This window comes from Tateyamaria omphalii (assembly GCF_014651375.1).
In the GTDB taxonomy this organism is placed as follows: domain Bacteria; phylum Pseudomonadota; class Alphaproteobacteria; order Rhodobacterales; family Rhodobacteraceae; genus Tateyamaria; species Tateyamaria omphalii.
Genome location: NZ_BMWT01000001.1, coordinates 114,651 through 170,861 on the forward strand (window position 1 = coordinate 114,651; position 56,211 = coordinate 170,861).

General features: G+C 54.9%; 58 protein-coding genes and 3 pseudogenes (2 of these 61 running past the window's edge). 28 read left to right on the forward strand and 33 right to left on the reverse strand.

Annotation, left to right across the window (positions count from 1 at the left end):
- Both IE087_RS00515 and IE087_RS00520 read left to right on the forward strand, forming a co-directional pair.
- On the forward strand, positions 1-1,123 hold the 3' portion of the coding sequence (locus IE087_RS00515) for a M14 family metallopeptidase (RefSeq protein WP_229801213.1). Its footprint begins 62 nt before the window's first position; 1,123 of the gene's 1,185 nt are visible here — the last part of the coding sequence; its start codon lies off the left edge, out of view; the stop codon is at positions 1,121-1,123.
- Positions 1,120-2,544: an MFS transporter gene (locus IE087_RS00520; protein ID WP_189366979.1), complete on the forward strand. Its 1,425-nt coding sequence runs from the start codon at positions 1,120-1,122 to the stop codon at positions 2,542-2,544. The genes IE087_RS00515 and IE087_RS00520 overlap by 4 nt, the downstream gene beginning before the upstream one ends.
- Before the next feature lie 89 nt (positions 2,545-2,633).
- Here IE087_RS00520 and IE087_RS00525 read toward each other — a convergent pair.
- From IE087_RS00525 to IE087_RS00540, 4 genes and pseudogenes are all read right to left on the reverse strand, one after another.
- Positions 2,634-2,950 (reverse strand): annotated as a pseudogene (locus IE087_RS00525) (integrase core domain-containing protein); the annotation flags it as partial.
- A gap of 46 nt (positions 2,951-2,996) precedes the next feature.
- A pseudogene (locus tag IE087_RS00530) lies at positions 2,997-3,380 on the reverse strand (Tn3 family transposase); the annotation flags it as partial.
- Positions 3,381-4,141: 761 nt separating this feature from the next.
- Positions 4,142-6,427 carry a TRAP transporter permease gene (locus IE087_RS00535; protein WP_229801214.1) on the reverse strand — a complete coding sequence of 762 codons (2,286 nt, stop codon included), beginning with the start codon at positions 6,425-6,427 and terminating at the stop codon, positions 4,142-4,144.
- 26 nt (positions 6,428-6,453) lie between these two features.
- Entirely contained in the window at positions 6,454-7,509 is a 1,056-nt protein-coding gene (locus IE087_RS00540) for a TAXI family TRAP transporter solute-binding subunit (RefSeq protein ID WP_189366980.1), read from the reverse strand.
- A 12-nt stretch (positions 7,510-7,521) separates the two neighbouring features.
- On the opposite strand from IE087_RS00540, the gene IE087_RS00545 reads away from it, so the two are divergent.
- The 3 genes from IE087_RS00545 to IE087_RS00555 all read left to right on the forward strand — a co-directional run bounded on the left by IE087_RS00545 (position 7,522) and on the right by IE087_RS00555 (position 11,147).
- Entirely contained in the window at positions 7,522-8,154 is a 633-nt protein-coding gene (locus IE087_RS00545) for a MarR family winged helix-turn-helix transcriptional regulator (RefSeq protein ID WP_189366981.1), read from the forward strand.
- Complete coding sequence (locus IE087_RS00550) at positions 8,151-9,797, forward strand: sulfatase-like hydrolase/transferase (RefSeq protein WP_189366982.1); 1,647 nt, start codon at positions 8,151-8,153, stop codon at positions 9,795-9,797. The genes IE087_RS00545 and IE087_RS00550 overlap by 4 nt, the downstream gene beginning before the upstream one ends.
- A gap of 429 nt (positions 9,798-10,226) precedes the next feature.
- Entirely contained in the window at positions 10,227-11,147 is a 921-nt protein-coding gene (locus IE087_RS00555) for a helix-turn-helix domain-containing GNAT family N-acetyltransferase (protein WP_189366983.1), read from the forward strand.
- Between the two features lie 498 nt (positions 11,148-11,645).
- On the opposite strand, the gene IE087_RS00560 is transcribed toward IE087_RS00555, so the two are convergent.
- Complete coding sequence (locus tag IE087_RS00560) at positions 11,646-12,119, reverse strand: Lrp/AsnC family transcriptional regulator (protein ID WP_189366984.1); 474 nt, start codon at positions 12,117-12,119, stop codon at positions 11,646-11,648.
- A gap of 184 nt (positions 12,120-12,303) precedes the next feature.
- On the opposite strand from IE087_RS00560, the gene IE087_RS00565 reads away from it, so the two are divergent.
- The gene (locus IE087_RS00565; protein WP_189366985.1) at positions 12,304-13,170 is read left to right on the forward strand and encodes a DMT family transporter; all 867 of its coding nucleotides are present in this window, start codon (positions 12,304-12,306) and stop codon (positions 13,168-13,170) included.
- Positions 13,167-14,033 carry a DMT family transporter gene (locus tag IE087_RS00570; RefSeq protein ID WP_189366986.1) on the forward strand — a complete coding sequence of 289 codons (867 nt, stop codon included), beginning with the start codon at positions 13,167-13,169 and terminating at the stop codon, positions 14,031-14,033. The genes IE087_RS00565 and IE087_RS00570 overlap by 4 nt, the downstream gene beginning before the upstream one ends.
- A gap of 210 nt (positions 14,034-14,243) precedes the next feature.
- On the opposite strand, the gene IE087_RS00575 is transcribed toward IE087_RS00570, so the two are convergent.
- From IE087_RS00575 to IE087_RS00595, 5 genes are all read right to left on the reverse strand, one after another.
- Positions 14,244-15,242, reverse strand: coding sequence for a glutathione S-transferase family protein (locus tag IE087_RS00575; protein WP_189366987.1), 999 nt, complete (start codon positions 15,240-15,242; stop codon positions 14,244-14,246).
- Positions 15,226-15,714 carry an SgcJ/EcaC family oxidoreductase gene (locus IE087_RS00580; RefSeq protein WP_189366988.1) on the reverse strand — a complete coding sequence of 163 codons (489 nt, stop codon included), beginning with the start codon at positions 15,712-15,714 and terminating at the stop codon, positions 15,226-15,228. Before IE087_RS00580 ends, IE087_RS00575 begins: the two co-directional genes overlap by 17 nt.
- Entirely contained in the window at positions 15,711-16,268 is a 558-nt protein-coding gene (locus IE087_RS00585; RefSeq protein WP_189366989.1) for a DUF924 family protein, read from the reverse strand. The genes IE087_RS00580 and IE087_RS00585 overlap by 4 nt, the downstream gene beginning before the upstream one ends.
- 61 nt (positions 16,269-16,329) lie before the next feature.
- Positions 16,330-17,202: an NmrA/HSCARG family protein gene (locus IE087_RS00590; protein WP_189366990.1), complete on the reverse strand. Its 873-nt coding sequence runs from the start codon at positions 17,200-17,202 to the stop codon at positions 16,330-16,332.
- 118 nt (positions 17,203-17,320) lie between these two features.
- Complete coding sequence (locus IE087_RS00595; protein ID WP_189366991.1) at positions 17,321-18,175, reverse strand: LysR family transcriptional regulator; 855 nt, start codon at positions 18,173-18,175, stop codon at positions 17,321-17,323.
- 105 nt (positions 18,176-18,280) lie between these two features.
- Here IE087_RS00595 and IE087_RS00600 point away from each other — a divergent pair, with 105 nt between their 5' ends.
- Positions 18,281-18,838, forward strand: coding sequence for an NADPH-dependent FMN reductase (locus tag IE087_RS00600; RefSeq protein WP_189366992.1), 558 nt, complete (start codon positions 18,281-18,283; stop codon positions 18,836-18,838).
- A 10-nt stretch (positions 18,839-18,848) separates the two neighbouring features.
- The gene (locus IE087_RS00605; RefSeq protein WP_189366993.1) at positions 18,849-20,003 is read left to right on the forward strand and encodes an MFS transporter; all 1,155 of its coding nucleotides are present in this window, start codon (positions 18,849-18,851) and stop codon (positions 20,001-20,003) included.
- A gap of 148 nt (positions 20,004-20,151) precedes the next feature.
- Here the strand turns inward: IE087_RS00605 and pncB are convergent, their stop codons facing one another.
- Entirely contained in the window at positions 20,152-21,444 is a 1,293-nt protein-coding gene (gene pncB, locus IE087_RS00610; protein WP_189366994.1) for a nicotinate phosphoribosyltransferase, read from the reverse strand.
- Between the two features lie 59 nt (positions 21,445-21,503).
- Entirely contained in the window at positions 21,504-22,100 is a 597-nt protein-coding gene (pncA, locus tag IE087_RS00615; RefSeq protein WP_189366995.1) for a bifunctional nicotinamidase/pyrazinamidase, read from the reverse strand.
- 87 nt (positions 22,101-22,187) lie between these two features.
- Between pncA and trhO the strand changes: the two genes are divergently transcribed.
- Entirely contained in the window at positions 22,188-23,111 is a 924-nt protein-coding gene (gene trhO / locus IE087_RS00620; RefSeq protein WP_189366996.1) for an oxygen-dependent tRNA uridine(34) hydroxylase TrhO, read from the forward strand.
- Between the two features lie 88 nt (positions 23,112-23,199).
- Here trhO and IE087_RS00625 read toward each other — a convergent pair whose 3' ends face one another.
- Complete coding sequence (locus IE087_RS00625; RefSeq protein ID WP_189366997.1) at positions 23,200-24,414, reverse strand: MFS transporter; 1,215 nt, start codon at positions 24,412-24,414, stop codon at positions 23,200-23,202.
- 131 nt (positions 24,415-24,545) lie between these two features.
- Between IE087_RS00625 and IE087_RS00630 the strand changes: the two genes are divergently transcribed.
- The 6 genes and pseudogenes from IE087_RS00630 to IE087_RS00655 all read left to right on the forward strand — a co-directional run bounded on the left by IE087_RS00630 (position 24,546) and on the right by IE087_RS00655 (position 31,036).
- Entirely contained in the window at positions 24,546-25,385 is an 840-nt protein-coding gene (locus IE087_RS00630; RefSeq protein WP_189366998.1) for a flagellar motor protein MotB, read from the forward strand.
- Between the two features lie 98 nt (positions 25,386-25,483).
- Positions 25,484-26,785, forward strand: a complete 1,302-nt coding sequence (locus tag IE087_RS00635) for a flagellar hook protein FlgE (protein ID WP_189366999.1) — start codon at positions 25,484-25,486, stop codon at positions 26,783-26,785.
- A gap of 39 nt (positions 26,786-26,824) precedes the next feature.
- Positions 26,825-28,270, forward strand: a complete 1,446-nt coding sequence (flgK, locus tag IE087_RS00640) for a flagellar hook-associated protein FlgK (protein WP_189367000.1) — start codon at positions 26,825-26,827, stop codon at positions 28,268-28,270.
- 2 nt (positions 28,271-28,272) lie between these two features.
- Complete coding sequence (locus tag IE087_RS00645) at positions 28,273-29,280, forward strand: flagellin N-terminal helical domain-containing protein (protein ID WP_189367001.1); 1,008 nt, start codon at positions 28,273-28,275, stop codon at positions 29,278-29,280.
- Positions 29,277-30,377, forward strand: a complete 1,101-nt coding sequence (locus IE087_RS00650) for a flagellar basal body P-ring protein FlgI (RefSeq protein WP_189367002.1) — start codon at positions 29,277-29,279, stop codon at positions 30,375-30,377. Before IE087_RS00645 ends, IE087_RS00650 begins: the two co-directional genes overlap by 4 nt.
- Positions 30,378-30,473: 96 nt before the next feature.
- Positions 30,474-31,036, forward strand: a pseudogene (locus tag IE087_RS00655) (transposase).
- 294 nt (positions 31,037-31,330) lie between these two features.
- On the opposite strand, the gene fliP reads toward IE087_RS00655, so the two are convergent.
- Genes fliP through fliF form a run of 4 tightly spaced genes read right to left on the reverse strand, consistent with a single transcriptional unit; the run spans position 31,331 to position 34,577 of the window.
- Entirely contained in the window at positions 31,331-32,056 is a 726-nt protein-coding gene (fliP, locus tag IE087_RS00660) for a flagellar type III secretion system pore protein FliP (protein ID WP_189367003.1), read from the reverse strand.
- A 4-nt stretch (positions 32,057-32,060) separates the two neighbouring features.
- Positions 32,061-32,354 (reverse strand): FliM/FliN family flagellar motor switch protein, encoded by a 294-nt coding sequence (locus tag IE087_RS00665; protein WP_189367004.1) that lies wholly within the window; start codon positions 32,352-32,354, stop codon positions 32,061-32,063.
- Positions 32,347-32,889 (reverse strand): FliH/SctL family protein, encoded by a 543-nt coding sequence (locus IE087_RS00670; RefSeq protein ID WP_189367005.1) that lies wholly within the window; start codon positions 32,887-32,889, stop codon positions 32,347-32,349. The genes IE087_RS00665 and IE087_RS00670 overlap by 8 nt, the downstream gene beginning before the upstream one ends.
- A 56-nt stretch (positions 32,890-32,945) precedes the next feature.
- Entirely contained in the window at positions 32,946-34,577 is a 1,632-nt protein-coding gene (gene fliF, locus IE087_RS00675; protein ID WP_229801216.1) for a flagellar basal-body MS-ring/collar protein FliF, read from the reverse strand.
- 107 nt (positions 34,578-34,684) lie between these two features.
- Between fliF and IE087_RS00680 the strand changes: the two genes are divergently transcribed.
- From IE087_RS00680 to IE087_RS00720, 9 genes are all read left to right on the forward strand, one after another.
- Complete coding sequence (locus IE087_RS00680; protein WP_189367006.1) at positions 34,685-35,173, forward strand: flagellar basal body-associated FliL family protein; 489 nt, start codon at positions 34,685-34,687, stop codon at positions 35,171-35,173.
- A 10-nt stretch (positions 35,174-35,183) separates the two neighbouring features.
- Complete coding sequence (locus IE087_RS00685) at positions 35,184-35,555, forward strand: hypothetical protein (RefSeq protein WP_189367007.1); 372 nt, start codon at positions 35,184-35,186, stop codon at positions 35,553-35,555.
- Between the two features lie 77 nt (positions 35,556-35,632).
- Entirely contained in the window at positions 35,633-36,154 is a 522-nt protein-coding gene (locus IE087_RS00690) for a MotE family protein (protein ID WP_229801217.1), read from the forward strand.
- Between the two features lie 68 nt (positions 36,155-36,222).
- Positions 36,223-37,092 carry a flagellar motor stator protein MotA gene (motA, locus tag IE087_RS00695; protein WP_189367009.1) on the forward strand — a complete coding sequence of 290 codons (870 nt, stop codon included), beginning with the start codon at positions 36,223-36,225 and terminating at the stop codon, positions 37,090-37,092.
- Entirely contained in the window at positions 37,089-39,368 is a 2,280-nt protein-coding gene (locus tag IE087_RS00700; protein ID WP_189367010.1) for a hypothetical protein, read from the forward strand. The genes motA and IE087_RS00700 overlap by 4 nt, the downstream gene beginning before the upstream one ends.
- A gap of 260 nt (positions 39,369-39,628) precedes the next feature.
- Positions 39,629-41,710 carry a flagellar biosynthesis protein FlhA gene (flhA, locus tag IE087_RS00705; protein ID WP_189367011.1) on the forward strand — a complete coding sequence of 694 codons (2,082 nt, stop codon included), beginning with the start codon at positions 39,629-39,631 and terminating at the stop codon, positions 41,708-41,710.
- A complete protein-coding gene (locus tag IE087_RS00710) occupies positions 41,707-42,477 on the forward strand; it encodes a flagellar biosynthetic protein FliR (RefSeq protein WP_189367012.1) in 771 nt (256 codons plus the stop codon). Before flhA ends, IE087_RS00710 begins: the two co-directional genes overlap by 4 nt.
- Positions 42,474-43,559, forward strand: coding sequence for a flagellar type III secretion system protein FlhB (gene flhB / locus IE087_RS00715; RefSeq protein ID WP_189367013.1), 1,086 nt, complete (start codon positions 42,474-42,476; stop codon positions 43,557-43,559). Before IE087_RS00710 ends, flhB begins: the two co-directional genes overlap by 4 nt.
- A 2-nt stretch (positions 43,560-43,561) precedes the next feature.
- A complete protein-coding gene (locus IE087_RS00720) occupies positions 43,562-43,999 on the forward strand; it encodes a hypothetical protein (RefSeq protein ID WP_189367014.1) in 438 nt (145 codons plus the stop codon).
- Here IE087_RS00720 and IE087_RS00725 read toward each other — a convergent pair.
- From IE087_RS00725 to IE087_RS00765, 9 genes are read right to left on the reverse strand one after another with little or no spacing between them, the layout of a single operon-like run.
- On the reverse strand, positions 43,968-44,432 hold the full coding sequence (locus IE087_RS00725) for a flagellar basal body-associated FliL family protein (protein WP_308425412.1): 465 nt from the start codon (positions 44,430-44,432) through the stop codon (positions 43,968-43,970). The genes IE087_RS00720 and IE087_RS00725 overlap by 32 nt on opposite strands.
- A gap of 28 nt (positions 44,433-44,460) precedes the next feature.
- Positions 44,461-45,201 (reverse strand): flagellar basal body L-ring protein FlgH, encoded by a 741-nt coding sequence (gene flgH / locus IE087_RS00730; protein ID WP_189367016.1) that lies wholly within the window; start codon positions 45,199-45,201, stop codon positions 44,461-44,463.
- A gap of 8 nt (positions 45,202-45,209) precedes the next feature.
- Entirely contained in the window at positions 45,210-45,626 is a 417-nt protein-coding gene (gene flgA, locus IE087_RS00735) for a flagellar basal body P-ring formation chaperone FlgA (RefSeq protein ID WP_189367017.1), read from the reverse strand.
- On the reverse strand, positions 45,623-46,408 hold the full coding sequence (gene flgG / locus IE087_RS00740) for a flagellar basal-body rod protein FlgG (protein WP_189367018.1): 786 nt from the start codon (positions 46,406-46,408) through the stop codon (positions 45,623-45,625). The genes flgA and flgG overlap by 4 nt, the downstream gene beginning before the upstream one ends.
- A gap of 10 nt (positions 46,409-46,418) precedes the next feature.
- Positions 46,419-47,138 carry a flagellar hook-basal body complex protein gene (locus IE087_RS00745; RefSeq protein ID WP_189367019.1) on the reverse strand — a complete coding sequence of 240 codons (720 nt, stop codon included), beginning with the start codon at positions 47,136-47,138 and terminating at the stop codon, positions 46,419-46,421.
- Position 47,139: 1 nt separating this feature from the next.
- Entirely contained in the window at positions 47,140-47,409 is a 270-nt protein-coding gene (locus IE087_RS00750) for a flagellar biosynthetic protein FliQ (protein WP_189367020.1), read from the reverse strand.
- A gap of 1 nt (position 47,410) precedes the next feature.
- Complete coding sequence (gene fliE / locus IE087_RS00755; protein WP_189367021.1) at positions 47,411-47,695, reverse strand: flagellar hook-basal body complex protein FliE; 285 nt, start codon at positions 47,693-47,695, stop codon at positions 47,411-47,413.
- A 28-nt stretch (positions 47,696-47,723) separates the two neighbouring features.
- The gene (flgC, locus tag IE087_RS00760; protein WP_189367022.1) at positions 47,724-48,116 is read right to left on the reverse strand and encodes a flagellar basal body rod protein FlgC; all 393 of its coding nucleotides are present in this window, start codon (positions 48,114-48,116) and stop codon (positions 47,724-47,726) included.
- Positions 48,117-48,126: 10 nt separating this feature from the next.
- Entirely contained in the window at positions 48,127-48,519 is a 393-nt protein-coding gene (locus IE087_RS00765; RefSeq protein ID WP_189367023.1) for a FlgB family protein, read from the reverse strand.
- A gap of 82 nt (positions 48,520-48,601) precedes the next feature.
- Between IE087_RS00765 and IE087_RS00770 the strand changes: the two genes are divergently transcribed.
- The gene (locus tag IE087_RS00770; RefSeq protein ID WP_189367024.1) at positions 48,602-49,957 is read left to right on the forward strand and encodes a FliI/YscN family ATPase; all 1,356 of its coding nucleotides are present in this window, start codon (positions 48,602-48,604) and stop codon (positions 49,955-49,957) included.
- A gap of 96 nt (positions 49,958-50,053) precedes the next feature.
- Here the strand turns inward: IE087_RS00770 and IE087_RS00775 are convergent, their stop codons facing one another.
- From IE087_RS00775 to IE087_RS00800, 6 genes are all read right to left on the reverse strand, one after another.
- Positions 50,054-50,842 (reverse strand): DUF1217 domain-containing protein, encoded by a 789-nt coding sequence (locus tag IE087_RS00775; protein ID WP_189367025.1) that lies wholly within the window; start codon positions 50,840-50,842, stop codon positions 50,054-50,056.
- A 3-nt stretch (positions 50,843-50,845) separates the two neighbouring features.
- Complete coding sequence (flbT, locus tag IE087_RS00780) at positions 50,846-51,247, reverse strand: flagellar biosynthesis repressor FlbT (RefSeq protein WP_189367026.1); 402 nt, start codon at positions 51,245-51,247, stop codon at positions 50,846-50,848.
- Complete coding sequence (gene flaF, locus IE087_RS00785) at positions 51,244-51,612, reverse strand: flagellar biosynthesis regulator FlaF (RefSeq protein WP_189367027.1); 369 nt, start codon at positions 51,610-51,612, stop codon at positions 51,244-51,246. The genes flbT and flaF overlap by 4 nt, the downstream gene beginning before the upstream one ends.
- 75 nt (positions 51,613-51,687) lie before the next feature.
- On the reverse strand, positions 51,688-53,007 hold the full coding sequence (locus IE087_RS00790) for a flagellin N-terminal helical domain-containing protein (RefSeq protein ID WP_189367028.1): 1,320 nt from the start codon (positions 53,005-53,007) through the stop codon (positions 51,688-51,690).
- A gap of 207 nt (positions 53,008-53,214) precedes the next feature.
- Positions 53,215-53,574 carry a flagellar biosynthesis protein FlgN gene (locus IE087_RS00795; RefSeq protein ID WP_189367029.1) on the reverse strand — a complete coding sequence of 120 codons (360 nt, stop codon included), beginning with the start codon at positions 53,572-53,574 and terminating at the stop codon, positions 53,215-53,217.
- Positions 53,561-53,845: a rod-binding protein gene (locus IE087_RS00800; protein WP_189367030.1), complete on the reverse strand. Its 285-nt coding sequence runs from the start codon at positions 53,843-53,845 to the stop codon at positions 53,561-53,563. The genes IE087_RS00795 and IE087_RS00800 overlap by 14 nt, the downstream gene beginning before the upstream one ends.
- 114 nt (positions 53,846-53,959) lie before the next feature.
- Here IE087_RS00800 and IE087_RS00805 point away from each other — a divergent pair, with 114 nt between their 5' ends.
- Positions 53,960-55,537 carry a flagellar hook-length control protein FliK gene (locus IE087_RS00805; RefSeq protein ID WP_189367031.1) on the forward strand — a complete coding sequence of 526 codons (1,578 nt, stop codon included), beginning with the start codon at positions 53,960-53,962 and terminating at the stop codon, positions 55,535-55,537.
- Positions 55,538-55,539: 2 nt separating this feature from the next.
- Positions 55,540-56,205 carry a FlgD immunoglobulin-like domain containing protein gene (locus IE087_RS00810; RefSeq protein ID WP_189367032.1) on the forward strand — a complete coding sequence of 222 codons (666 nt, stop codon included), beginning with the start codon at positions 55,540-55,542 and terminating at the stop codon, positions 56,203-56,205.
- Here the strand turns inward: IE087_RS00810 and IE087_RS00815 are convergent.
- Positions 56,202-56,211, reverse strand: the 3' portion of a protein-coding gene (locus tag IE087_RS00815; RefSeq protein ID WP_189367033.1) for an NAD(P)/FAD-dependent oxidoreductase. The gene runs 1,310 nt beyond the window's last position; only the last 10 of its 1,320 coding nucleotides appear in the window; its start codon lies beyond the right edge, outside the window; the stop codon is at positions 56,202-56,204. The two genes, IE087_RS00810 and IE087_RS00815, sit on opposite strands and share 4 nt — an antisense overlap.

The window sequence follows — 56,211 nt, forward strand, 5'->3', positions numbered from 1 at the left end:
CGGTGATATTAGGGTGGAGATCGAGACGGACAGCAACGCCACATCCTACCAGTGGTTCTACTTTCGACTAGACGGTGCAGAAGGTGAACCCTGTCGGATATCGATCGAGAATGCGGGCGACGCCTATGCTGGCGGATGGGACGATTACCAAGCGGTCGCCTCTTATGATCAGAAGTCTTGGCGTCGGGTTCCCACGTGTTACGAAGACGGACGTCTGATCATTTCAATGACACCAGAGTGTGGTCAGGTTTTCATTGCTTTTTTTGCTCCCTACCCTTTGCAGCGAGAGGCGGCATTGTCAAAGCTGGTAACGGCCAGTGCAGATACCCAACGTGAAGTTCTGGGGCGGAGTGTAGATGGGGCAGATATCGAGCTTTTGAACCTGCAATCCAGGCGCGCTGACGCTTTAAAGTTTTGGATCACCGCGCGTCAGCATCCCGGCGAAACGATGGGGTCGTGGTGGTTGGAAGGTCTAGTGCATCGATTGCTTGATGAGTTGGACGAGCAGGCCGTTCGTTTACGCGAGCTGGCTGACATCTTTATTATCCCAAATATGAACCCCGACGGCTGTTTGCGTGGAAATCTGCGCGCGAACGCTGCGGGTGAGGACTTGAACCTGGCTTGGCCAGAAGCAACTCTACTGCGCAGCCCAGAGGCCTATTATGTTCGCAATCGCTTGTTTCAGACAGGTGCCGATCTCGTTCTGGACGCGCATGGGACCGAAACGCTGTCGCATGTCTTTTTGGTGGGCCCGGAAGGGCCCGCGGGCCATCGCGACCCAATCCGCGGCATCGTCGACTCTTTTAAAGATGCGTTGAAACGTGCGAACCGAGATTTTCAAACGGAATTTGGGTACCCCACGCCGGATCCTCTGAAGGCGAACCTCAGCATCACAAGCAACTACTTAGGGGAGACGCTTGGCTGTCCTTGCGTGACTCTGGAAATGCCGTTCAAAGACTCCATGCACAACCCTGATCCCAATGAGGGTTGGTCACCTGCACGTTGCCAACAGTTGGGCCATGATACGGTTGCTGCTCTGCTGGACATCGCCCCAGAGCTAAAACGTGTGCGCGAGGCATGGTGCGCACCCCAAAACAAACAGAGTTACTGCGGGCAGCAATGAGTGATCAAAGCGTTTCAGACTCGGTAGCGTGGAGGGAAGTCATCGTCTCCCCTCAGGCCGGCGCACTGGCGGTCATCGCGATGGCGATATGGATGCATGCCGCCAATAGTCTGCTTGTCACCACACTCTTGCCTGCAATCGTTGCTGACATCGGCGGGCGCGCGCTGGTCGCGTGGAGCTTGGCGCTGTACGAAATGGGCACGATCATCACGGGTATCGCGGGCGGGCTAATGGCCATCCGCTTCGGGCTTCGGGCTCCGATGGCCGCGACAGCGCTCTTGTTCTTCGCAGGATGCATAACAAGCGCCAGTGCGCAGACTATGCCGGGGCTGCTGGTTGGCCGTTTTGTTCAGGGGCTTGGCGGCGGTGGTTTGGTTGCGCTCTGCTTTGTTGCTGTCACAGTCTTATTCCCGCGGCGCCTCGTTGCGCGTGCAACGGCCGTAATTTCAACAGTTTGGGGTGTGTCGGCGTTTCTTGGCGCGTTGATTGGTGGCCTGCTTGTTGAGTACGCAACCTGGCGAGTGGGTTTCGCAGCATTCGCAGTGCAGGCATTGATTGTGACGGCTGCCCTCATAATGAGCAAACAGTTCGGCGCTGCACCTACACAGACCGAAGAGCAAAGGTCTTTTCCGGCCGCGAGGCTCGCGTTTCTGGCGCTCGGCGTCGCTTCTATTGCTTACGCCGGCATTGAGGTTGCCTTGCTCCGCACCAGCGGGTTCGTCGTGCTGGGAATTCTATGTCTCGCCCTGGTTCTGGCGTTGGATCGCCGCGCGGGCACCAACCGCTTGCTCCCGAAGGCCCCGTTTAGTTTGGTTACGCCGCAGGGCGCGGCTTTGACGATGATGCTTTTCTTTGGCATGGCGACGGTTGCAATAACGGCGTACGGCCCAATCCTCATGACCGCCATCCATGGGGTGTCCGCTCTGACGGCTGGTTACATCGTGGCGGGGCACTCTATCGGCTGGACCGCAGCGGCGTTTTTCGTATCAGGCGCAGCGGAGCGACATGATTCTAAATTGATTGCGTTTGGGCTCGCGCTCGCGACGCTTAGCATTTTCGGCTTCTTGTGGAGCGTGCCGAACGGGCCAGCGAGCTTGATCGCGGTTTTCACGATAATGGAAGGGTGTGGCTTTGGACTTGCCTTCACTTTCTTGCTGCGCAGGGTCATTTCGGTGATTGATCCGGCAGAGATCGAAAGAACGGCAAGTGCTATCCCGACGACGCAACGATTTGGCTATGCTTTGGGCGTGGCATATATCGGGATCATTGCCAATATGGCAGGCTACCCCGTTGCGGAGACGCCTGAAGAAACAGCAGCCGCAGCCCGGATAATCTTTGCCAGTTGCCTTCCACTCGCCGGTATCGGCATCGTCGCGACGGTGATGCTCTTGACCCGAAAGCGCGCAGTGGCCTCAGACTGAGCCACGGCAGACCCAACACATTGCAGGACAGACACTTTTGCAGTGAATGATTGGGGCTGTCCCGTTTTTGTGCCGCGCCCGGTGCTCGTTTAGGCCAATTTCGTTTCGAAAGCGACGGGGCTTTTCCAGCCCGGTGCTGAGTGGCGGCGACGCGGATTGTAGAAGCCATTGATGTATTCGAAGATGAGCATCTCAGCCTTGCGTCGTGTCTCCCAGGGATGCCGCCAAATCAGTTCAGCCTTAATGGTTTTGAAGATCGTCTCGACGGTCGCGTTGTCATGGCAATTGCCCTCCCAGACATCGGCACCTTGAACCCGTGCTGACGCTGGATTTTCTGGTAGTCATGAGGACAGTATTGCGACCCACGGTCCGCGTGATGGATGCAGCCCTTTGGCAGTGACCGGAAGGGGTCTGTTCCGGCTGGGGGCAGAATGACACCTTAAGGCCGGATGTCATCGATTTTTCCACCTGTATTCGCCCGTGAGCAGGATATGTGCCCATCCAAGCGGTGAGATGTGCGAGAGAAGCTCCGGCGCACAGTCGAGACCTGCGCGTTTTCGGGCGGAGACTGCGTGGCCCAGGTGCTTGGTATTCCAATAGATAATGATAGTGGCCAGCAGGTTAAGACCTGCCATGCGGTAGTGCTGGCCCTCAGAAGTTCTATCACGGATTTCGCCTTGGCGGCCAATGCGAAGGGCGTTTTTCAAGGCGTGGTACGCCTCGCCCTTATTCCGACCAACATTGGCACGGCGCTGCATATCGGCATTGAGCAGCCAGTCGATGATGAACAGCGTACGCTCTATGTGCCCGATTTCCCGGAGCGCCAGGGCAAGTTCATCGAAGACGCATGGACCATATACGCCTTCATGGCGTTGTACGCTTTGACAGACGCGTTTTCTCTGACACTTGTCGGAACACTTTGGCCTGACATCTATGGCACGCGCTTTCTCGGTTCAATCAGAGGTATGGTTTCCGCGGTTTTCACACTTGCAACAGCGGTTGGACCAGGAGTGTTGGGTTACCTTATCGACGTAGGGATTGGACTTGATCAACAGCTCCTTTGGTCGGGTGTTTATTGCCTGCTCATGCTTCCGATCTTCATGACTACAGCAAGACACCCATTAGCTCGAAAATTGTAACTGAACTATTCTACACTCGCGATTATGTCGCAAAATCCACCCTGTATATCTCCGCCGCTGCGCAGCGTCGCGTACCGAGCAAATGCAGCGATTTCGAACATGCGAGCAGGCGCAGCATGAAAACTGGATGACTGCCTTGGGCTCCAGAGCAGACCTTGGGTTGTGTGCAAATCTGATCTAGCCTTGGGTCGACAAAAAGGAGCGTTGAACGTCGCCCGCGCAGGACAAATCGGGCTTTCGCTGCGCGGCGCGCTGAAGTCCGTTTTGTGTGGCGGTAGACGAGTAGGACAACGCCCTCAAATCAAGTCCTTTCACCGCGCGAGGAGCATCGAGATCAGGATCATAACTGTTCCTGCGATGACGGTGACCGTGATGCTTTCTTTGAGAACAAACGCGCCGAACTATTTTGTCGGCAAAACCTCAAGTGGTTTAAATCAAATTTTTTTTGGGCACCATTTTTACTGCTGCTTTCCGCTTCGCAAATAGTGAACCACCACCAAAACGCAGGCCAACAAACCTCCGACCAACATCACCAAGGGCGCTTTCCAGAGTATGAGTATCGCTGCGAGAATCCGCAGTGGCATTTCCCACCCAAGAAGTGCCGCATGATCGTAACGGGCGAGAGCGGAGGCCAACAAGTATAGTGCCACTGAAAGGCGAAAAAGGAGTAGCGCGAGCGCCCCAAAATTGGTTTCGCCTGAATATCCTTCCATGAACACACGCCGTCCGGTTTCATCGGTTATCGTAACGGCCTCGGGGATCAGCAGCAATTCGGGATACCAGGCAAAGACGAAGGGGATCGTGAACATCACGATTCCGACTCGCACGGCGGAAAAGGCCGTGCGCATGGGCTCGGATCCTGTGATCGACGACGCGGCAAAGGCGGCGACGGCAACTGGCGGTGTAATGGCCGAGGCCACGGCAAAGTAGAAGACGAACATATTGGCGGTAAAAAAGCTGACACCGAGCTGCGCCAGAAGCGGCCCAAGCAGCAGGGCGACGTTCACATAAGCCGGAACGGTAGGCATCCCCATGCCCAGAAGGATTGCGCAGAACATGGCACAAACCAGGGCAAGCATGAGATAAACGCCGCCAGAGATTTTAATCTCATATCCAAAAACGCGGATCGAAGTGACTCGTTCCAGCCACGTTGTCACCGCACGGGTTAGTTCACCCGTCAGGCCGCTTTCGTTCAAGAAAGCCGCGATGATCGACACCGCGAAGAGCAACAAGAATAAGCGCGAAATGAGGATGCCACCTTCACCAAGGGCTATCGCGATCTTGCGCGGGTGCGCGCGCGTTTTTGGATCCAGCAGCATAAGGGGTAGCAGTATCGCGACGGCCCACCATCCGGCCGAGACGGCGTCGCCGGTCGCATCGACGATGGTCTGGACCACGGCGTCGGGGAGAATAAAGGCGATCCAGCTTTCCCCGATCGCATCCTTGTTTCCCAAAAGCAAAATCAGGATCACAAGTATGGGCAGGAAGATGATCCAGAGGTTCCGCCAATCCTGCCGCACCATGATCAAATCTTTAGGGATGGTCCGCATCGGCTCGACCCTTTCACGGCGGGCCTGGAACATGACCGCCAGGAAGATCGAGAAGAAGAATGCGATCGCCGGAATGAAGGCTGCGGTGATCACCTTGGTGTAGGGCACAGCCGTCAAGGCGACCAAAACGAAGGCGGCAATGCCCATGACCGGTGGCATGATTTGCCCGCCCGAGGAGGCCGCCGCCTCAACCCCGCCTGCGAATTGCGGCGAAAAGCCATTGCGCCGCATCATCGGGATAGTGAGCCGACCAGTAGAGAGCACATTCGTGACCGGCCCACCGGTGATCGTGCCAAACATGGCCGAGGAGACAATCGCGGCATGCGCAGGGCCGCCGCGCAAGTTCCGCGTCAGGCGCACGGCGAGTTTGATCAGCGACGTGCCGCCCGCCGATGAACCGAACAGCGCGCCCAACACAACGTAGGGGAAAACCTGGTTTATGATGATGTCCATGAACCGGCCCATAAACCCATCTGGCGTGATGAAGACATTCGTGGCCTTCTGGATTGCCGCGGCCAGTGCATCCCCTCCGTCCGCGCCCAGTTTGGTCAGGAGGAAATTGTTGTCGCTCAGGTCAAAGACCCAGATCATGGCCGTCGCAACTGTGTAGAGAACAACGATGCTGGCGACGATCACCAGCGGCAGCCCCCATACCCGCACATTATAGAGGAAGAACAAAAAGATGATTGTAAACAGCAGCGGCAGAACCCAGATGTCCAGACGGGCCTGGCAGGCAGGCACCTCGGCGTCGAGGGTCATGCCGGGGATCAAATTGGTGGACCGCTCCATCGCTTCTTCGATCAAGCGCGACCGTTCGCCGGTGATCTGATCGATCAGGCAAACGGAATCGATTTCAATCCAGAAGCCCACTGCGCCTGCCAATGCTGCCAAAACCAGACCCCAATCCAGGGCTAGACCCAACCAAGCGCGCTCCGGACGCGTCGTGCGCCATGTGCGGTAAAGGCTCCCGTCGAGTGCGACGATCACCATCATCAGGACGAAGATCGGCGGAAAGTAGAATTCAGTCGGAAAGCTGGAAATTCGAAAGAACCGGATGCCGGTGATCTCGCGCGCCCAATCCTGAAGTCCCGGGATTTCTGGCAAGGTGTTGAGCATTCCGACACACACAAGAACAAACGCAAGGAACAGCGCACTGCGCTGTCCCATTGGCTTCATGGTCTGTGCATCGGCCATTGTCTTACCGGCTGCGCGGCCGCCCCTTAGGGTCGGACGCAATCGGCGACGGTAAATCCGGCCTCCTCATAGGCACGGATTGCGCCGGGGTGCATCGGTACGGTCACGGGGCCGCACATGCCTTGGCTCACGCCGTCGATGTCACCGAAGCTAAGGAACAGGTAAGGGCCACGGGGGCTTCCGGTTGCAAAGCGCTCTTGCCCGGCGAGGTAGGCGGTAGTGATCCTGTAGGCGAGTTCTTCGTCCATCGACGCCGGCACGATCTGTGCAAATGCGGTGGCGAAGCTGTCGAAGGTGTCGTCGTCGGTGACGATGGTGATGTCATTGCCGGTATAAGCCGCCCGATACTCCTCGACCGGGATGGAATAGGGCGCATGACCCGGAGCGGCCATGATCTGCTGGCCCAATTCGCTGGCCAGAAGATCTGACGGCATGTCGTAGATGGTCGTGGCACCGGCCGCCGCGATGGCGATCTGGCGTCCCGAGGGCAGACCTTCGGGGATCGTCCAGCCGTCTGCGCCGCCGCCGGTGATCGTCGATACGGTATCAGGCCAAGGCGACTGAATGCCTTCATAGCCTTCGCCATCTTTCAGCCCGGAGAGCAATTGCACCGCAGCCCGGCCCGAGGTCAAAGCCGCCCCGCGGGGCGGGCCGTTCCAGATACGCATGTCTTCCAACGTGCGAATGTCCGAGATTGCGCCGCTATCGTAGTGGCCAAAGATCTGCGCCGAGGCGGCGGTGAAAAACAGCGAGCGCAGGTTGCCTGCCAGTTCGGCCCCGCGTTCTTTCCCGAGACCGGAGTAAGGACCTACGCCGCGTGACAAAAGAAATGGGAGGATCAGGGGCGCGGGGGCCATATCCAGCTGCCCTTCTGCCACGGCCTGCACTGAATTGGTAAGTGTCGCCCCTTCCGTGATCTGCATCGTAGCCACGCCGGCACCGTCAAGGACCGCCGCGAGGGTTGTATCGATGTAGTGCGGGGTCGAGCCCGGCGACGTTGTTTCTGCGGTAAGTGTCGCTTGTGCAAAACCGGCGGCTGGCAACGCGGCCAAAATCGCCCCGACAAGTGTATTTCTGATCATGGCTTCCTCCCAATGCAGCGCCTTGGCGCAGGCAAATGGCCCACTTTTGCAGGCTTCCCTCATGCACCGTTACAAAAATTATGTGACTTGTCACGTAAATATTCTGCTGATCTTATCCTGCTTAAGGGAGACCACATGACAAACCAGATCAGAACCAGGCCAGACAAGGTGAAGGCCCGCCAGCTTGAACAGAACCGTAATCTCTTCGGTCGCTTGTCAGCGGCGGCCCTGGCCTCACGCGTTCAGGCACAACGCATGCTCAAATCTGCCGGAGAGCTGTCCATTACCGAATGGCGGGTCCTCTGGGATCTCGCTGAGGCCGGTCCGTTGACCGTGACCGAAATGGCCGCAATCCAGCATACCGATCATGCCCTCATCAGCCGCGCGATCCCGATGATGGTCCGCAAAGGATATGCAACGACCAGCGTCAGCCAGACCGATCGCAGGCAGTCCCTAATTGAGTTGACAGACCAGGGGCGCGACGTCTTCAATCAGACTTCGGTCGTCATGTCAGCCCGCCGCGCGGCGTTATCCCGAACCTTTTCGGAAGACGATGTGGATACCTTCATTAAGCTCATCGACCGTTTCGAGGCCTTTGTCGAGGCACCTCTGCCCGAAAACCCAACTGCAGAGGCCGCGCCATGACCGTCCGACCCAATGTCCTTTGGATCATGGCTGACCAACTCAGGTTCGATTACCTCAGTTGCTATGGTCACCCGCACCTGCACACGCCGCATATCGATGCGCTGGCCGCGCGCGGTGTGCGGTTTGATCGTGCGTATGTGCAATCGCCGGTCTGCGGACCTTCGCGGATGTCGGCCTATACCGGGCGATATGTGCGTAGTCATGGCTCGACCTGGAATGGCATGCCCCTACGCGTCGGTGAACCAACATTGGGCGATCACCTGCGCGAAGCCGGAGCGCACGCGGTGCTGGTGGGCAAGACGCATATGATCGCCGACCGTGAGGGGATGGCGTGGCTTGGTATCGATCCCGAAAGCGAGATCGGCGTGCGACGGTCCGAATGCGGGTTTGAGCCGTTTGAGCGCGACGATGGCCTTCACCCCGACAGCCCGCGCCAGCAATGGTCGGCCTATGACGATTACCTCGTCGCCCATGGTTACGAAAGTGACAATCCCTGGGAAGACTTCGCCAATTCCGGCCTCGATGACGATGGCGAATTGCTTTCGGCATGGCTTCTGAAGAACGCGCGCCTACCAGCCAATGTGCCGGAAGAGCACTCCGAGACGGCTTATATGACCGACCGCGCCATGGACTTCATGCGAGACGCGCAGGTCGATGGCCAACCCTGGATGTGCCACCTGAGTTACATCAAGCCGCATTGGCCCTACATCGTGCCCGCGCCCTATCACGACATGTATGACGAGACGCACATCGTTGAACCCGTCCGATCCGACACTGAACGTCAGACCGATCACCCCCTGATGCGCGCATATCTGGATGCCCGTGTGTGCCGGAGTTTCTCGCGCGATCACGTGCGGGAACACGTCATTCCGGCCTATATGGGGCTGATCAAACAATTGGATGACAACCTGGGCCGATTGTTCGCCTGGATGGATGAGAATGGCCTGAGCGAAAATACCATCGTCGCCTTCACCTCGGATCATGGAGACTATATGGGCGATCATTGGATGGGCGACAAAGACTTCTATCATGAGATGGCGGTCAAGGTCCCGCTAATCATCAGTGATCCAAGACCGCGCGCAGACGCCACCCGAGGGACCGTATCAGATGCCTTGGTCGAGATGATCGACCTTGCCCCAACCTTCATGAAGGCCCTCGGATGCGAGGCGAAACCGTACGTGATCGAAGGCCGTGATCTGACGCCAATCCTGTACGGAACCGACGGCTTTTCGCGGAAATATGTCATCAGCGAACATGATTACCACTGGTCCGAAATGGCGCGTGCGCTGGACGTGCCGCAAGAAGACGCGCACACGACCATGATATTCGACGGCCGCTGGAAATACATACGTTGCGAGGGGTTCGAACCGATCCTGTTCGATGTTGAGACGGACCCGAGCGAACTCGAGGACCTTGGCCAATCCGACCTTCCCGAACATGTAAGCGTTCGAAAACGGATGGAGGCTGCACTGCTTCACTGGGCGACGCGGCATCATACGCGGATCACGGCAACACCAGCCGTCCTCGCCCGCCAAAAACGGGCTGCGCATGATGGTATCCTGATCGGCTTTTGGGATGAAACTGAATATGAAGAGGCCACTGGCCAAGCGTTTACAACGCTAACGCCTATTGGAAAGACCTGATTTTGTGCGGGTAATTTCTTGTCTTCACGCGTAATTTCTTGTCATCACGCGGCGGGTGCAGGCAACGTGCTCTGGTATCTTTCTTTCACAAAAGCTCCTTGCATCGGGAAATCTTTGAAACGACGTTGCGCTATGACCAAAATTTCGAGGATGATATCTGTTCAACCACCTTGCCTCCAATCGCGCATTCTCCAAGAAGGCTCAGTACACCGCAAAATGGTGCCTGAATAAACGGCGGCAATGCGCCGTCCACACAGACGTCAGCGCGCGAGATTGGCTCGATGCTGCGATGCATCCGATGGCCATAAAGAGCCCAAAGTACCAAACTATTGCCGTGCAGCGAATGTCGGCTGTTGGTGGACAAGCCTCAGAATAAGGTTGTATAATGCAACTATGACTCGACAACTTCTCACGTCCCGAATCGACAGAATGCGCGCTTCTGCGCGGCATATCGTGCGAGAGCTTGGCTTTATGCAAAAGGGCCTTGCAGGCACCGACCTGTCGCCGTCCGCCGTTCATACGATTGTCGAGCTGGGTTACGGCACGGTTAACACAGCTAGCCACCTTGGGACGCTCCTGCATCTGGAAAAATCCAGCGTCAGCCGCCTTGTTCAAAAGCTCGAAAAAGATGGTTTGATCTCTACGGAACCAGACCCGGCCGACAAGCGTTCTCGGATACTTTCATTGACGGATGACGGACGAGTGCTGCTTCGCGATGTTGAACGCTTTGGACGGCGACAGCTGCGATCTGCCCTCAGTGCTCTATCACAGGACGATGTTGCGCAGATCGGAACCGGACTGTCGCTCTTTGCCAAGTCGCTAAATGCACAAGACCATCCAGTAAAGACCGTGCTTCCCCAAATCGAGGTGCGAGAGGGTTACTGCACAGGGGTCATCGCCTCTGTCGCACACCTTCACGCTACCTATTATGCGCAGCACTACGATTTTGGGGCCGTGTTTGAACGTAAAGTAGCAACGGAAATGTCAGAGTTTATGGGACGGATCGGCAACCCAAAGAACACAACCTTCTCAGCGTATTTGGGGGATGAACTGGTTGGGTCTCTCTCACTTGACAGTGAAGATCTAGGTGAAGGTGTATCGCACTTGCGCTGGTTTATTGTTAGTCCACGTTCGCAGGGGGCGGGCATTGGAAACCTGCTGCTTGGAAAAGCGACGGCCTTTGTTGACGATGGCGGCTTTGATCGCACGCACCTGTGGACTTTCCGAGGTCTCGACGCGGCGCGTCATCTCTATGAAAAGCATGGATTCGCCCTGGCACATGAGACATCGGGCGAGCAATGGGGCACCCGAGTATTCGAGCAGGAATTCGTGAGGCATTGCACTGCCTGAAGTGGATCAACGCAGACTCTCGAAACACTACGCATAAGGGCGACAGGGTCCCGCGTGGTATCGTCGGTGTCAGAACCACAAAAGGTCGGGTCTACGGTGACAACAGCCTAACAGTTCAGCCTCATTGTATGGGGAGCCCGACATTGCGTGTCGGATCACCTATTTGGTGAGACTGCCCTAACTAAGAATTCAACGGCTTAGCGTTTCTCAAATCTGGGACGCAAGCGACCGGCGCGGTCCAGTCAAGTATGCTGGCAAGCCGACACTAATCGACAGGGTGGCGATGGGTAGGGACGAGCCCAATCTACCCAGTAACTCAAGGTGTGCGAATGGCAGCATTTACCGATTTTTGCTGTAATCGCGGCGTGGCGTTCTAAAGGTTGCTAGATATGCCCGTGGGGCAGTTCCGAAAGGTGGAGAAACGCTACTGAAACGGTCGACGCATTTCATTTTGCTTTCCCACTCAGCTGTACGTGCTGGAACACACTAGCACTCGGATCAGCCTACAGAATTGATCGGAACCTGTAGCCCCATCTTGACCCGCCCCATCACGAGACTGGTCTGGAATCTAAGAACCCGAGGATTCTCTAAGAACATGCGCTGTATGAAACGCTCGTACTCCGGGACGTTCCGCACAATGATGACAATCACGAAGGAATAATCGCCGGTCACGTAGTAGCACTGCTGGACCTGAGGCGCTTCGCGAAGCTCCTTCTTGAAGCCGCCCACAATGTCGCTCTGGCCCCGAACCAAGCTCGCCTGCACAATTAGGGTCATATAGCCGTCGAGTTCCGCGGGATCGACAACCACAGTGTCTCGCAAGATGACGCCGTCGTCACGCATCCGCTTGATGCGGCGCTGGCAAGCAGTCGGCGACAGGGCAACACGCTCGGCGATCTCCGCAGAAGTTAGCGTGGCGTCCGATTGGAGCAGGTCGAGGATTTGAAGGCTCTTTGCATCAAGTCTGGTCATAACGCAGTGTAGCGGCAATCAAGCACAACAAAAAGCCGCGAGGCGGCGTCAGGTCACTGTTCTTTGCCGCCGTGCGACCTCATCCGTCGCTTAGCATCGCCACGACCTCAACAGATCATTCTTCGCGATGCCCCCAGTCCTGACGCCCAAAAGAATATCCGCCGCCCTCCACAGTGGCCCTATCATGATCCTGACTGCCACTACGATGATGGCTCTGCAGGACGCGTTGGTGAAACTGCTGAGCGCAGGCCTGCCGCTTTGGCAGTTCTTCGCGCTGCGGTCCGCCATCGCGCTGCCGGTCTTGTTCGTCCTTTTGCGTGGCAATACGACAGGGCTGTTTCGACTGGCCCTGCAACGGTGGGCGCTACTGCGTTCCGCCTTATTGGTAGCGATGTACATCGGCTTCTATGCAGCGCTTCCGAGTCTCGATCTGTCGGTGGTGGCGGCCTGCTATTACACCGGACCACTCTTCATCGTCCTGTTCTCTGCGCTTCTCCTGGGGGAGCGGCCAAGCCGGAGGCAAGTGTTCGCGATGGCCATCGCGTTCAGCGGAGTGCTGTTCGTGCTGCGTCCTGATGGCACAGGTTTTTCTTTCGTTGCACTTGTCCCGGTCCTGTCCGCGATCTGCTACGCACTCGCTGCCGTAGTGACGCGGGGACGAACGGTCGGGATTGGCCCGGGCGCGTTGACGGTCTCTCTAAACATCGTCTTCCTTGGGATCGGAGCAAGCGGGATCGTGCTGACCTCCATGGTTGAGCCTAGGCTTGATTACCCATTCCTTATGCAAAGTTGGGCCCCGCTGCATCTGAATGAACTTGGTACGCTCCTTATCCTTTGTGGCCTCTCCATCGCCATCCATTTCGCCTTGGCGCGCGCCTATCAGACAGGCCCGACGGTCACCATCGCTGGGCTTGACTATGTTTACCTTCCCTTCGCTGCTTTCTGGGCTTTGCTGCTGCTTGGCACGGTGCCAAGTCTTTCCGTCGTAATCGGAACAACACTGATCGTCCTGGCCGGTCTTTGGACAGTTCGGGTGGGACGCGCGGCATGATCGCGCCGCCGCGCCAAATAGATCTCGCGCTGACGATACTTCTCGCCCTAATTTGGGCGTCTGCTTTCACGGCAATTGAGGTGGCATTGCAGACCATTTCCCCTCTCGCTGTCGCGGCAATCCGGCTCTTTATCGGCGCGCTGGTTCTGTTACCCATCGCAATCAAGCTTCACGGCTGGCCTCGGGCCGATCTCAGCATCATCGGCCTCCTATGTGTCATCGCGGCTCTGAACTTCATGATCCCGTTCACCCTTATCGCTTGGGCGCAGACCTACCTAACCGCCAGTACGATGGCGCTCATTATGGGAACCGGACCATGCTTCGCATTGTTATTGTCCCATGTCGTAACCATCGATGATCGATTGTCCATAAAGAAGGTAGCGGCCTGTATTGCCGCGACCGGTGCGGTTACCTTAGTGATCCTAAGCGATGGAGACGTGTCTTTTGGGGGCTCGCGGCTCGCCATCTTAGCCGGGCTTTGCGCTTCGTTCTGCTACGTCCTGGCAGGAGCTCTCGCGCGGCGTATTGACGGCCTGCCAATCCTGTCTATGACAGCCTATGTTTTGACGATGGCAGCCGTGATGACGATGCCTCTCGCAGCAATGGTCGCGCTCCCGACGATCATGCCGCCTACCTCGACGGTACTGGCGGTCCTCTATCTGGGCCTCGTGCCGACGGGCTTAGCCTTCGTCCTGCGCTACGGACTCATCCGCCGCGTCGGCCTTTCGCGCTTCTCTCTAGGCATGAGCCTCGTGCCGGTATTTGGTGTTGCAATCGGCGCGTTTGTTCTCAAAGAAAGCATCACGGTCACCGTCATCGCAGGAACAGTTATGATCCTGATCTCGATGCTCCTCGCGCGGTGAAAGGACTTGATTTGAGGGCGTTGTCCTACTCGTCTACCGCCACACAAAACGGACTTCAGCGCGCCGCGCAGCGAAAGCCCGATTTGTCCTGCGCGGGCGACGTTCAACGCTCCTTTTTGTCGACCCAAGGCTAGATCAGATTTGCACACAACCCAAGGTCTGCTCTGGAGCCCATACCCATACGATTACCATAGTGCAGCGAAGGTCTGCTCATGCGCGACGAACAAGCTCGCTGTCCAAGCCTCGCGGCGTTGGCCGATCAAACGTCATTTCCGGCCCCACGGCCACAACTCGGCTGGGATTGATCCAGTCGTGGCTGGCGTAGTAGTGCGGGATGATGTGATCCAGCCGCACGGTCTGGCCAATCCCGGGTATCTGGTACAATTCGCGTAGCCAGCCTATGAGGTTGGGGTAGTCAGTGAGCCGTTTCCGATTGCATTTGAAATGCCCATGATAAACGTGATCGAAGCGCACAAGTGAGGTGAAGAGCCGCCAGTCGGCTTCTGTGATCCTATCGCCGATCAGGTATCTCTGACGTCCCAACAAGTCATCCAGATCATCCAGCATATCGAATAGTCGGGTGACAGCTTCATCATAAGCGGACTGCGCAGTTGCGAAGCCCGCGGCGTAGACGCCACTGTTCACTGCCTTGAACACGTTTGCGTTCATGGCGTCGATCTCATCACGCTGCGCTTTCGGGTAGTAGTCGTCAGTGCTGCCGGTGATCGCATCAAAGGCGCTGTTGAACATGCGGATGATCTCGGCGCTCTCGTTCGAAACGATCTTGTCCGTCTTATTGTCCCAAAGGACAGGGACGGTGACACGTCCGGAGGCGTTTGGCTCTGACGCTAGGTAGATGTCGCGCAGGAACGTGTGGCCCATTACTCGGTCGCCAGTGGTCGCATCGGCGTCTTGCGCGAAGGTCCAGCTCTCGTCGCCGAGGAACGGGGAAACCACTGAAACGTCGATGTGATCCTCTAAACCCTTCAGCACCCGAAAAATAAGTGTGCGATGCGCCCATGGACAGGCGTAGGACACATATAGGTGATAGCGCCCGCTTTCGGCGGCAAACCCGCCGTCGCCAGTTGGGCCAGGTGCCCCGTCTGCTGTGATCCAGTTGCGGAACTTAGGCGTGGCCATCTGAAACGCACCGTCAACCACTTCTTCGTCGCCGTCACGGTGCCACTTGCCGTTAATCAGGACGCCCATCGGTGTCTCCCTGGTCTGTCTGGTAGGTTGCGGGCCGGAACCCGGCTTCCGTGTTGAAATGTGTGTCCGCACCGTCAACGCGGTCGGTGTTTTGGCAACTGACAATGCGGAAACCACCCTCGTCTTGGCGATGGGCCACAATGGTGATGACGGCTACCCGCTGACCAGCGGTCACGCCATGTTCGTCGTTCTGGCCATCAAGCGTCGAAACTGTGTGGACGACTTCAACATCGTCGCCCAAAGCACGCATCTTCACCGCGACCAAGTCAACACGGGCGTTCTGGAAAATCTTGCGGAACCCGTATTCATGCGCCTTTCGGATTTGACGCCGATTGGTCCACCAAAAGCCGACGACATTCACGAAATCGGCGTCTTCCACGAAGAGGTCGGCCAACCAATCGAGGTCCTGGACATTCCAGGCGTCAAAGAAGGCCCGTGTCACTGCTTCGCCGCTGTCATAAAAGCGGCTCATCCTGCGCGCTCCTTGATGGCCATAAAGCTCAACTCCTCGGGTGTGCTTTCGCGGCCAAGGATCGCGTTGCGATGCGGGAAGCGTCCGAACCGCGCCACGATATCCAGATGGTGCCGCGCGTGGGCGACGCCGTGTTCAGGCCCATGCATCTGGTAGAGTTCAAGGCAGCGGCGCTGATCCTCCAAGTCTTCGCTGTGCATGAATGGAAGGTACAGGAAGGTGCGCCAGTCGTCCGGGCGGTAGGTCTTGAGCCAAAGGTCGTCACCCATCCGAAGCGCAAACTTCGCCAATTCAAGTCCGGCGGGGTCGTTGGCATACGTCGCGATATCGCTGCGATGGATGTTGCGGCTGAATTGATCGAGGACGATCACGAGGGCTAGGCGCCCATCGACCGTCTCTTTCCAATTCTCAAGTTGCCCTGCTGCCGCCGCTTGCAGCGTTGATCCAAAATGCTCTTTCACCTTGGCATCAAAAGCATCGCCGCCACCGAACCAGTTGCGGGCCATGCCTTTGGCAAACCAGAATTCGAGAACGTCTTGAACAGCGGCGGTCATCTTAGAAACCCTCATTGGTCCGGGCGGGCGGCTCTTATGCCGCCACACCGGCGTCACTGAATCAGCCTTGGCCCCATCCTGCATTGCGCAGATAGGTTTCAAAGTCGGTGATCTCGCCAAGCCATTGGCGCAGGTTGTACGGGGTGCCGTCCATGCCAATGTGATTGAAGGATTTGAACATCAGCATCAGCTCCTCGCCCATGGCTTCTTGTGCCTGAGCATAGGTGGTCTGATTGTATGCAACGTCGCGGCCCATGACGCGCCCGAGCGTGGCCGCGACCTCTTTCATCGTTGAAATGTCTGCCGTGATCGGGGATGCTTTGCTCGCCCACATACTGGGCTGCTCAAAGGCCAAGGCAACCATGCGTCCGATGTCGTCACAGGCGATCTGGGAGTAGGGCATGTCGGGGTTCATCGGATAGTGGATCGCGCCGCCTTCGGCGATGCTTTCACGTTCCCACTCCCAATTGTCCATGAAGGCCGCGGGTCGGAACACGGTCCAGGGCTTGCCCGAGTTGCGGATCGCCATTTCGACGTTCCACTTGCTGTCGAGATGCGGCACGCCTGTGTTGCGGTCCATTGTTGATGCGCCGGTATAGACGATATGTTCGATATCAGACGCAGCGGCGGCTTCGGTGAGGTTGATGCCCTGCCGCTCTTCCGCCTCGACACCGGCTTCCAGAAAGTCCTGAACCGAGTAGAGGCCCGCCGCGCCTTCGAGCGCAGTATCCAACGATGCGCGGTCTTCAAGATCTGCTTTGACCACTTCTGCCCCAGCCTCGGCCAGCGCCTTTGCTGCTGGCTTGTCCGGACTGCGCGTCAGCGCGCGGACAGAATGGCCATTGGCCAAGAGATGCTTGGCGACAGCACCACCTTGCTTGCCGGTGGAGCCAGACACGACGATGGGACGGTCATATATTTTGGGGGACGACATGGACAAATCCTCTCAGAGCCAATTGGTGTTGCCCTGGAAGTGATATGTCGACTGAATGATGAGTAGATCGCTAAATGAGCAGCATATGCTCATTCATGTTATATCCGCAGCACCGCTTTCAGGATCGAACAGCACTCAAAATTGCCTGAACCTTGGAGCTGCGGTGCAGATCCATATGCGTCACGGCCCAAACAGTTTCCTGCCAAAGTGGCTCTGGTTCCATGATTTGAACGCAGTCAAGAGCTTCAGCGGTCTGTTTTGGCAAAAACCCTATCCCAAGGCCAGCTTTGACGGCTTCGAAGGTGCTGACCACATTGTTGCAGCGAAGGTGAATACAGTTGCTTGGAACGTCAGCTTCAAGCCAGTCAAAGTAAGGAGGGCGGGGTGCGCTGTCATCCGGTCCGACAAAACGATGTGCTTTGAATGCATCTTGCGTGTTCGGTCGCCCATGGGTTTCGATGTATTGCGGTGACGCGTAGAGCCCCATGTCAATCGTGAGCGCAGGAATGACAACGTTGTCTGGATGATCTGGCTTGGCTCCAATCCTAAAAGCCAATGCGGCCTCCCCATACTCGAGCTTTAGCACCCTGTCGCTGCTGACTAGATTTACGTTCAGGCTGGGATGCTCGGTTTGGACCTGGGCAATCATTGGCAGAATGAAGGGGATCAGGACATCCAGGGCTGTGACGACGACCGTGCCGTCGATCTTGTCTGAAGCACCCCGCGCCAGCCGATGCAGTTCGCCAAACTGAGCATCCGTTGCATCAGCAATGCGCAACAGCTCCAGCCCTAACTCGGTTGGGGTGAAGCCACGCGCGTGCCGCTGAAAAAGCTTGGCACCCAACAAGCTTTCCAAGGCGTCGATATGCCGTGTCACGGTGATCCGGTGCACGCCAAGTTCTGCTGAGGCCGCACTGATCGTCCCAAGCCGAGCGACATGTGCCGCCGTGCGAATTTCATTCCAATTGTCCAAACTAGCTTGTCACTTCTGTGAGCATCCAATGCTCATTTCACGCGCTATCAAACTCTGATGCAACATTAGATACAGCGCAAGAGATTTAGAAGCCGGAGGCCATTCATGCACATTCTTGCTTTTGGTGCGAGCAACAGCACCACTTCGATCAATGCCCGTCTTGCACGCCACGCCTCACAAGTGATGGCCACAGAGATTGCAAAAGGCGCGGAAATTCATGTTCTTGACCTTAACGAATTCGAGATGCCGATTTACTCACCGGAACGCGAAGAGGCGCACGGCATACCGGGCGCGGCGCATGCCTTCCATGCGGCGATACAAAAAGCGGATGTGTTGATCATCTCCTACGCCGAACACAACGGCAGCTATACCGCTGCATTCAAGAACATTCTTGATTGGACGTCCCGAATTAACGTGAACGTTTGGCAAGACAAGCCGGCACTCTTCATGTCCGCGTCGGGCGGTGAGTGGGGCGGTGGCACAGTTCTGGCCACAGCTGCCGAAGCTGCACCCTACCTTGGCGGGGATGTGCGGGCGCACTTAGCGGTCGGCCCATGGCAGGAGAAATTCAACGAGACGACAGAAAGCCTGTCGGACCCGGAACTGATTGAAAAGCTTCGTGATGGCCTGAAACTTCTGACTTCCGAAACCCTACCTGCCTAGGACTGCTGCCATGCCGATTGCAATCTATATCCTTGCGCTTGCCGCATTCGTTGTCGGCACGCAAAGTTACGTGTTCTCGGGTCTTCTGGCGGACTTAGCGTCCGACCTGGGCGTGTCTGTTTCGACGGCGGGACAACTTATTGCCGCGTTCGCCATAACCAGCGCAATCGCTTCGCCTCTTGTGGTAAGTGCGCTATCGAGATTTGAGCGCAAAAGGGTGTTAATTGCGTCACTCGCGGGCGTCTCGGTCGTAAATCTGGGAACGGCATTCCTTCCAGTATTTGAGGGTTTTCTTGCATCTCGTGTTCTCGCGGCGGTCGTATCTGCGGGAGTCATGCCCATGGCCGGAGCCATCGGCGCAAGTCTCGTCCACGCAGAGCGCCAGGGGCAAGCTCTTGGCATTATCCTGTCGGGCCTGACCATCGCCTTCATCGTCGGTGTACCACTCGGCACGGTTGTTGGGAGCGCATTCGGTTGGCGTTCAACCTTCGTGTTCGCGGCCATTGTCGCGTTGGCTGCGATCCCTGCGATTGCCTTCCTTGTGCCTGCCAGCGCCGCAGATGATACGCCACCAAAGTCAGATTGGTCGGTCTTGAAAAAGCCAATCGTAATGCTGGGACTGTTCCTCATCGGCACGTCCTTTATCGCGGCTTATCCAATCATCGCCTATCTTGGTCCTATCATCACGGCATCGACGGGTCTCGAAGGCGCTGGCATCGGCGCAATGCAATCGGCCATAGGTTTTGGGTCCATCGGTGGCCTCATCGTCGGCAGCATTCTCGCGGATCGACGCGCGTTCCTGCCGAACATGAGGGTGATGTATCTTCTCTTTGCGTTGGTCCTCGGAACTTGGAGCTTCGTGTTCCTGAGCGGAACGCCTGGCACGTGGTTCAACATCGCGCTCGTAGCAGTCGTGATCTTTCTAACCTCAGCGACTCTGATTGCGCCGTCACCGGCGATTGAAAAGGCACTGGTTCAGGCTGATCCCGAGCAGAGCGCGCTTACGCTCGCGTTGAACACCTCCGTCATTTATCTTGGCCAAGGCATTGGAGCCGGGATTGGTGGTCTTGTCGTCGGATCGGTTGGATTTGCGACTCTCGGTTTTGTCGGAGCAGGGATCGCATTCGTGGCCTTTGCAGCTGCGACGTTGGTGAAAAGTCGATGAGCGGTCATTCGAGCTAAAGACTTGAAGGTCGGGTTTGTCCCGCGCTGTCGTCATCAGAACGCCTGAGACCAATGCCTCCTTTGGGTTGGGAAGTCTGGTCCTTGCAGGCTTCTAGTGTTTGCCAGATCGGCGCTTGGCTGGGCAGCCACTAAACCACAACCTCCACTGCCCGTTGCTCTCCCACCCCGAATACGCGCTTGTACCGTTCGATCTCGGCTTGTGAGCCCATGGCTTTGTTCGGGTTGTCCGACAGTTTAACCGTTGGTTGCCCGTTCGCCGACACCGCCTTGCATACCAATGAAAACGGGGCGAGGCGGTCGTCTTGTGTGAGCCCTTTGAAATCGTTCGTCAGCATCGTGCCCCAGCCAAAGGACACTTTGACCCGGCCCGCAAATTGCTTGTGCAGCTCGATGATCTTGTCAGCGTCGAGCCCATCCGAGAAGATCACCAGCTTTTCGCGAGGATCTTCCCCCCGCTCTTGCCACCATTTGATTGCTATTTCGGCGCCCGTCGCCGGATCACCGCTGTCGATACGAATGCCCGTCCAGCCTGCAAGCCAATCAGGCGCGCGGGCAAGAAATCCCTCGGTGCCATAGGTATCGGGCAGGATGATGCGCAGGTTGCCGTCGTGCTCGTCATGCCAATCGCTCAGCACATCATAGGGAGCCTGCGCCAGTTCTTCGTCAGTCTGTGCCAATGCCGAATAGACCATGGGCAACTCGTGGGCATTCGTTCCTATGGCTTCGAGGTCGCGGTTCTTGGCGATCAGGCAGTTCGAGGTGCCAGCGAATTGTGAGCCCAGCCCTTCGCCCATAGCCTGCACGCACCAGTCCTGCCACAAAAAGGAGTGCCGGCGCCGGGTCCCGAAATCGGCCACGCGCAACCCATCTTGACCGCGCAGTTTCTCAATCTTTTCCCACAGCTTGGTCATGGCGCGGGCATAAAGGACCTGCAGTTCGAACTTACCCATTTCGTTCAAAACAGCGCGCCCGCGCAGTTCCATCAGCACCGCCAGCGCCGGAATTTCCCAAAGCATGACCTCCGGCCAAGACCCTTCGAATGTGAGTTCATATTGATCCTCACGGCGCTCAAGGTGGTAGGTAGGCAGGCGCAATGCCTCGAACCAGTCCATGAATTCGGGCGTGAACATCTGGCGTTTGCCATAGAACGTATTGCCCCGCATCCAAGTGCTTTCCCCGCGCCGCAGCGAAAGTGAGCGGATGTGGTCGAGCTGCTCACGCAGCTCTCCCTCGTCAATCAGTTTGGCCAAAGGCACATGTTTAGATCGGTTGATGAGGGAGAATGTCACCTGCGTATCCGGCTTGTTCCGGAACACCGACTGGCACATCAAGAGCTTGTAGAAATCCGTGTCAATGAGCGACCGCACGATTGGGTCAATCTTCCATTTGTGGTTCCAGACACGTGTGGCGATGTCGACCATGGGTGCGTTTCCTTGGCTTTGGTGGCCTGTTGTGCCCCATTCCGGCGCACGGGGGCAAGTCAGGCCAGCGTGACACCAGCATCTATCATGCCGGACTGCGCAGCTGCCAGCGATCCTTCCAGATCAATGGCGCGGCACAGACTCATCTGGACGGTTACGTTGAACCCCAGTTTGGCCGCGTCCACTGCCGAGAAGTTCACGCAGAAGTCCGTTGCCAGCCCAACCATGGTCAGTTTGGTGATCCCACGTGTGCGCAGGTATCCTTCCAGCCCCGTGGGTGTTTCGTGGTCGTTTTCAAAGAAGGCAGAATAGCTGTCGATAGCCGGACGGTACCCTTTGCGCACAATCATATCGGCGCGATCTGTATTGAGGTCTGCGTGAAAAGCCGCGCCTTGCGTACCCTGAACGCAATGATCTGGCCACAGCACCTGCGGACCATAAGGCATGTCGATCATATCGTAGGGTGCTTTTCCGTCATGCGAGGACGCGAACGAGGAATGCCCCGACGGGTGCCAGTCCTGTGTCAGCACAACGGCCTCATGCTCTGCCATCAGTGCATTGATACTTGACACAATCTCATCCCCGCCGGGCACGGCGAGCGCGCCACCGGGGCAAAAGTCGTTCTGCACATCAATCACGATCAGGGCGCGGGTCATGGATCAACCTCCTTGCGTTGCCTGGCGACGTTGTGACACTCGCCTGCCCCCTTGCGCAAGGGCACACCCATCGCCTATTTCGCGGCCATGTATACCATTGCCGCCCTCTACCACTTCACACGCTTCGATGACACTGCCGCGATCAAGGGACCGCTGGCCGCGCTCTGCTGCGGACAGGACGTAAAGGGCACCTTGCTGCTGGCCCCGGAGGGGATCAACGGTACAATCGCCGGGCCGCGCGCGGGCATTGATGCCGTTCTGGCGCACATCCGCGCCCTGCCCGGCTGCTCCGATTTGGAGTGGAAGGAAAGCACCAGCGAAAGCCCTCCATTTGGCAAGATGAAGGTGCGCCTGAAGCGAGAGATCGTGACTATGGGCCAACCGGATGTCGATCCGGCAGCGCGGGTAGGCCATTATGTTGATCCTGCCGAGTGGAACGAGTTGATCGGTCGCGAGGATGTTGCCGTCATTGACACACGCAACGACTACGAGGTGGCCATCGGCACGTTTGACGGTGCAATTGATCCGCAAACCCGCAGTTTTAGCGAATTCCCGGCGTGGTGGGAAGAAAACAAGCACCGGTTCCACAACAAGAAGGTGGCGATGTTCTGCACCGGTGGAATCCGGTGCGAGAAGTCCACGAACTACCTGCTGGGTCAAGGCGTCGAAGACGTGTTCCACCTGAAAGGCGGTATCCTGAAGTATCTTGAGGAAGTGTCTGCACAGGACAGTGTATGGCAGGGCGAATGCTTTGTCTTTGATGGGCGCGTGAGCGTCGGGCACGGGCTTGAGGTGGGGCCGCATCAGCTGTGCCACGCCTGCCGTCGGCCCATTCTGCCTGCCGATCAAAGCCGTTCTGAATACGAGGCAGGCGTCAGCTGTCACCACTGCAAGGATGAGACCAGCGATGACGACAAGGCCCGGTTCCGCGAACGCCAGAAACAAATCGAGCTGGCACGTGTGCGCGGCGAGGATCACCTGAGCGGTCCCATGGTCCCCGACAAGGGTTGATAGAGCGGACGACACGTCCAACTTACCGGATCTGCATCACCAGCCGAAGCGCAGTTGCGACAACGTAAGCGCCCCGTCGCAGAGCATGTCAAGCTAGGCGCAGCATCCCTTGGGATTTGCTTCGGCTGAGCAACCAGAGCATAATGGCAATGTTCAACGCGTTCCAGGCGATCCCGTTCCAGAATGCCATCTGGTAGCTGCCCGTCACATCGTAGACCCAGCCCGACATCCAACCGCCAAGCGCCATACCAAGGATCGTTGCCATCATGACAAACCCGACACGCGCGCCAGCCTCTCGTGCGGGCATGTATTCCCGCACAATCACAGCGTAACTGGGCACTATCCCGCCCTGACTGAGCCCGAAGATCAGGCTGACGACATACAGTGAAATCAGCGCGTCCGACGGTAGGTACAAAAGCAATGCAATGCATTGCAGGACAGATCCAAGAAGCAGTGTTTTTACGCCACCCAACTGGTCCGCCAGCAGACCTGATACCAAGCGTGATCCTACGCCGCCCAACAGCATCAGCGCCAGCATTTCGGCACCCACGGCAGGCCCGTAACCAAGGTCAACGCAATAGCTGACGATATGCACCTGCGGCATCGACATCGCGACGCAGCACCCTACTCCTGCAAGGCCTAGAAGCAAACTGAGTGCCCACGGCGACAGGCCGGATGAGACCGCATTCGCACTGGATGCAGCTTCGGCCAATTGGTGAGCAGTGTCCGGAACCTGCCGACGCAATGCAAAGGCCAGCGGAATGACCACGACGAGCGTGGACATTGCCAGTACGGTATAGGCTGCGCGCCATCCTTGATCCTCAAGAATGTCTGCGAGAAGGATCGGCCAGATGGCCCCGGACAGATAGTTCCCGCTGGCCACGACGGCCACGGCAATGCCACGCCGCTTCAGGAACCAGTGCGAAATGTCAGCGATCAAAGGGCCAAAGCCTACCGACGTGCCAAACCCGATCAGCAATTGCGCCATGGAAAGGCTCAGGATCGACCCGCTGAGTGTTGCCAGCCCATACCCGCTCGCGATGGCAATCGCGCAGACAACAAGAACACGCGATACACCCCAGGTATCGACCGCCCGTCCGACAACAAAGTTGCCAACGGCAAATCCGATCATCGTGAGTGTGTATGGAAGGCTTGCCGACGCCCGGCCGACGCCGAATTCGGCTTCGACAGCGGGCATGATCACGATAATGGCCCACATCCCCACATTGGCGACCATCGCAATGGCAAGGGTCAGTGCAAGCCGCAGCCATGCATACCGGCTATCATGCAAGGAAGTGGTCATGACGCATCTGCGCACTGCCAGCGCGCCAGTACAAGACTTTGGGCTGCAAATTGTTGACAATTCTATGTGTTAAGCCCGCCGTAACATGCTGCGTGATACGCCTTTTTTCGGGTGAAAATGAGGTGTGGGTTATGAGCGCGCAAGCCAATGCGCGGCCAATCATCATCAAGAAAAAGAAGGTGTCAGGCGGCGATGGTCACCATGGTGGCGCCTGGAAAGTGGCTTATGCGGACTTCGTGACCGCGATGATGGCCTTCTTCATGTTGATGTGGCTGCTGAACGCAACAACCGAAAAGCAACGCAAGGGGATCGCAGATTACTTTTCGCCAACGATCCCCGTCAACCGCATCTCGGGCGGTGGTGATGGTGCTTTTGGCGGGGACAGCGTGTTTTCCGAGGTCACGCTACCGCAGAACGGTACCGGCGCATCGTCGAAGCGCCCCACAGAGTCCAAGCAGGCCCGCGGAGAAACGGGATCAGATGATCAGGGTGATCTTACTGCGGCGCAAGATGAAGCATTTGAATCTCTTGAAGCCCAGTTGCTGGGCAAGGGCGGCGAAACAAAGGTCATGGACAATGACCTCCAGCACATCGTGACCCGCCTGACCGACGAAGGCCTGGTGGTCGAAGTGTTCGCGCTTGAGGATACCCCCCTATTCGAGGATGGCACTGATATTCCAACGCCGCTGTTGCGAGGTCTGTCCAGACTGATCACCGAAGCGTCCCGGACGATCGAAAACAACATCGCCGTGGAAGGGCATGTACAGGCGCAACCAATTGTAGTTGCGGAAAGATCGACCTGGCAGATGTCTGTCGCGCGAGCCGATGCAATGCGCAAGCTGTTGAAGCAGACTGGAGTGCCCAGCGAACGGATAGAACGCGTCACCGGTCACGCCGATCGCGAAGCCGCCGTCAGGAACCCAATGGCGGTACGCAACAACCGGCTGGAGATCATTTTTCTAAGGGAGTGACCCGCGGGAATAGCTTGGATTTTATCTGTTAGCCCTGCGTTAAGGCGCGCGCCGTATCTGTTGTCCCAATTCGGTCGGTACAGCAGAAAGGCGTGTCCATGACGATTTCTTCCTCGCTCAATGCAGGTGTTGCAGGGCTACAGGCAAATGCGACGCGGCTCGCGTCTATTTCAGACAATATCTTGAACTCATCGACATTTGGCTACAAGCGCGTTCAGACCGACTTTCAGTCGCTTGTCATTTCGTCCAATGGCGGCAGCTATTCTGCCGGGGGAGTTCGCGCTTCAACCTCCCGGCTGATTGATCAAAGCGGATCGTTGGTAACGACATCAAATCCAACCGACCTCGCAGTGCGTGGACGGGGTATGTTGCCCGTGGCACGAAGCAGCGATGTTCTGTCAGGCAATGGTGGTAGCCAGATGCTGCTTACCACAACGGGATCCTTTCGAACTGACGCACAGGGCTATTTGCGGTCCGATTCAGGTTTGATCCTGCTCGGCTGGCCAGCCCTTGCCGATGGCACCGTACCGCCATTCCCGAGAGATACATCGGATGGGCTCCAGCCCGTTCAGATCAACGTAAATCAATTCTCTGGGGAACCGACCACAAGAATTTCGCTTGGCGTGAACCTCCCGGCCACGGATACCGAAGCCGACGCGTCAGGAGACCCACAACAGCTTTCCATAGAATACTTTGATAACCTAGGCACATCCGAAACCATTAGCATAAACTTCATTCCGACTGTGCCCGCTTCGGGGACATCAAATGAATGGACCATGCAATTGACCGATTCCGCGATGGGCGGCGCCGTGGTGGGAGAATACGTTCTGACATTCGATGACAGCCGATCAGCTGGCGGTACCCTGGCATCGGTCACGTCCACCAGTGGTGGCGCGTATGATCCGGCGACAGGTAACGTCATCGTCAACGTTGATGGCGGGCCTCTCGAAATCAACATCGGACAATTGGGTGAAAGTGATGGCCTCACGCAGCTATCGGATAGCTTCGCACCGCTTTCTATCTCAAAAGACGGTTCTCCCGTCGGCAACATGACGGGCGTGGAGGTTGATACAAACGGCTTCGTGACGGCGTTCTTTGACACCGGAATCAGTCGAACTGTCTTTCAAATTCCATTGGCTGATCTTCCCAACCCGAATGGAATGGTGGCTTTGGACCAGCAGACTTATCTGCCTTCACCCGAAAGCGGGAGCTATTTCCTTTGGGATGCAGGTGATGGACCGACCGGAGATATCATCGCCTATGCCCGCGAGGAATCATCTGTTGATGTTGCTGGCGAATTGACCTCCATGATCCAGACCCAGCGGGCTTACTCGTCAAACGCCAAAGTGATCCAGACCGTAGATGAGATGTTGCAGGAGACCACCAACATCAAACGCTGACGCCAACAGGAAGGATAAATAGTAGCGGGAATCGGCGATATGACACTTACCAGTGCACTTTCTTCAGCCATGTCGGGCTTGCGGGCGGCGAGCCGAGGTTCCGAAATCGTTTCGGGAAACATAGCAAACGCAAACACAGTCGGTTACGTCCGTCGAACCTTGGCGGTTTCATCCGACCCCAATGTCGGAGTGAGGATCAACGGGATCACACGCCATGTCGATCAGCAAATCGTCAATGACAGGCGACTCGCTGGGGCAGAAACCGGCTACCGCAGTGAAACATCCGCAGCTCTCACACGGATCGAGGATTTGGTGGGAACGCCCGACGACCCTGCGTCGCTTGCAGCACGTATTTCCGATTTTGAACAAAGCCTAATTACGGCTAGCAGTCGGCCAGACGCCGCCGAGCGATTAACTACTGCTGCCTTTGCAGCCAAAGATCTGGCGCAATCAATCAATTCGGTCGCAAAAGGCATACAGGACGCACGTACGCAAGCTGATCACAGCATCAACACGCAAGTCAAAAGATTGAATGACGCCCTCAAAGGGGTTGAGACACTGAACGCACGCATCGTCGCAAGCAACGGAAACGACGTCGATTTGCCTGCCTTTCTGGATCAACGCCAGCAACTGATCGACGAGATCAGTGAAATGGTTCCACTCCGAACAATCCCTCGAGACAGAGGCGCAGTGTCGCTTTATTCGACCGGCGGCGCGATCTTGCTTGAGGGAAAGGCTGTTGAAGTCGGTTTCGAACCGGCCAACCTTGTCACGCCTTACGAGTCCATCGAGGACGGAACACTCTCTGGGCTCACGCTCAACGGGGTTTCTGTAAACACCTCTTCAGAACATGGTCGGTTGCATGGTGGAACGTTGGGTGCGCAATTTGAAATCCGGGACGAAATCGCACCGCGCGCACAATTGCACGTCGACGCAGTTGCCCGCGATCTGATCGAACGTTTCGAAGACAGTACCGTTGATCCAACGCTTGGTATCAATGATGCTGGGCTGTTCACCGATGCGAACAATCCGCTGGATCCCGCCGCGGACCTTGGCTTGGCCAGCCGCCTGTCTCTCAATGCTTTGGTCGATCCGGATCAAGGGAATGAAACTTGGCGCATTCGCGACGGGCTGGGGGCGACCACACCTGGCGAAGTGGGCAATGCATCACTACTGAACGCACTCGCGGGTGCCTTGGAGACTGCCCGGCCACAAGCCTCCGGTCTGTTCGGGTCCGGTCCGCTTGGATTGCAGGATGTTGTAGTCTCCATGTCATCCCAAATCGGCGCCGAGCGACTGAGAGCAGACCGCCAGATGTCTTTTGCTGCCGCCCAATTTTCGGATTTGCAGCAAGTTGAATTGGCAGCGGGTGTCGATACTGACGTGGAAATACAGAACTTAATGATCCTTGAGCAAGCTTACGCGGCAAACGCTCGGGTCATTTCAACCGTCGACGAAATGTTCGACACGATCCTGAGGATTTGACGATGAGCAGCTACGGCTTGGGCGACCTTGCACAGACATTTCTCTTGCAGCGGCGCGGCGCCGCCATCAAAGCAGATATGGCCCGGTTGGCCGAAGAACTGCAAACGGGACAAGTCAGCGATACCAAATCCGTTCTTGCAGGTAATGTGGCTTACCTTTCGGGCATTGAAAACGATTTACGCGGCCTATCCGCGTTCAAAGTGGCTGGGTCAGAAGCCGCACAATTTGCGTCATCAGTGCAAAGTGCGCTTGATCGTATGGACGCAGGGGTGGGTCTGCTCAGCACCGACTTGCTTACTGTTTCAGCCAGTGCCAGCGGCCCAGTGTTGGACCAAATGTCGACTGCGGCGGAAACAGAGTTCAAAAGTCTCGTGTCAGCTTTGAACACGTCCAGTGCAGGCCGTTCGCTCTTTGCTGGTGCCGCGACGGACAGTCGCGCACTAAATGATGCCGAGGTGGTGCTAGCTGACTTACGAGCCGCGATTACAGGCAATTCAAGTCTAACAGACATAGAAGCTGCGATTGATCAATGGTTTGATGATCCTGCCGGTTTCAGCACCTCGGCATACACCGGTTCAGGCGTTTCGATTCTACCTTTCCAATTGGCCGAAAATGAGCAGGTAGCGGTCGATTTGAAAGCAGATGATCAGGTGTTTCGCGACCTGTTCAAGGGTGTCGCGCTCGCGACCGTCGCGGCCGATGGCGCATTGGGCCTGTCAGCCGACAATCAACGCGATCTACTAGAGAGAGCCGGGACTAAAATCCTCGAATCGAAAGAGTCGCTGACTGCAACACAAAGCAGGGTTGGGGCGGCAGAGGCGAGGATTGAAACTATTGCGGCGAGGAACGCTGCGCGCGACACCTCTCTACAACTTGCAAAGGGCGCGCTCCTTCAAGCCGATCCATTCGATACCGCGACCCAATTGGAGGCAGTACAATTCCAGCTTCAAAGCCTGTATACAATCAGCGCACGCATGTCCGATTTAACGTTGGTCAACTTCATCAGATGATACGCTATATCGTTTGCATAGCAGCATTGATCTTCGGTACCGTTGCGGCAGCAAGTCCCATTCGAATCAAAGACTTAGTCGATTTCGATGGGGTGCGCGGCAATGATCTGGTCGGATACGGACTTGTTGTCGGGTTGGACGGAACAGGAGACGGTCTACGAAACGCTCCGTTTACCGAAGATATCATGACCAACATACTTGAACGCTTGGGCGTCAATGTTACCGGTGAGCAGTTTCGACCCAAGAATGTTGCAGCGGTCATTGTTACTGCAACTTTGCCACCCTTTGCCCGGAGTGGGAGCCAAATTGACATCACCGTGTCCGCGATTGGAGACGCAAAGAGCCTCTTGGGTGGAACGTTGGTCATGACCCCCATGAATGCAGCCGACGGTGAAATCTATGCCGTGGCTCAGGGCACAATAATTGCTGGGGGTGCTGTTGCAGAAGGGGATGGAGCACGCGTTACCCAAGGCGTTCCCACATCAGGTATTGTTCCATCTGGTGCTCGTATCGAGCGGGAAATCGATTTTGAACTCAGCAACCTGACTGACATGCGGCTCGCTCTGCGCAACCCTGACTTCACTACCGCGGCACGGATAGAGGACGCGATCAATGCTGTCTTTGGTCGGTCCGTGGCGACAATGCTCGATTCTGGTACCGTTGCGCTCGATGTTCGCCAAACACGCGCGAGGTCAGTTGCGCACGCTCTTGGTCGGATTGAAAACATTGCCGTCGAACCCGAGCGCCGAGCTCGTGTCGTTGTTGATCAACGCTCTGGGACTATCGTTATGGGTGACGAAGTCCGGATATCACGTGTCGCCGTATCACAAGGCAATCTGACATTGCGTGTCCAAGAACAGCCTCTGGCTGTTCAGCCAAACCCTTTCGCCGATGGTCAAACCGTCGTCGTCCCCAGGACAACCGTGGATTTACAAGAAGAAGATGGCCCCGGTCTTGCAGAGCTTCCGGAAGGCACTTCGCTGTCAGAGGTGATAGCCGGCCTCAACGCGCTTGGCGTTGCCCCACGAGACATGATTGATATCCTGAAGAGCATCAAAGCCGCTGGCGCCCTTCACGCCGAATTTGTTGTCAGATAACCGATCACGAAACTGGTGAGGAATGATTATCCGGGTGGGGACCCATTGATTTGCCATTAGTGTCGTGTTTCACGGTCCCAAAAGACGAGCGGTGTAATGCCTGATCTGTATTGGCTGACAGATGCGCAGGTGACGCGTCTTTAGCCCTTCTTCCCCAAGTCCCACGGCAAACCTCGCGTTGATGATCGGCGTGTAATCAGTAGGGTCATCTTCATCATTCGCAATGGGTTACGCTAGAGAGACACTCCCAGGGCTTACGGCCCTCATAAGACGCTCCACATTGAGGGTATCGGTTATAGCAACAAGGAGGTTTTTGCCCTTACAACGGTAGGCTTGGCGGCCGAACACGGTGAAGAGAAGACCGTGATGATCGACGCAACCCATCTGAAAGCATGGCGTCAAAAAGGAGGCGTGGGCGCCTGACTGGTCGCACCAAAGGCGGCATGAAAACCAAGGTGATACGTTCCTGCATCTCGCGCCGAGAGCCACGCAAGAAGACCGTCACATACGACAAGCGTCGCTATAAATGGCACAAGCATATCGAGATCATGTTCGGCAGGTCGAAAGACTGACGACGCATGGCAACCCGATACAACACATGCCGGAAAGTCTTCCTCTTAGCCATCCCACTCGCTCCAACCGCCATCTACTGCCTATGAAATATGACGCTAGCTGTATACACACTAAGGGCGACGCTATTTTCGCCGTTAAGACCTTCGAACAAAATCCTGATTTTTCCTCAGCCGAATACTGTTTGCGGATCGCAGGCGGATCTCTTTGACGATCTTCTAGCCGTGTCTCTTAATTGTTCCAGGTTTCTGTATCATCTCCACTCCTTGATGATTTTGCTCCGCCAGAAACCCTCACGCATCAAGTTTACCAAAACTGCCCCATTGGCGCTGACGTCAGACAAACCATATGCGACATAGAATTGGAGCGTGACGGGCGTTTCCCTAAAAGTAGCTCCGAACTAGGCTACCAGCAATGAGTTGCCACCCGTCCGCAATCACAAAAAAAGCCAATTTAAACGGTAGGGAAACAATGGCCGGAGGGACCATCATCATACCCATACTCATCAATACGGCGGCTGCGACGAGGTCAATTATTAGGAATGGGAGAAAAATCAGAAAACCGACCTGAAATGCACGAGAGATTTCAGACAATAAAAAACTTGGAATCAACACGGACAAAGGCGCGTCGGAATCGAGCAAGACACCCTGTGTATCCGGTCGCAAATCGGCCATTGCAGTAAAAGTGTCAGCATCAAGTCTTGCGGCCATAAACTTTCTGAACGGGTCAAGCGTACGCTCAAAGGCAACTTGTGGGTCAATTTGCTCATTTACTAGAGGCCCCAAACCACTTGCCCACGCGTCAGAAAAAACAGGTTCCATTATGAAATACGTCAAAAAGAGAGCCAGGCTGACAATAAGCATGTTCGGTGGAGATTGCTGCAACCCAATTGCCTGGCGAAGGATCGACAGAACCGTCACAAGAAATGGAAAGCACGTGATCATTATTGCCAGACCGGGGGCGAGGCTCAACAAAGTGATCAGGGCAATTAGCTGAAGCGTCCTTGCACTCAATGATGAATCGTCTCCGAGGGAGATGGCGATGTCTTGCGCGTCGGCTGCTAAAGGACATATGACCAAACATAAAATGAAAAACGCGCGTGCGACCATTCGCCTAAAGACCCGCACCAAGGTCGAGTATTTCCGTTAATCGAACAACCAATTGACCTTCTTCATCACCGTCGGCTTCTTCTAACGTGCCACGCGCGATAAGCTTGTCGCCGACGAACAGATCGACGGGATCATCCACTCTTTTGTCAAGGGTCAGAACGGCGTTCGAACCAAGCATCACCAGGTCGCGCACCAGTGGCCGCGCTTGACCTACGGACACCGTTATTTCAATCGGAACCGCTGTAAAGGGATTGTGCGCATCAGACGCAAGAGTTTTTTTTGAAGGGGTTTCAGCCATCTTTCGCCTCGTTCGGAGCATTTTCAAAGTATGACGCAACTGCTTCTGAGATGTCAGAAATGGCACGGTCCAAGTGCAATTCTGCTTCGTCGTGATCCAGCCGCAAAACCACTTGAGTCGGTGCTAACAACTTATCCGTGGTCAGCACAAAAGGTCCGGGGAGATCATCTTGAAGTGCTGTTCTGACAGCAGCCTCACTTTCCGGCGCGACCAAAACCTCAATGGCACGATCCAGAGTCTTTCTTGTCAAAGCCGTCACCTCGTCACGCACATGCGCCCCGAGACTGGCCTGTGCCAATGTAGGCAAGACGACATTGATGACGCCGTTCATTATTGCCTCGACCGAAGCGTTCAGTGTCGCGCGCAACTCGTGGTATTCAAACGATGCGTTCTGCAGGCTGTTGGCCAAACCGCTAGAAACAAACGATTGCGTTTCAGTTTGGGCTGCCACGGCGTCCTCCCAGCCTGCTTGGTAACCTTTTTCAAATGCCTCGAGTTTCTGATCCTCTATTTCTTCGATCGGGGTGTCTCGCATGGATGCCTGAGACGAATTGATGTCTCCAAAGTCTTCGAATAGGTGCGACGCGGACATTATGCGCGCTCCTCTTCAAGCCAACTTCTCAGAATTTCGACTGTTTCTTCTTGCCGTTCACCGATCATCGAACGGAGGCGATCAACCGGATCCGCTGCCAGATACTCGATGGTTTCAGACGCCTCTGCCTGATCAAGAGAGGACAAGTCCGGCAGGTTTTCCCGGCCGTGATCAATGCCGATGTCATTACCAGGCGAGCCATCCATAGAACCGGCGATTGCTGGTCTGTTCACAAGCTCTTCAGACAAGGGAGCAGGCAAACCCTCGGGTGCCGATGGCGCATCGCGCGTCAGCACGGGCCTGACCACAAAAAGGCCCAGAATCAGAGTCACAATTGCTAAAATTGCCATCTGGATCGCCGACATCACATCAATGTGGAAGTTGTCGAACACGGACGTTTCTGCGACTGTGCCTTGGGGTACAACTGACTGTAGTTCCATCGACTTGATTGTTATTACATCGCCACGGGCCTCATCAAAACCGACGGCAGATGCGACCAACTCGCGAAGAGCGCTCAGCTCCTCTGCAGATCGCTGTGCAGTTTCGGCTCTACCCTCAACATCGGCAAGAGTTTCGTTCACGAGTACAGCGACTGTGACACGCCGAATTGCACCTGCGGCTTTTACGATGGCGCGCTCAGTTTCAGATACCTCATAGTTGATACGCTCTCGCGTTTCCGAGTTTTGAGAAGAAGCGCTGTCACTTCCGGCGGCATCTCCATCCGGCAGATTTGAAGCGACGGTCACATCCCCTCCACCCGCTTCGTTAGACGTGCTCGATCGTTCTTCCGTGTCCGTGCTGATCACCACCCGTTCTTGCGGATCAAAACGGCGCTCCCGAATCTCTTCCGTTTCAGTCACCGTCTCCACGCTGACCTCAACCACAGCATTCCCTGCGCCCACGCGAGCCTCGAGCAACCGCTCAACTCGCTCCCGCAACATGTTCTCTTTGTCTTCTGAACCTGCCGCGGGCGCCGCATCATCACCTGCACCGATCAAAGCCCCGTTCACATCAATCACTGCGACATCATCGGCGGACAGCCCCGCAACCGCAGACGCAATGAGAAACCGAATTGCCTTGGCCTGCTGCCCTGTGATCTGTCCGGCGTTGGGCGTTATTGCGACAGATGCGGTTGGGGTAACGCTGCGTTGAAAGGGATTCGACCCTGTTGAAGCGATATGAACACGCGCCATGGCCACGCTTGGACTCGATACAATTGTCCGCGCGAGTTCACCTTCCTTCGCGCGCCAATATGCAGCATCAAACATTTGCGAGGTTGTGCCAAAACCAGACAAACTGTCTAGTAGTTCGTATCCGCGACTGCTGTTTGCAGGCAGCCCCTCACTTGCTAAAGTAAGGCGCAATTGATCGCGATTTTGTGCATCAACAAAGATGGACCCGCCGCGAACTTCGAACGGAACACCGCGTTGTTCAAGTGATCTCACCACCTCCCCGGCGGCCCCATTCTCCAAACCAGAGTACAGCAGCGTCATCGTGGGCGCAGTCACAATTCGAGACATCGCAAGAATTGCGAGGAACATTGCAACTGTCGCCGCCACGACAGTGATCTGACGTTTGATATCCAGGCCCATCCAGACATTCAGTAACTGCTGCACGTTTGTCTCCGTCATGTCGTGCGTTCTGCCCGACTTTGAGACAGCAATGACTGAACAGCCTTAACAATCGGTTAGTTGATCTGTGGCAAATCTGGATTCGAGTTTTTTTGAGTAGGACACCGATGACAGACACGGCCGTCGATACAAATGAGGAAGTCAAGAAACCTTCCAAAATGCCCCTGATCCTAGGCGTTGTTGCCTTGTTGCTTGGTGCTGGTGGTGGCTTTTTTGCCACGTTCTCCGGTTTGATCCTGGCTCCCGAATCGAGTGCTCAGGCTGAGCCGGTTGAAACGTCGCCCACCGATCTGCCTGACATATCATTCGTTCCTGTCGAACCAATGGTTATCTCGCTGGCACCAAATGCGCACAGTCGTCATCTCCGCTTCCGAGCACAGCTTGAGGTCCCGTCGCAATATGCTTCCGACGTCGAGTCGCTTCTTCCACGCGTTGTTGACGTTCTCAACGGGTATTTGCGCGCGCTTGAAACTGCGGACATCGAAAGCCCTGCGGCGCTGACAAGATTGCGGGCTCAGATGCTCCGGCGCGTACAAATCGTGACTGGACCCGGGCGTGTCAACGACCTGCTCATTATGGAATTCGTTTTAAGCTGATGGTGAACAAATGGACCTCATAGCTGATATCTTGCTGGCGGCGGGAGCGCTGGGTGCCGGTTTTTACTGCTTTGTCTTGGGTCGTCGCCTCAGGCGATTTAACGATCTCGAAAAAGGGGTGGGCGGCGCAGTGGCGGTCCTGTCTGCACAGGTCGACGATCTGACAAAGACCTTGAAGGCAGCTCAGGACACCGCTGCGGAATCAGCCGAATCGCTGAGTGATACGACTCAACGCGCTGCCGAAATGGCGCGCAGGCTCGAATTGCAAATGGCAGCACTACATGACGTACCAAGTGTGCAAGAGCCCCATTCAGTGCCCGCTAGTCCGCCCGAACCAAGTGAACCGATCTTTACCCGCCGCACGATTGGGGGGAACAGATGACGACAAGAAGGAAGCTTACCGTATTCAACCGCGGGTCAATTACTCTTTTGGCCATCTTATTGATCGGATCCGCTGTCGTGCGCGTTAGCATTGGAGCGGCCTCGGCACTTGCTGAAATGGACTTGGAGGATGGAATTTCTCTCCCGCTGACAACTCAGTTCGGGAACTCCGAACCGACTGCAAACCAAGACACTGACATCAAATCCTTGCTGGATTCTTTGCGCGAGCGCGAGGCCAAAGTGCTTGAACGTGAAGGGGCACTGGATGAGCGAGCCAAAGCGCTTGATGTTGCACAGGTGGAAATTGAAAGGCGCCTCGTTGCTTTAGAAGATGTAGAACAGCGCTTGCGAGGAACACTGTCCATTGCGCAAACCGCAGCAGAAGACGACCTGTCAAAGCTAACAACGGTCTATGAGAATATGAAGCCAAAAGAGGCGGCTGCCTTGTTTGGTGCAATGGAACCTGCATTTGCTGCAGGCTTTCTTGGGCGAATGCGGCCAGAGATAGCAGCCAAGATAATGGCAGGGCTGGAGCCTGACTCCGCTTACTCGATTAGTGCAATCCTCGCCGGGCGGAACGCACGAGCACCAAAGAACTAGGCCCACGTGAAGCTTTGTTAACCGCTATCTGCAATCTTTGTAGCCGAACGGATTTAGGGAGTACAGAAGTGATCGGGATCATTGGCATTGTGACCATCTTTGTAATGGTTTTCGGTGGCTACTTGGCCGCTGGTGGCAAAATGGGAATCATTCTCAAGTCACTACCATTCGAAATGACAATGATTTTGGGTGCTGCCGTCGGTGCATTTCTGATCAGTAACTCAATGTCTGAGGTCAAACACACTATAAAAGACTTGGGAAAAGTGTTCAAAGGTCCAAAATGGGCACACGAAGACTACAAGGATTTGCTGTGCCTGTTGTTCGAATTGATCAGGCTTGCGCGTCAGAATCCTGTCGCGATAGAAGAACATATTGAAGATCCGGAAGGCTCTTCCATCTTTTCGCGCTACCCCAAAATAACGGCAGATTCTGAAGCAACCGCGCTTATCTGCGATACTATGCGCTCCGCTTCAATGAACTACGACGACCCCCATCAAGTGGAAGAAGTTCTTGAGAAACGCATGGAAACAAACATGCATCATGCGATGCATTCAAGCCACGCGTTACAAACCGTCGCGGATGGTTTGCCCGCACTGGGAATTGTCGCGGCGGTCCTTGGCGTGATCAAGACAATGGCATCTATTGACCAACCACCGGAAATCCTTGGTAAACTGATTGGCGGGGCGCTTGTTGGCACTTTCTTGGGTGTCTTTCTTGCTTATGGCCTTGTTGGACCGTTCGCCGCAAAAGTAAAAGCGGTTGTCGAAGAAGATGGCCATTTCTATCAACTTATTCGCGAAGTACTCGTAGCGAACTTACACAATCATGCAACCAACATTTGTATTGAAGTTGGACGTCAAAATACACCGTCACACTGTCGCCCCTCTTTTGGCGACCTCGAAGATGCACTAAAATCTGTGAAACAAAACGCGGCATGACCTTCTTTCTCAAACTGTTCGCGTTTTTTACCCTAGCGGCAGGCGCAACCTATGCCTCGCAGATTCCTGTGCGATCAGGCGCACATACTGATTTCTCCCGGCTTGTCCTGGATGTTCCAAGGAGCCAAGCATGGTCAATTGAACAAAGAGACTGGGGCGCTACAATCACTATTGAAGGCCATGTTGATGGTTTTGATACTTCGCGCGTATTCAATCGTATCGGCCAAACCCATGTCAGGGCTGTCGAAGGGGATGCAAGTTCTCTTGAAGTAACATACGCATGCGAGTGCGCGGTGGAGGTTTTTCGATCCGGTACAATGCTTGTCGTTGACGTTAGTGAAAGAACAAAGGAGCCTTCCGGCACAACTCGGCAAATTGTGTCGTCCACTTTGCGATTTGTGGGGTCACAACAACTGCGGTTCACGCCGGATCAAACGCAAGATGAGGCGTCCGACCAAGTTCAGCCTTCCAGTCTGGAAGCATCTGTGGCCGCTGAGAAATCCACATTGTCAGTCAAGGAGCCTTTGGCGAAGGCTGAGGTGTCCAGACTTCAACAAGCGCAAGAACAATTAGCGAGCAGGATCGGATTTGCGGCAAGCACAGGGATACTACAGCCCAGCAACCTGAGTGTGGTCAGTCCTCTAAGGACGCCTCATCCTCATATCGATACAAGTATATTCGACTCCTCAATGTCCTCGCTTGGCAAAGAGGAAGAAAACAAACCGCGAAATGGCAACCTTCGCGTTACGTCCAGCGGAGATGTACCGAACTCGAGAAACGAAGTTGGAGACACATCCACAACACTGGGTGTTCAATGCATCGACCCTTCAGAGGTACGCGTACAAGATTGGAGGCCAGCCTCCAGCTTTTCTGACGCGATCTCATCACTACGGCGCACTTTGTTTTCTGAATTTGATGTAATAGACAATAGTGTTTCTGTCGAATTGGCCCGTACGTACATTTATTTTGGCTTCGGTGCTGAAGCAAAGCAAGTTTTGTCAATGAGCCGTGACCTACTCTCCCAAAATAGAGCGTTGGTCGATATAGCGGGCATAATGGAGTTTGGCTCAGCACCTTTGGGCAACCACCTGGAGAATTTTTTAGATTGTGATTCCGATGTTGCGCTCTGGGCCATTCTGTCGGCGCACGATCCAAAACCATCCTCATCAGTTAACACGCAAGCGGCACTTCTTACACTTAGTAGCTTGCCAATGCACTTGCGCGATTTCCTTGCCCCCGCCCTCAGCAAGAAACTATTGATGTTTGGTGATGACACCGCCGCTGCTGCTGCGTTGCGTGGGTTGGAACGCGCCTTAGAAGAGTTGCCCAACGCTGCAGAACTAGCCAAGGCAGACATTGAGATAACGCAAGGTGATATTTCAACGGCACAAAGTAGGCTGGAAGATATTATCACCTCCAACGATCAACAGTCAGCCGAAGCCCTTATTCGGTACGTAAATACGCAACTAGATGCAGAGGTTCAAATCTCCCAAGATATTGCCACCCTGGTGGAGGCCTACGCGATGGAGATGCGGAGCGACCCTCTTGGGAGGGAATTGCAACGTGCTCATGTCCTCGCGCTGGCAAAGTCCGGGCAGTTTGATACAGCCTTCAATGCACTTGAAAGCCTGGAGCACGAAGACGAGGTTTCCGACCCCGAACCACTCTATTCAACTTTGGTTCTTCTTCTTTCAAAAAACGCAAGTAACACAACTTTTCTCAAACATGCATTCATCGCGGTTTCCGAACCGGCACACAAATTGCAGGGAAAGACAGCAGACGCGCTCGCTCGACGACTGATGAACCTGGGTTTCTATAGCGAGGCCAACGCCATTCTTTCCACTCGATCCGGTACGCCTATCACAAAGCAGCGGAGGCTGTTACTTGCAGAATTGTCGTTGAATCTATCGCGACCACGAGCGACCCTTGCATATCTTTCTGGAATGTCAGGTGATCAAGCAAACCGCTTGAGAGCACAGGCTAACTTGAGCATTGGCGACTACGACACCGCTTACGAACTGTTTTTCGGGTTGGGCGATCAAGATCTGCGCAAGCGATCGGCATGGCTTTCTGAAAACTGGGATGCTTTGGTTGACCCGGATGATCCTGCGCACGGCTCTGTATCTGAGATAGTTTCTTCAACTGTCGATTTTTCAGACACATCCGACGGTGTATTGGGGCGCGTCGAAGACGCGCTTATGGAAAGCGCCACAGCTCGAGAAGCGATTGAGCAATTGCTGTCGGGATACAGCGATGACGGCGACTATCCAAATTAGTCTTGGTTACCATTTCTTTACCTGCAATCGGCTAAAAGCTTTTGAAGGATGTAGTCAATACTACCAGCCGCGAGGAAACTCACATTCCTTTTGGCATAGAGACCACATCATAACAGTTGGGCGATACGCATCAGCGTTTCATTCACCTCGAGTGAGGATTTTATACTTCCAAAATGACTCCGAACACCCCTTTCGTCTGTTGGGCGCTACGATATGTGGATAAAGGCAGCACTGCAGCGGAACTTGAGAGAATTTCTTAAATGAAGCTTTCTGGATCTGCGGTATATAATCCAACCGTCCTGCTGGCGGTCGCACTGATGGCGATTATTGTAATGATGATCCTACCTATGCCAGCTTGGGTATTGGATATAGGTCTTGCTACGTCTTTTGCACTTGCAATACTGATTTTTACCATCACGCTCTTTATTGAGCGTCCATTGGATTTTTCATCCTTCCCCACTATCCTTTTGGCATCTTTGATGCTTCGGCTGTCTCTTAACGTTTCTTCAACCAAACTTATCATCGGTCAGGGACACACTGGCACACACGCCGCTGGCGAGGTTATCGAAGGGTTCGCTCAGTTCATAATGGGTGGGAGCGTTTTCCTAGGTTTGGTCGTTTTCTGCGTTTTGTTGATTGTCAACTTCATGGTGATAACAAAAGGCGCAACCCGTATGGCGGAAGTAGGCGCACGGTTCGCGCTCGACGGCATGCCTGGCAAACAGCTTGCGATCGACAGCGACATGTCAGCTGGTGCAATCGATCACCAGGAAGCAAAGGCCCGACGCGAGCTTGAACAGGCAGAAACCACTTTCTTTGGCTCACTTGATGGCGCATCCAAATTTGTGAAAGGCGATGCTGTTGCTGGATTGTTGATCACGCTCTTGAATCTGGTTGCCGGGCTTGTGATGGGTGTCGCCGTTCATGGGATGGCACTTGGAAGTGCATTTGAGACATACGCAATTCTAACTGTTGGTGATGGTCTTGTTTCGCAGATCCCAGCGGTTGTAATTTCCATTGCCTCGGCTCTTTTGTTGGCCCGCGGGGGGGCGAAAGGCGCAACCGACCTGGCGGTGTTCGGGCAATTGGGTCGCCATCCAGCCGCGTTGTCAACGGTCGCCGTACTTATGGCATTGCTCGGTCTCGTGCCTGGCCTGCCAATCCTGCCATTTTTTGCTGGTGCTGGCGCACTCGCCACCACCGCGTTCCTAATTAGACGCAAAGCAAGGGCCGCAGATCTGGCAACATCAGCACTGGACGACACAGTAAGCAAAATTCCAGAAAAGACACTTGGCGACGTATTGGAGCTAGATGACATCCATGTGGAGTTTTCACCAGATCTGGTCAACATGGTGCTGGATCCAGGAACTGGATTGGATGCCAGAATCTCGAACATGCGTTTACACGTTGCAACGGTGTTTGGACTCATTCTTCCTGAAATTCGGCTGACAGACAACGCAGGCCTTCAGACAGGAGGTTATGCTATTAGAATTCAAGGAGTTGAACAGGCCAGCGGCACAATCAAACCGACTAAAGTCCTGGCACTAGCCCCAGAAACATCAGACGACGTTCCCGAAGGCGACGATACTACGGAACCGGTTTACGGGGCGCCCGCACGTTGGATCGCGGCTGAGGATCAAGAAATCGCGGCAATTGCCGGTGTGACCCTGGTCACACCGACAGAGATCTTGGCCACCCATCTTCTTGAGGTCATCAAGCAAAACTTCAGCCGATTGCTTACTCTAAAGTCCCTGCGTCGCTTACTAGATGAAATGAAAACTGTCTCGGACCCGATGCGAGCGGAAGCCAATCGGAAGATGCTCGACGCACTCATTCCAGATAAGGTACCGATGGATATTTTGCATGCAGTGCTAAGACTGCTGTTGGACGAACAAGTGTCCATCCGGAACCTGCCCTTAATTCTGGAAGCCGTGTCTGAAGCGCGCGCTCTCAACGCTCAACCAGAGTCGATTTGTGAACATGTCCGGCAACGTCTTGGCTTTCAGATCGTTTCGGGTATCCGTCGGGATGATGGTACTCTTCCCTTGGTTCAGCTGGCTCCAGAATGGGAAGAGGCATTTTCAAGTTACCAGGTTGATGCAGACCGAGGGCTGGATATCGCGTTGCCTCCCGAATTGTTCAATCGACTAGCAGCCAACGTATCAGAGAAACTGCAAGATGCCGGAAATCAGGGGATTTTCCCTGCGGTCGTGACGAATACTCGCCGGCGTCGCTTCTTGCAAACCATGATGCGTGCCAAGGGGCTCAAAAACCCTGTTCTATCCTTTGAGGAAATAGGGGTAGATGCGCGCCCTGCATTGGTCGGTGTTGTCGCAGCATGATCGCGCTAACCGAAGCTCTTTCAATGTTGCAAACTCAACTATGGATCGGGTTTGCAGTCTTCCTAAGAGTAGGCGCGACGGTAGCTTTGCTTCCCGGTTTTGGGGAACAATCTGTGCCTGCGCGCATCAAACTGGTTCTCATTATTGCGTTCACATTGATCATCGTACCCGCCATACAACAAATGCCCCCAGCATTTTCGGTCGAAAATCTCATCCTCTTGGTAGTGACTGAAACAGTGTCTGGCGGGCTGATAGGTCTCGGTGTTCGTTTGTTCATCTTGGCACTACAAACCGCTGGCGCGATAGCCGCCCAGTCAACGTCATTGTCGCAGATCATGGGCGGTGCATCGATTGAACCTCTGCCAGCGATGGGGCACGTACTGATGATCGGCGCTGTCGCACTGGCTGTCATGGCAGGTCTGCATGTCAAGGCAGCGCACCTACTTATCCATTCCTACACTTTTTTGCCAATGGGGTTGTTTCATTCGCCTAACGAAGTTGCAGATTGGGGGCTTGGGCAAGTCGCTTATGCCTTCGAACTCGCATTTCTGTTGGCAACCCCATTCGTCTTGATGTCTGTTTTGTACAATCTTGCGCTCGGCGTCATTAACAAAGCCATGCCGCAGCTCATGGTTGCCTTCGTTGGTGCACCACTGATCACCTTGGGTGGTCTCTTCCTTCTTTTACTCGCAGCGCCTTTGATGTTGTCAGTTTGGTTGTCAGCTCTTGATCAGTTCATGGCGTCTCCGTTCGAGGCGGGCAGATGAGCGATCAAGATGATACAAGCGACAAGCCATTCGACCCGACACCTCAGAAACTTCTTGAGGCACGAAAGAAGGGAGAAGTTGCAAAGTCAACTGACCTTCAGACCGCAGCTGCCTATGCCGGGCTCACATTGGCTCTTGTAGCCGTCGGCGCGCAAAGTTTGACGTCCTTTGGCAACAGTATGCAAGCCGTCCTCGATCAATCCAGCGGTTTGGCGGATATTCTATTCAACGGCGGCCAATCAGCAATCATCGGCGGCATTCTGTTTGATGCTTCTATATCGCTCGCGCCTTTCTTTGTTGTGCCGGGCCTCGCGGTTCTTGGAGCAATATTTGCCCAACGGGCTTTTGTGGTCGCACCATCCAAGTTGCAACCTAAACTGTCACGTATTTCGCTTATCCAGAATGCAAAACAGAAATTTGGAAGGACTGGATTCTTCGAATTCGGCAAGAGCTTTGCAAAGCTAGTTTTCTATTCTGGATGCCTGGCCATATTTCTTAACGCGCGCTTGCCGGATATGGTCAGTGCGATTCAAACATCACCTGGATTAGTCGTTTCTCTTCTGGCAGAGATATGCGTCGCATTTTTGTTCTTGGTGGTACTTATATCTGCAGCACTAGGCTGCATTGATGCCGTTTGGCAGCATCAAGAGCACATTCGCAAAAACCGAATGTCGAGAAAAGAAATTATGGATGAAGCCAAAAACTCTGAAGGAGATCCGCATCTAAAGCAAGAACGTCGCACACGCGCTCAAGCCATTGCAACGCAGCAAATGATGGCGGACGTACCACAGGCGGATGTCGTGATTGTCAACCCAACGCATTACGCAGTTGTATTGAAGTGGTCTCGTCAAAGCGGAACAGCTCCGGTTTGTGTCGCAAAGGGTGTTGACGAAACAGCATTCCGCATTCGAGAAATTGCGCAAAACAGCGGCGTCCCAATACATAGTGATCCACCTACAGCGCGCACCCTGCATGCCGTCACATCCATTGGAGATGAAATACATCCGGATCACTACGTAGCTGTCGCCGCAGCCATACGCTTCGCGGACAAGATGCGTCAGCACGCGCGCACCGGGCTTTAGATATGGATTGGTCCCAGCTTCGACAGATTTCGGAATTGAAGTTTCGCCAAAGCGAACAAGCTATGTCAAAACTCAAGGTGCGCGAGACATCTTTGCGGTCAGAACTGGCGCGGCTCCAGAGCCTCGCTCAGGAGACTCACGCTCAACCAGCGTCAGATTCAGAATTGCGTGCAATCGGAGCAGACATCATTTGGCTAAAGTGGATAGAAAACAGCCGCAGGAAACTGAATATTGAGCTGGCACAAGTGCTTGCACTAAAGGAAGACATCGCAGCACGGCACCGGAAAACCAACGGGGAAAAACTGGTGACCGAGGCTCTGTCAGAAAAACAGAGATTGGGCCGACAACGGCTTCGCAGGGAACGTACGCTCAATCAGGCGATAGAAACGTCGCTTACTCAATCAGCTTTTAGTAGTCTTGACGCGCAATCTCGACGATAAGAACGTCCGAGATTTGATCACCCATATCTTTGGTCGCGACTTCACGCAATGCTCCACGTATCACAGCCAGATTATTTGCATCGGTAAAGGCACCATCAAAGCCACCGACATTGGCATGATCAAAAAGGACTTGGAGAAAGGAATCCCTCAGTTTCGGTTCATGCGAGTAGATCGCGTCTTTCTGCCCGGCCGGCACCTCAAGACTGAGCGACATCACCACCAATGAGCGCACTGCGCCATCTCGGAGAACTGGCACAACAAACTGATTGTTCATCTTAACGTACTCGCGATCTGCCAAGTCTTCCATGGTATCGGCAACATCCGACCGCTCCACAGGTTCGTTGACTTCTGTGGAGATAACAGGTTCGGGTACCGGCCTTAAAAGAATGCCCGCACCGACACCCGCACCTGCGCCAACAGCCAGAAAGATCAATGGAACTAGTTTCTTCAACTGATCACTCCTAAAATGGCAGGACAGCATCCAGGACTTGCTGACCTATTCTTGGCTGTTGAACATCTGTGATTTGACCGCGTCCGCCATAGGACACACGTGCTTGGGCAATCTTGTCATAGGTAATTTCATTCTTGCGCGAGATATCTGCAGGACGAACGTATCCCGACACGAGAAGTTCGCGCATCTCGAAGTTTACACGCAGCTCTTGAGAACCGGAAATTGACAAGATTCCGTTTGGCAGGACGTCAACGACAGTTGCTGCAACGCGAAGGGTCAACTTCTCTTTGCGTTTTACGGATCCATCGCCGCTCGATCCGGAACTGGATTTGATCGAAACAAAGTCAGATGCAGATGCCCCTTCCGGAAGCTTTTCGTCCAGCCTTTGGGGCAGCCCTGCCAACTGGGGCACTTGCAGGCTTTCTGTGCCGCTACGGGACCGGTCGGTTTCGTTCGAGATTTCCGCGCGTTCGTCAATTTCGATGACAACCGTCATGATGTCCCCCCGCTGAACCGCCCGTCGGTCACCCAAAAGCGAAGACCGTTGGCCACTCCAAAGAGACGCCCGGTCCACCGGACCGACTTCTTCCACTGTCAACGGCAAGCTGGCCGATACCATGGCTGAGTGCTCACGTGTCTCCAATGGGTTTGAGAAACTGGGTGGCTTACCGAGATGATCGCCTCGCCCACACGCAGACACCAAAAGGCAAAGCGCAGCGTTGAAGCATTGCTGGGTTAGTTTTCTGTTCATCAAAATACTCATCGGGTCACTTTCACAGAGCCGTCTTCTTGTACAAAACCGAACAAGCTCGATCGGGAACTCAAATTCATTACGCGCACACGATCACCGACACCGCCGCGCTCAAGGGCGCGGCCTTCGGTTGCAATTGACAGCCCGCCCGCATTGAAAAACAAAGGTACAATCTGATTTCGGTTCACTATTGCAGGCGCGCCGATTGCATCGAACGGAATTGGGCGGCCCGCATAGAGTGCCGTCCTTGCCTCTTGTCCAATAACATCCGCAACGTGTTCGAACATGCCCGCTTCCGCTTCGTTGAGAACTGTCAAGTCTGCCGCAGAAATCAGTGTTCCCGGTCGCAAGGTTCTGGTTGGGACCACGGTGTCAGCGGAAGCCGATGCTGCCACGAGGCAAGATATGATCAGCGCTCGCATCATCGGACTTGCGTCATCGCACCCATCATTTGATCGGCGGCCGAAATCACTTTGGAGTTCATCTCATATCCACGTTGCGCGGCAATCAGTTCGGTAATCTCGCGGACTGCATCAACCGAACTTTCTTCAAGATACCCCTGGCGCAGTGTTCCGAGCCCATCAAGACCGGGCGTTGTGACGATTGGCGGCCCAGATGCATCGGTTTCAGCAAACAAATTACTGCCAAGCGCCTCCAATCCCTTGGGATTAGAAAATCCCGTCAGATCAAATTGGCCAATCAACTGGCCTGCCGCAGCATCCGTAAAGTAGGCATAGACCTCACCATCACCGTTAATCGAGATGCTACGCGCATCTTCGGGCACCACAATCTCGGGCGCAACAGCATAGCCATCAGATGTTACGATAAGGCCTTCGCCCGTTCGTTTCAGCGCGCCATCACGGGTGTAGGCAGTTTGCCCCGACGGCAAGGTCACTTCAAAGTAACCATTGCCGTCAATGGCCAGATCGAGATCACCTCCGGTTGCGGCAAGCGAACCCTGTGCCAAGTGTACCGACACCGCAGCAGGGCGTACGCCCAGCCCCAATTGGACGCCAGTTGGCAAAACCGTACCGTCTGATGCATTGATAGCGCCGGGCCTGGTCATTTGCTGGTAATGCAGATCGGCAAACTCGGCGCGCCGGGCATTATATCCGGTGGTACTCATGTTCGCGAGGTTGTTGGATATCGTTTCCACCCGCATTTGCTGGGCCAACATGCCTGTCGCGGCAATTTTTAGAGCGCGCATTGAAGTCTCCTCAGTTGGATTTCAACATGGCATCCATCGCACGACGGACCCGTTCATCTTCGGAATTGAGAAAGTTTTGACCCATCTCGTAGGCGCGTTGAATTTCAATCATCCGCGCCAGTTGACCAATCGGATCAACGTTGGATTCCTCGATGAAACCTTGTATAATTCGCGCCGTGTCCGATGGTTCGAACCCCGCGTCAGAGCGGAACATCACCCCGCCTTCACGAACAAGTTCGGTTCGATCTACAGCGTCAAAAAGCCCAATCTGACCAACAAACGTTCCATCGGCGCTGATCGATCCGTCTGGCGACACTGACAGTGACTTTGCTCCGGGAGGAACAAAAACGGGCGCACCGCCAGCATCCAATACGGGGTACCCTTCAGGCGTCACCAGATCGCCTTGTCCATTTGGTGAAAAGCCGCCTGCGCGCGTAACCCGTTCCCCGTTGGGCGTCTGGATCAGAAAAAAGCCGTCACCCTCGATTGCGAAATCGTATGTTCCACCGGTTTCCGTCAGCGTTCCCTGGACAAAAGATGTTTCCCGGACATTGCCATGGCCCATCGACAAGGATGGTCCTCCCTGCATGCTCTGCACATATTCGGAAAAGACCATGCCTTCTTGGCGGTAGCCGGTGGTTGCACTGTTTGCGATGTTGTTCGCAACAATTTGCATTTCGCGCATCAAGCCGGACTGGCGAGTGAGGGTAATGTAACCGGTGTTGTCCATGTCAACCTCCGATGATCAGCGGGATGATCCGGCTTTGGAAAAAAGATACGAGAGTCTGCGTCATGAAACCCATAGACAACCAGAAAACGACGACAATGGCGGCCAGCTTTGGCACAAAAGTGAGTGTCATTTCCTGAATGGACGTGAGCGCTTGAACCAAACCGATGGAGACCCCGGCCACCAAGGCGACCGTCAAAATCGGCATGGAGACCAAGACAGCAATCCACAACCCCTGGCGCAATGTGTCGAAGAAAAGGACTTCATTCAGCATGTCAAACAGGCATCCTCAGGATTTCCTGATAAGCCTCGACGACCTTGTTTCTTACGGTGACAGCGGTTTCAACGGCAAGCTCGGTCTGCGCGAGGGCCTGTACCAGCGCATGTGGATCCGCCTGACCAACCATTGCCTCCTTCGCGACCTGCTCTCCCTGTGCGAGTGTCTGCGCGAAATCCATGGCCACTTTGCCAAAAACGCTGCCACCGTCGCCTTGACTAGGCTGTGTCGCTGGTCGAAGTGCTGCATAGTTCTGAACTGCCGATAGTGCTGCGGTTTCCATTCTGGATCTCCTTCATAGATGCGCGCATTCAGCGGCGCAGTAACTGCATCAAGCTGGACGACATCTGCCGCGTCTGCTCGAACATTTTCAGATTTGCCTCGTAGCTGCGCTGGGCTTCACGCGCATCAGCCAACTCGATCAACAGGTCGACATTGGACCCTTCGTAGTGGCCAGATTCATCTGCCATCGGGTGCCCCGGATCGTAGATACGCGCGAGCGGCCGATTGTCGATGGACATACGCCCAACCTCAACGTTACTGACACCCTGACCCGCATCGAAAGCTGTGCGAAACGGTATCGTTTTGCGTCTGTATCCCGGTGTATCTGCGTTCGAGATGTTCTCTGATAGATGACGCAAGCGGGATGCCTGCGCCTTCAAGCCACTGGCAGATACCGATAGGGATTTTGCAAATTCACTCATTTGAACTTCCTTACTGACGTCCCAAACTCGACCGAAGGATGTTGAGTGCGGATTTGTAGATTGCGAGAGATCTGTCATGTTGCCGTTTGGCTTCGGTCGCCCGCAGCATCTCTGTTTCAAGTGACACTGTGTTTCCATCTGGCGAAGCAAACGTTCGATCTTGCTCCGTCATTACTTCAGCGTTGTTTGATGGGCTCCCGTTCATGTGAGAGAGCCGCGTTGCACGCTGCGAGAAAGCCGACGCGTCGACGGGCGCATAAACATCAATGAAACTGGGTAGATCACGTGCTACGTAGCCAGGTGTGTCGGCATTCGCGACATTTTGCGCGATCACTGCCTGTCTTTGACCAGCGTGCATCGCCATGGCTTGAGCTGACTCGAAAACGGCCAGATTTTGAAACATCGGGGCTTCTCCCTCGTGTGATTTCAATCAACGCTTAACTCTGATTCCCTAAGAAACTGTGTGCAAACAACAGGAGGTCCCGATGCGCCAAGCTTTGCGATTGCAAATGCTGCAAGAGCAGCTCGCAGAAATTAAGGTCACGTATCCGATTGGTCGGATCGGTGGGGCAGTTGGAAATGTGCTGACAGTGTCCGGCTTGAATGAGTGTGCAAGAATCGGTGATCGCGTGTTGGTCGCACGACGGTCTGGTGATCCTCTGCCCGCCGAGGTTGTTCAGTTGTCCCAAGCTTCGGTCACAGTTATGCCAGACGGTCCTTTTGAGGGCGTGGCACTTGGTGATCGAGTAACTGTCGATACACAAAACAAGATTGCACCGCATGATAGCTGGCTCGGTCGCATTGTCGATCCGAACGGCAATCCGCTGGATGGCAAGCCTCTTACCCGCGGGCTCGCTCCGCGCGCACTGAAGAACGAGCCACCAGCTGCAGCGTCTCGTCGGGCATTCGGCCCCCGATTGGACACCGGGCACGTTGTATTCGACACAATGCTACCGATCGTTCGCGGGCAAAGGATAGGTCTCTTTGCTGGTTCAGGCGTTGGTAAATCGAGCCTTATGGGAAAGTTGGCTCAAAGAATATCAGCAGACGTTGTTGTCATTGCCATGATCGGTGAGCGTGGCCGTGAAGTACGCCAATTTGTTGATGATGTTCTAGGCCCCGAAGGCTTATCACGTTCAGTTGTTGTCACCGCGACGTCCGATCAGTCCCCTTTGCTCAGGCGTCGATGCGCCTGGACCGCCATGGCAGTTGCCGAGCATTTTCGCGACGAAGGAAAGTCAGTTTTGCTTTTGGCGGATTCTGTCACGCGCTTCGCAGAAGCACATCGCGAGGTTGCTGTTGCGGCCGGAGAAGCACCAGTTCTGCGTGGGTTTCCTGCTTCAATCTCGCATCTGATCATGTCGCTGTGCGAACGCGCGGGGCCGGGCGGACCAGATCAAGGCGACATAACAGCGGTGTTCAGCGTTCTGGTCGCTGGTTCAGACATGGATGAACCAATTGCTGACATACTGCGCGGTGTGTTGGACGGGCATGTCGTTTTGGATCGTGCAATTGCTGAACGGGGGCACTTTCCTGCAATTGACGTTCTGCAATCTGTCTCACGGAGTTTGCCAGGCGCCGCTTCTGATGCAGAGAATGAAACAATCACACAAGTTCGAAAACTCATGAGCGTTTATGCGCAGAATCAAGTGATGATAAGCGCGGGTCTCTACACGCAGGGCGCGGATGGCGACATAGACGCAGCGCTTCAGGCATGGCCACACTTAGACGAAGCGATGACACTGATGCATAACAAGGGGTGCGCACATAGCTTCGATCAACTTAAACTGGCTTTGCGCCGTAGCGGTTGTATTGTCCCCAAAGGGAATTCTGGCCGCTAGTCGATGCGATCAATTGGTTGCGCTCAAAAACCTCATTTCGTTTCACCACGCGACCCGATTTACAAAGATGCGAGGTGAGCCGAATGGCCGTCGGGCCTAGACACTCAAGAGCGTGAGAGCAATTGATGCGCCCGACGCACCGCTGCCAATCTGGGCCAGTTGTGATCGCGCCAGGTATGTCGTCACCAACCGATCAAGTGTTTCCGTTTCAGCGAAATCTGCAGGGTCGCTGACGCCCAAAATACGTTCGGACCGTTCTTGAAACACGGACAATTGCTGATCGATGTCCGCCTGGCCAAATGCTTGAGGCAGTCCCAAAGCTGTTTCGAAGAGGGTCCTGAGGGGCGGTTGCCCCATGATGCCAAACCACTTTGATGCATCAGAGCCACTTCCTGTCACGACATCCGGGAGTGTCCGCTCCGCGTACAAAGCGATACGCATCGATTCATCTTGGTTGCCAGTTTCTATTTCAAAGCTGTTCGCTTGATACTTGGCAATAATCTCTTCTGAAAAACCGGGCCGCAACGCGCCCCGAACCTCCCCTGGCCCCAACCCGAATGCCTCAGAAAAATCACGATAACGACGGTCGGTGAACCGATTCGCCAAGGCGTCTTGGGCCGTTGTGCCGTCGCCTAGCATCTTCTGGATGAAGTAAGTGTTGTTGATATCTTCGGACAGGCCAAAGGCGCCGAGCGCCACGGTCAACAATTGTCGATCCGCCACCAATTCATCTGCAGTTGTTACCGATGATATTTTGTCTGCAAAATGATCCGTATCACGTTGCAACAGCGTGGATTGACTGAACGCTGAAAGCTGCTGTTCATAGGTGCGCTTTAGAAACTGCCACCCGGCCAAACCGGACGATATCAATACAGGTTGGTACATTGTCTAATGGCTTGCGGCCAGCAGCCGCTCCTCTCGGGGAAGCAGTGAGCGAAGAGCCTTGAGGCAACGATAGTGATCGTCCTGAACCAACGCGTGGGACGCAATATCAAGGTGCTTGCGACTATCAGCATCGACAAAAACCTGGCTCAGTTCTTCTATGTTGCGAAGAAGTGGATAGCGGGCCTCATCCTTGTCAGCATCGCCTGAGAGTACGAGTTGAACCGTGTAGCAAACGCGCTTGACGGGCGTTTTTGCACTTTCCGGATGAATTGCGTCCCGCAAGCGCAGGATGTTTGCGCCAGGTGTCAAAATGGCGATCCGGCTGCGCCGGTCTCCGTTTTCGATTACTGCCCCGTTGATCAACACACGCTCTTTGGGACTCAGTTTTAAGATTAGGCCACTCATGCTATCGGCCCCTCCTGCTTGAGGCCGCGCAGAACCGCCATGTTGATCTCAAGAAGTGGCAGAACCGACGCTTTCTTTCTCAGAATGCGGCGCGTGTGATGCCGCGTAAATTCGGCCAAGTACACAATTCTTGCCTTGAGTTCTGCTGGCAAAGGGTTTTGATCATCGACCACATCAACAACCAGAGCCGTCCAAAGGCGTTGGTTTGTATGCAGCGCGTCGGCATATGCAGCATAGTTGGTTTTTGCGTCCATGGCGCGATCACGCAGTTGCTGCGTAACTTTCGCGATGACTTCGTATTCAGATCTACGTCCACTTTTTGTTGACGTCGCATGTTCAGTATAGCCCTTCAGGGCTTGGGACATCGCATTCAAAGGTTTCACCTGCTCAAAAAAAGGAATGGAGGAGGCCTAACTTGCGCCGGCCTCCCCCCTTTGGACTTAACGGAACAGCGACAAGATGGACTGTGGCGCCTGGTTCGCGATGGAAAGCGATTGCACACCAAGCTGCTGCTGCGTCTGCAATGCCTGCAAACGCGCCGACACTTCTTCCATATCCGCGTCGACCAACGAACCAATACCTGACTTGAACGAGTCCGTTAGACTGCTGACAAAGTCTGATTGGGTTTCGATACGGTTTTGAACAGTACCAAAGGCAGCAGCCGCGCTGATCGATTGCCCGATAAGGCCATCGATTGCGGTCAGCGCAGACGCAGCTCCCGAATCGGACGTCACATCAAGCGTGGCCAGAGCACCAAGCCCACCGGAAGATGCGGTCGAACCCGCGGTACCACCGTTCTGGAACACGGCACCGACATCAACGTCCCCCGCCGTTGCGCCTGTCGAGAATGTCAGCGTGCCAGCATCGACGTCCACATTTACACTGTATCCATCGGCGCCATCGGTAGCGGCATCAAAGAAAGCACTTAGCTGATTGGCCAGTCCATTGATGACATCCGCTTGGCCATCTTCAGCGCTGGCAACAAACTGGAAATCGCGACGTCCAGTTGCCGAGCTTCCGTCCGCCGTGTTGATTGACAACCCATCCAACGTCAGTTGGTAGCTATTTCCTGCGGAAACGGCGCCAAAGCTCACCGTGACACTGCCACCGCCTGCTACAGTCTCAGACGAGACAGGATCAGTCGCGGCGGCTGCGAAACCAGTGTTTGCCGCGCCAACCTGAACAGCCGCGTTCGCCAAAGGTTGAGTCGATACACCTGTACCAAACGACTGTGCGGTCGCAGGTGTAGTTGTCGACAAGTTCTGGCGAACGACGTCAATTTGCCCTGCAGTCACAGCGCCGGAGTTGTCCCGGTTCAACGATGACAAGATCTGAACGTCGTCCGTGCTCGTGCCATCGATCAGGTTCAAGCCATTGAACTGGGCAGCGGAAACAACTGACCCAATCTGTTCGGTCAGCGATTCGATATCCTGTTGGATAGCGCCCCGATCAACGTTTTCCTCCTGTGCTGCAACGATCCGACCTTTCATTTGGTTCAACAGATCCGTAATTGACTCTGCAGCGTTAGCAGCAGTGGCGACGGTGCTTTCGCCCAAGGAGAGGCTTTCCGACACAGCTTTGAAGCCAGCCACATCGGACTCCATCACTTTCGAGATGGCCCAGACGGCGGAATTGTCCTTTGCGCTCGAAACCGACTTACCTGTCGAAATTTCATTTTGCGTCATCGCAAGATTTTTGTTGATGCCCTTCAGGGTCTGCAGCGCAACCATTGCGCTATTGTTCGTAAGAATGCTCGACATGTGCATTTCCTTTTGTCACGGCGCTTTGCGCCCTGGTTTACGTCCCGCCCCCCGATGGGACGGCCAAACTGCCGTTCTGACAAATGCACACCCCTTCACGGGGGAATGCGCCACTTGAAACCAAGTGCGCGGTCACCATGAAGGTGATTTACCTAACGGATCCCTAAAGCTGGAATTTTGAAAACCGCAGATTTAAATTAATCCTGCTCAAGCCTTTTTTTCCAAATTATGGCAAACACTTATGGTCACATTTCTACGTCGGCCAAGTGAGTCGTACGTTTCAAGCGACTCACGAACTTGTCTGACTGCAGACAATCGCCGCGAAACGGATCGCACACCATCCGCAGCCGATTCCAAAAGGCTTTGATTTCGTTCCAGCTTGTTTCGCAGTTTTGTCATTGTCTTGGCATTCGAAGACTCCGATCCCCCAACAAATTCAAGCAAACGCGTTTTCTGATCTAACAGCCTGCCCACGTCATCGAGCTTGCCCTCCAGAACGGCGGCCTTCTCTGCATCAAGTAGATCTTCCAATTCCTCTAGCGCACCTTGATATTCATTCATCTTCATTGCTTCGCTCCTTTAGTGACTCAAACAGCGCTTCGGCCAACCCGATGCCACCAGCCTCAACCATTTTTTCCGCTTGGGCTTGTACTAGAAATGAAGAAAACTGATCTTCGCCCGCGCCGCCTCCGAACGAATCACGGCTTTCTCCAAGCCCGGCCGACTTCAACATCTCGGCAAGGAATGCCGCTTCAAGTTTCTGCGCGGCAACGCGCAAGGACGTGTCGCGGTGATCAACTGGCGACTGAGAACTTAAAGATAACGACGGGGTGATCATTGGCGTTCCTTAGAATTGAATGGATTTTCCCAAGCCTGACAGATCAGCGGTAAAGAACCGGTAACTATGGATGGTCCAATGTGCACGAAACGTGGAAGAATCCCGGAGAAACGCGTGCAGCTCATTCAAACGCTCAGTACGAGCCCGACCGCCGACCCAATGCCAACAAGTCAATCGGCATCAAAACACACCGCTGACTCACCTTTCGAATTGGCAATGCGAGAGAACCCAGGCGAGGCAACAGAGCGGGACGACCGTGACACTGACGCACAGGCCGAAGCTGAAAATGTATTGGATTCGGGCAGCCCCGATTCATATGCGGAGCATGAATCCGGTGCCAAGAGCGACAAGAATAGCTTAGCCGAACAAACGGGTCGAGGCGCAGTCGCTTACAACACTGACGCGTCTGAGACACACGGCGACGCTACGCAAGTATCAAACAAAACAACGTCCGGGCCTTCTGAAGGTCATGCAAATGTGGCAAGTGGTGATCAGTCGCATACCCCTTCAGCACAGAGAAAGCCAGCGTCGCCAATGTCGGCGATGATTCAGGGGCTTTCACAGAATGATCCAACATCTGGTGCAACGCTCGACCGCCGGACCATTGAGAATGCTGAGAACGCAAAGTCGATCCTTGGCATCTCCGCTGTTTCTGAGAGTAACGGCGCCAGACACTCCTCAATAAAAAATGATAGCCTGCTGGATCTCACATCCACGACCAGCACCATACCGAGTGGCTCTGTTCGCGAGGCGGGGCAACCGAGTTTGCAAGGTCACTCGACATCGCAGAACACGCCAAACACATCTTTGGAACTTAAATCGCATCACATACGTCCATCAGATTCGACGGAAACGATGCAGGCGCACGGAGCCAAAACCACAAGCAAGCAGTCAGAACTCTTGCATGCCGCCCAACCCGCCAGCCCGTCGAGCGGACTGTTGGTTACGGAAAAAACGAAGACCGCCACGCGGCACGCAGCAAATGAGACGACTGGCGACTCGTCAGATCTGGCGACAACATCAGGTAAGAAAACATTGGCGCCAATTGGGCGCCCTGAGACCTTAGATCAGACACTTGTCGCAACGGTAAGAACGGTTAATCCGAATTCGGTCCCGCAGAACAACTCGAAAAACGTTCAACCGGCGGTGACCATCGGAACATTGATCCAAGATCAATCACAACAACCTTCGACTACCATCGAAACGTCGAATCACAACGACGAGGTTTTCTGGGAAACCCGTCTGCCGAGCACCGGGCAAACGGCCAAAGCAGCATCTGCCCTCCAGCGCGTGGAATTGCCACAGCACGTTTCGCAGTCCGTTGCGGAGGCTTTCAAAAAGTCTCCTGACAAACCAATAGAAATTGCACTCAACCCGGCAGAACTCGGCCGTGTTCGAATGATCATGTCGACGAGTGAAACCGGAATCACGGTGACCATTGGGGCTGATCGCGGAGATACGTTGGATCTGATGCGGCGTAACATCGATGACCTTGGAAAATCACTGAGCGATCTCGGCTTCGAGGATGTATCCTTCGCCTTTGATCAAAGACGACAGCACGCCGAGCCATCAGAACAGTCAAACGACGCCGACCCAATTGCTGTTGATGAAACAGCGGCGCCACAGCAAACACTCACCCCTCTCGCGCGTACCTCATCATTGGCGTCGACTGGCATAGACATGAGGCTCTGATCATGGACGTTACGCAAACAACTGGCCAGGCACAGGTCGCCAACACGTCCACCCCCAACGTCGATTCATCCGGAGTACTAAGCTCGGATTTTGAAGTGTTTCTCAAGATGCTGACCGCACAGGCCAAGTACCAGGACCCTCTTGAACCGCTTGATTCATCCGAATACGCGGCACAATTGGCCCAGTTTTCGATGGTCGAACAGCAAGTCATGACGAACGATCTGGTGAAAGAAATGATTGCGGCGCTTGGCGCCAATGACATTTCCGGCGCTGCGAATTGGATTGGCATGGAAGCGCTGGTTCATGGCCCTGTTAAATTCGACGGCGAGGCGATCACAATAGCTCCCAATCCGCCTGTAGCTGCAGATTCCGTGACCTTGGTCATCAAAGACGAGCAAGGCAACGAGGTCGCCCGCCGCAGCATGCCAGTCAGCGCCGAAGCGTATGTCTGGGACGGTCTCGACGCAGATGGAACGGCTCTTCCCCACGGCGAATACTCGTTCCAGATTGAAAGCGCAGCGAAGGGAGAGGTCCTGTTGACGGAATCGGCACTGACCTACAACCGCGTGACCGAAGCGCGTATCGACAGTGGGTCAACCCTTTTGGTACTTGAAAGCGGATACATGGTGCGCGCCAACGATGTCTCGGGGCTTCGAGAAGCGTCTTAAGGCAAC

Bases quoted from the DNA above. Each gene is read 5' to 3' on its own strand.
- IE087_RS00520 (WP_189366979.1), top strand. From the start codon at position 1,120: ATGAGTGATCAAAGCGTTTCAGACTCGGTAGCGTGGAGGGAAGTCATC.
- IE087_RS00535 (WP_229801214.1), bottom strand. From the start codon at position 6,427: ATGGCCGATGCACAGACCATGAAGCCAATGGGACAGCGCAGTGCGCTG.
- IE087_RS00540 (WP_189366980.1), bottom strand. From the start codon at position 7,509: ATGATCAGAAATACACTTGTCGGGGCGATTTTGGCCGCGTTGCCAGCC.
- IE087_RS00545 (WP_189366981.1), top strand. From the start codon at position 7,522: ATGCAGCGCCTTGGCGCAGGCAAATGGCCCACTTTTGCAGGCTTCCCT.
- IE087_RS00550 (WP_189366982.1), top strand. From the start codon at position 8,151: ATGACCGTCCGACCCAATGTCCTTTGGATCATGGCTGACCAACTCAGG.
- IE087_RS00555 (WP_189366983.1), top strand. From the start codon at position 10,227: ATGCGCGCTTCTGCGCGGCATATCGTGCGAGAGCTTGGCTTTATGCAA.
- IE087_RS00560 (WP_189366984.1), bottom strand. From the start codon at position 12,119: ATGACCAGACTTGATGCAAAGAGCCTTCAAATCCTCGACCTGCTCCAA.
- IE087_RS00565 (WP_189366985.1), top strand. From the start codon at position 12,304: ATGATCCTGACTGCCACTACGATGATGGCTCTGCAGGACGCGTTGGTG.
- IE087_RS00570 (WP_189366986.1), top strand. From the start codon at position 13,167: ATGATCGCGCCGCCGCGCCAAATAGATCTCGCGCTGACGATACTTCTC.
- IE087_RS00575 (WP_189366987.1), bottom strand. From the start codon at position 15,242: ATGGGCGTCCTGATTAACGGCAAGTGGCACCGTGACGGCGACGAAGAA.
- IE087_RS00580 (WP_189366988.1), bottom strand. From the start codon at position 15,714: ATGAGCCGCTTTTATGACAGCGGCGAAGCAGTGACACGGGCCTTCTTT.
- IE087_RS00585 (WP_189366989.1), bottom strand. From the start codon at position 16,268: ATGACCGCCGCTGTTCAAGACGTTCTCGAATTCTGGTTTGCCAAAGGC.
- IE087_RS00590 (WP_189366990.1), bottom strand. From the start codon at position 17,202: ATGTCGTCCCCCAAAATATATGACCGTCCCATCGTCGTGTCTGGCTCC.
- IE087_RS00600 (WP_189366992.1), top strand. From the start codon at position 18,281: ATGCACATTCTTGCTTTTGGTGCGAGCAACAGCACCACTTCGATCAAT.
- IE087_RS00605 (WP_189366993.1), top strand. From the start codon at position 18,849: ATGCCGATTGCAATCTATATCCTTGCGCTTGCCGCATTCGTTGTCGGC.
- pncB (WP_189366994.1), bottom strand. From the start codon at position 21,444: ATGGTCGACATCGCCACACGTGTCTGGAACCACAAATGGAAGATTGAC.
- pncA (WP_189366995.1), bottom strand. From the start codon at position 22,100: ATGACCCGCGCCCTGATCGTGATTGATGTGCAGAACGACTTTTGCCCC.
- trhO (WP_189366996.1), top strand. From the start codon at position 22,188: ATGTATACCATTGCCGCCCTCTACCACTTCACACGCTTCGATGACACT.
- IE087_RS00625 (WP_189366997.1), bottom strand. From the start codon at position 24,414: ATGACCACTTCCTTGCATGATAGCCGGTATGCATGGCTGCGGCTTGCA.
- IE087_RS00630 (WP_189366998.1), top strand. From the start codon at position 24,546: ATGAGCGCGCAAGCCAATGCGCGGCCAATCATCATCAAGAAAAAGAAG.
- IE087_RS00635 (WP_189366999.1), top strand. From the start codon at position 25,484: ATGACGATTTCTTCCTCGCTCAATGCAGGTGTTGCAGGGCTACAGGCA.
- flgK (WP_189367000.1), top strand. From the start codon at position 26,825: ATGACACTTACCAGTGCACTTTCTTCAGCCATGTCGGGCTTGCGGGCG.
- IE087_RS00645 (WP_189367001.1), top strand. From the start codon at position 28,273: ATGAGCAGCTACGGCTTGGGCGACCTTGCACAGACATTTCTCTTGCAG.
- IE087_RS00650 (WP_189367002.1), top strand. From the start codon at position 29,277: ATGATACGCTATATCGTTTGCATAGCAGCATTGATCTTCGGTACCGTT.
- fliP (WP_189367003.1), bottom strand. From the start codon at position 32,056: ATGGTCGCACGCGCGTTTTTCATTTTATGTTTGGTCATATGTCCTTTA.
- IE087_RS00665 (WP_189367004.1), bottom strand. From the start codon at position 32,354: ATGGCTGAAACCCCTTCAAAAAAAACTCTTGCGTCTGATGCGCACAAT.
- IE087_RS00670 (WP_189367005.1), bottom strand. From the start codon at position 32,889: ATGCGAGACACCCCGATCGAAGAAATAGAGGATCAGAAACTCGAGGCA.
- fliF (WP_229801216.1), bottom strand. From the start codon at position 34,577: ATGACGGAGACAAACGTGCAGCAGTTACTGAATGTCTGGATGGGCCTG.
- IE087_RS00680 (WP_189367006.1), top strand. From the start codon at position 34,685: ATGACAGACACGGCCGTCGATACAAATGAGGAAGTCAAGAAACCTTCC.
- IE087_RS00685 (WP_189367007.1), top strand. From the start codon at position 35,184: ATGGACCTCATAGCTGATATCTTGCTGGCGGCGGGAGCGCTGGGTGCC.
- IE087_RS00700 (WP_189367010.1), top strand. From the start codon at position 37,089: ATGACCTTCTTTCTCAAACTGTTCGCGTTTTTTACCCTAGCGGCAGGC.
- flhA (WP_189367011.1), top strand. From the start codon at position 39,629: ATGAAGCTTTCTGGATCTGCGGTATATAATCCAACCGTCCTGCTGGCG.
- IE087_RS00710 (WP_189367012.1), top strand. From the start codon at position 41,707: ATGATCGCGCTAACCGAAGCTCTTTCAATGTTGCAAACTCAACTATGG.
- flhB (WP_189367013.1), top strand. From the start codon at position 42,474: ATGAGCGATCAAGATGATACAAGCGACAAGCCATTCGACCCGACACCT.
- IE087_RS00720 (WP_189367014.1), top strand. From the start codon at position 43,562: ATGGATTGGTCCCAGCTTCGACAGATTTCGGAATTGAAGTTTCGCCAA.
- flgH (WP_189367016.1), bottom strand. From the start codon at position 45,201: ATGAACAGAAAACTAACCCAGCAATGCTTCAACGCTGCGCTTTGCCTT.
- flgA (WP_189367017.1), bottom strand. From the start codon at position 45,626: ATGATGCGAGCGCTGATCATATCTTGCCTCGTGGCAGCATCGGCTTCC.
- flgG (WP_189367018.1), bottom strand. From the start codon at position 46,408: ATGCGCGCTCTAAAAATTGCCGCGACAGGCATGTTGGCCCAGCAAATG.
- IE087_RS00745 (WP_189367019.1), bottom strand. From the start codon at position 47,138: ATGGACAACACCGGTTACATTACCCTCACTCGCCAGTCCGGCTTGATG.
- IE087_RS00750 (WP_189367020.1), bottom strand. From the start codon at position 47,409: ATGCTGAATGAAGTCCTTTTCTTCGACACATTGCGCCAGGGGTTGTGG.
- fliE (WP_189367021.1), bottom strand. From the start codon at position 47,695: ATGGAAACCGCAGCACTATCGGCAGTTCAGAACTATGCAGCACTTCGA.
- flgC (WP_189367022.1), bottom strand. From the start codon at position 48,116: ATGAGTGAATTTGCAAAATCCCTATCGGTATCTGCCAGTGGCTTGAAG.
- IE087_RS00765 (WP_189367023.1), bottom strand. From the start codon at position 48,519: ATGTTTCAAAATCTGGCCGTTTTCGAGTCAGCTCAAGCCATGGCGATG.
- IE087_RS00770 (WP_189367024.1), top strand. From the start codon at position 48,602: ATGCGCCAAGCTTTGCGATTGCAAATGCTGCAAGAGCAGCTCGCAGAA.
- IE087_RS00775 (WP_189367025.1), bottom strand. From the start codon at position 50,842: ATGTACCAACCTGTATTGATATCGTCCGGTTTGGCCGGGTGGCAGTTT.
- flbT (WP_189367026.1), bottom strand. From the start codon at position 51,247: ATGAGTGGCCTAATCTTAAAACTGAGTCCCAAAGAGCGTGTGTTGATC.
- flaF (WP_189367027.1), bottom strand. From the start codon at position 51,612: ATGTCCCAAGCCCTGAAGGGCTATACTGAACATGCGACGTCAACAAAA.
- IE087_RS00790 (WP_189367028.1), bottom strand. From the start codon at position 53,007: ATGTCGAGCATTCTTACGAACAATAGCGCAATGGTTGCGCTGCAGACC.
- IE087_RS00795 (WP_189367029.1), bottom strand. From the start codon at position 53,574: ATGAAGATGAATGAATATCAAGGTGCGCTAGAGGAATTGGAAGATCTA.
- IE087_RS00800 (WP_189367030.1), bottom strand. From the start codon at position 53,845: ATGATCACCCCGTCGTTATCTTTAAGTTCTCAGTCGCCAGTTGATCAC.
- IE087_RS00810 (WP_189367032.1), top strand. From the start codon at position 55,540: ATGGACGTTACGCAAACAACTGGCCAGGCACAGGTCGCCAACACGTCC.